Source organism: Mesorhizobium sp. CNPSo 4684 (assembly GCF_057784315.1).
This window is the reverse complement of the sequence record NZ_JBWLUX010000033.1, coordinates 1-57,671: the sequence shown is the minus strand read 5'-3', so window position 1 is coordinate 57,671 and position 57,671 is coordinate 1. Positions and strand designations below refer to the sequence as shown.

Below are 57,671 nucleotides of genomic sequence, written 5' to 3'. Positions count from 1 at the left end.
CCGGCATCGACCTTTCCGTCGGCATGATCTTCACGCTGACCAATTGCCTCGCCTCCTGGCTGGTCATCGGCACCGGCCTCGAGACCGCCTTCGGCGTCGTCGCCGTGCTCGGCACCGGGCTGTTGTGCGGCGCGATCAATGGCGCCATCGTCATCTACGGCCGACTGCAGCCGATCGTGGCCACAATCGCCACGGGTGCCGTCTATTTCGGCATCGCACTGCTGCTCAGGCCGTTCCCGGGCGGCTCGGTCAATGAGGATCTGGCCGATGCGCTCACCGGGCGCCTGTTCGGCGTGGTGCCGGCGAGCCTGGTCGCGCTGTTCGCCGTGGTGCTGATCGTCTGGGTGCCGTTCAGCCGTTCGGTGCTTGGCCGTGCCGCTTACGCCGCAGGCTCATCCGAGACGGCGGCCTACATGTCAGGTGTGCCGATCCGGCGCGGCAAGTTCGCCGCCTACGCGCTTGCCGGGCTGCTGGCGGCAATCGGCGGGCTGTTCCTGACCTTCTTCACCTATACGGGCGACGCGGCCTATGCCAGCGGCAACGCCTACACGCTGTTCGCGATCGCCGCCGTCGTGCTGGGCGGCGTTTCGCTGTTCGGCGGCAAAGGCAGCGCCATCGGGGCCATCTTCGGCGCGCTCGCCTTCCGCACCATCGGCGACCTGCTGTTCGTCTTCGATTTCGACCCGCTCTGGCAGCCGCTGTTCCAGGGCGTTATCCTGCTGATCGCGGTCAGCCTCGGCGCCTTCGCCCTGTTTCGGGTCCGCAACCGGCTGGAGTGGTTCCTGTGAGCGAGACGACCATCGGCGGCATCGCCGGGCGCATGCCGAAATTCATCCGCCGCGCCGATCCGGCGGTGCTCACCGCCTTTGCCTGCATCGTGCTGTTGCTGTTTCTCGGCAGCCTCTATTCCAGAAGCTTCCTGTCACCGGAATATCTGTTGCAGCAGCTCAAGGTGGCGTCGTTCCTTGGTGTCATCGCCACCGGCATGATGCTGGTCATCCTGCTCGGCCAGATCGATCTGTCGGTGCCGTGGTCGGTGGCGGTCGGCGCCATGATGGCGGCCGCGGCGGCGGCCTATGGCCCGATCGGTGTGGCGCTGGCCATTCCGTTTGGCATCTTTTGCGGGGTGCTGATCGGCATCGTCAACGGCATCGGTGTCGCCTATCTGCGCATCCCCTCGATGATCATCACGCTCGCCACCAACGCCGTCGCGCAAGGGCTCATGGTCGTCTATACAGGTGGCTTCTCGCCACAGGATTCGGCCACCGGCGCCATGCGTTATCTCGCGACAGGTTTTGCCATTCCGGGCGTGCCCAACGCCGTCATCATCTGGGCGCTGATCGGTGCTGCGATGGTGCTCGTGCTGACCCGCACCAGCTTCGGCCGCAGCGTCTACGGCATCGGCAACCGCGAGCGTGCCGCCTATCTCTCCGGCATCGACACAAGGCGCGTGGTGATGATCGCCTTCGCCATATCGGGCGGGCTGTCCGCCTTTGGCGGGGTGCTTCTCGCCGGCTATGCTTCCAAGGCGGCGCAGTCGATGGGTGACGCCTATCTCCTGCCGTCGATCGCCGCCGTGGTGCTGGGCGGCACCTCGATCCTCGGTGGGCGCGGCTCCTATCTCGGCACCGTCGCCGGCGTCATACTGATCACGCTCCTGCAATCCATCCTTTCGGTCATGCAGATGCCTGAAGCCGGCCGGCAGATCATCTATGGCGTCGTGATCGTCGCCATGCTCCTGCTCTACGGCCGCGCGCCGGCAAGCCGCTGACCGTGGACGAAAAGACGGCACAGGCGCCAACGGGCGCTCCCGGCTCAGTGCCTCGGGCCATCGTGGTGATGGGCGTCGCCGGCTGTGGCAAGTCAGCTGTCGGCAAGGCGCTGGCAGCAGCGGAAGGGGCCGTCTTTGTCGAAGGCGACAGGCTGCACCCGCCCGAAAACGTCGCGCGCATGGCGAGCGGTGAGCCGCTCACCGATCAGCTTCGCGAAGGCTGGCTCGATGCCATTGGCGAGCGGATCGCGGACCTGGCCGGCAGCGGCCAGGGCGTGGTCGCCGCCTGCTCGGCGCTGAAGCGCAGCTATCGCGAACGTCTACGCGGCTTTCATGGGGACATTGTCTTCATCTATCTAAAGATCGATCCCGCCACCGCCAAGCAGCGCGTCGCCACCCGCAAGGGGCATTTCATGCCGGCAAGCCTGGTCGAAAGCCAGTTCGCCATCCTTGAGCCGCCTGGCGCCGACGAGCAGGCGCTGACGGTCGACGCCACGCTTCCAGTGGCCGACATCGTTAGCGCCGTTGCCAGCCTGCTGGCCGGCGCAAAATCATGAACCACCCTCATCGGGCAAGGCGTTTTCCGGCCGTTCGGTGAACCGGTCGGCGCCGGACCAGATCATCATTTGCTCGGGGTAAAGTTTCAGCGCCTCCAGCAAGCGGTCGCGCTTGAGCAGGATGTACTCGGCCTGCAATGCCATGTTCTTGGCGCCGCCGGCTCTTGTCGTGGGCTCAGCGGTTCTCGCCGGGGCCGGCACCAGTTCGGGACTCAGGATAGCGCGGTACTGGCGAAACGGATCGGTCTCGAAGGTCGACATGGAAAACAGCGCCGCCTTGCCTCTGGCCGCGAAATTCGTCGGCGCCGAGGCGAGGTGGGTCCAGCCGCTCTCGCCGATCCCGACTTCGGTGAATGTCGAACCGGCATGCACGGTGTTGGTCACCAACACGACGCCGTTGTTGCCAAGGATCTTCTGGATCCGGCCGGTGACCTGGTAGGCATCGCCGCGATCGAAGACGATCCGGCTTTTCAGGAATCGGTTCTCGACCCGGACCATTGGCGGGTTCAGGAAGCGCAGGCCGAAGGTCGAGTCGGAGATGCCGTGGGCGCTGACACTGAGCTGGTGCGCCGCGATGCCGGCTTCATAAAGCGCGCGCTTACCGATGATGGTCTGGGCCGTGAATTGATCGCACCAGATGATGGCGCCGTGGCCGCGCTTCAGCGCCGCTTGCAGGCCCTCCAGGCCCTCAAGCCGGATATCGGGTGACCAGCGGCGGCCGACGAGATGCGCAGCAAGCAGCAATCGCCTGCGATGGTTGGCGTAGAGCAGGGCCCTGAACTGCCTTTGCGCATCGATGCCGTTGCCGAGCACCGCGCGCGTCGCGGCGGCGTAGCGCACGAAGTCCTTGCGGATATGGCGCTTGAGGCGCAGCCCCGATACGCGGCTGCAGATCGCGGCCCACCAACTGACCGGCAGCAATGCCGCGATGCCGAGATAGAAGGCGGCCAGCACCAGCTCGCGAAAATCCCTGTTGTTGAAGGTACGCAACTTGCCGGGGCGAACCAGCTTGCGGCTGAAGAAGCGCACATGCTCGGCCCGCTCGGGTACCAGGAGATCGGCGATGATTTCAGTATGGTAAATGACGGCGGACGACGGTGTCCGGTCGGCTTTCCGGGATTTTCCCAACCACGGCAGCCTCATCCGACCGGTGTCCACCTGTTCTTGCGCGTCCGAAAATCGCTTTACTGCGTCTGCCACGGGCGCGCAATCGGCACCGGCAGGCCATGGTGAACGCCATTCAGGGTTCGAACTTATCTAAATCTGCGACGTCAGCTCGACCGGAAAATCGTCATTGTCGGCATCGCGCATGGCAGCCAGGCTTCTGTTGTCCAGCACCTCGGCGATGGCCTGGCGCACCTCCAGCATCATGTGCCGGACCTGGCAGGTCGCCTCGTCGCAATCCTCGCAGCGCTGGTACTGGGTGCGGCTGGCGCAAGGGATCGGCGCGAGCGGTCCGTCAAGCACGCGCACGACGTGGCCGATCTTGATCTCGGAAGCGGGCCGGGCGAGGCGATAGCCGCCTTCCTTGCCCTTGCGGCTCAGCACAAAACCGGCATTGCGCAGCTCGCCCAGAATTGCATCCAGGAATTTCTTCGGGATGTTGTTGGCGACCGCAATGTCGTTGACGAATGCAAGCTGGCCGACCGGCAGGCCGGAAAGATGCACGAGGGCCTTGAGGCCGTATTTGCCTTTTTTGGTAAGCATGCCCGATTCAGTTCATGAAAACCCCAACCACCCGCATCTGGCGGTTGTTTGTGTGCAAATCATGACGTTTCGCCTGAACAACCCGGTTTCGCGTAGAACAAGCCGCCCGGTTGAGAGGTTAGGCACAAAGGCGTTGATTCTTTGTAACGTTTTTCACATATGCCGCCGGATTCGGGCGGGTAGCAGTCTCTAGGCGCGTGAAAAAGAAAAAGCCGGCAAAGAGTCGGCTTTTTCTGTTCAGTTTTTCGGTCGGATGCTGCCGATGTCAGCGGCTGCCGTAGGTCTGGTCGAGCAGGCCGCCGGCGGCAAAATGCTCCTTCTGCACCTTGTCCCAGCCGCCGAAGACCTCTTCCACCGTTAGCAGCCGGACATCGGGGAAGTCAGCCTTGTATTTGGCCGCGACGTCAGCGTTGCGGGCTCGCAGGCCATTTTCGGCGGCGATGGTTTGGCCTTCCGGCGTGTAGAGGAAGTCGAGATAGGTCTTGGCCAGATCGCGCGTGCCATGCTCGTCGGCGACCTTGTCAACGATGGCCACCGGGAATTCGGCAAGTAGGCTGACAGTTGGGGTAACCTGTTCGAACTTGTCGTCACCATACTCCTTGCGGATGCCGCGCGTTTCCGACTCGAAGGTAATCAGCACGTCGCCGATCTCGCGCTGGACGAAGGTCGTGGTGGCGGCGCGGCCGCCCGTGTCGAAGATCGGCACGTTGTTGAACAGCTTGGTGACGAACTCTTTCACCTTGGCGTCGTCGCCCTTGAAGGCCTCCTTGGCGTAGGCGGTTGCCGCCAGATAGGTGTAGCGCGCATTGCCCGAGGTTTTCGGGTTGGGGAAGATCACCTGCACGTCGTCGCGCACGAGGTCGTTCCAGTCCTTGATGTGCTTGGGATTGCCGGCACGCACCAGGAAGGACGGCAGCGAATAGAAGGGCGAGGCGTTGTCGGGGAAATCCTTCTGCCAGTCGGCGGAGACCAGGCCCTTCTTGACCAGGAAGTCGATGTCGGTGACCTGGTTGAAGGTGACCACGTCAGCGCCAAGGCCTTCGGCGATGGCGCGCGCCTGTGCCGAGGTGCCGGCATGCGACTGGTCGACGGTGACGCCGGGATGGCCGGCGATGAAAGCCTTGTTCACCTGGACAAACAACTCGCGCCCGACATCATAGGAAGCGTTGAGCAATTTGTCGGCCGACCATGCTTGTGAGGAGGCGAGAAACAGACCGGCGGCGGTGGCGACGCTGAGGAAAAATCGCTTCATGAAAAAGGGGCTCCTTGAGAATGCCGGTTCGAATGCACCGATATAATGCGCCAACATAATAGGACGATGTCCAGCGCCGCCAGACATGCAGACGCGGCCTGCCGTCCAGTGGTGAGAAATAGTATTGGCGAAACAGCCGGTTGGTAGGATTTCTTTCCAAAGTGAATCGCTTCGGCCTGTTGACGGATGACGTCTATGTCGCCGGGAACAATTTCCAGCGCCGTGGCCTGAACGCCACCCGGCTCTTCTGCGCCGCGGGATGGTCGACGGGCAGCTCGATCTCGACGCGCTGGCGCTCGCCGCCGATTTCGAGTTCAACGCGCCTGGTGCCGGCGACGCGACGGCTGGCCGCGACGGTGCCGGCGATACAGCCGCTGCAGCCGTCGAGCAGTTCGATATCGTGCGGACGGAAGTACAACGTCGCATCGCCCTCGGGCGCAAGCGGGGCCGACACGCCGATCGGACGGTCGGCTAGCCAGATCTCGCCATTTTCGACCTTGACCGGAAGCGAGCTCGATTCACCAATGAAGGAGTAGACGAAGGGCGAGTTCGGCGTGTCGTAAATCTCATCGGCCGAGCCGACCTGCTCGATGCGGCCCTGGCTCATCACCACGACGCGGTCGGCAAGCTCCAACGCCTCTTCCTGGTCGTGGGTGACGAAGACGGTGGTGTGGCCGGTTCGATCATGAATCTCGCGCAGCCAGCGGCGGAGTTCCCGCCGCACCTGCGCGTCGAGCGCGCCGAACGGCTCATCGAGCAGAAGCACCTTGGGCTCGATCGCCATGGCGCGCGCCAGCGCCACGCGCTGCCGCTGACCGCCCGAAAGCTGCGCCGGGTAGCGCTTTTCCAAGCCGGAAAGCTGGACGAGGTCGAGCAGCTCCGAGGCGCGGCGGCGGATTTCGGCCGCCGGCGGCCGCGACGGTCCATGTCGGACCTTCAGGCCGAAGCCGATATTATCGGCGACCGTCATGTGCCGGAACAGCGCGTAGTGCTGGAAGACGAAGCCGACATTGCGCTCCTGGATCGACCGGTGCGAGGCATCCTCGTCGCCGAAGAAGATCTTGCCGAGCGTCGGCCGCTCCAGCCCGGCGATCAACCTGAGCAGCGTCGTCTTGCCGGAGCCAGACGGCCCCAGCAGGGCGATCAACTCACCCGACTTGATGTCAAGCGATACGTCATGGAGGGCCGGAAACCGCTCAAACTCCTTGCGCACGTTGGCAACGCGAACTTCCATCGACAGAACCCTCTAATGCCCGCGCGTCGCGGCGATCTCGGCGCCGTAGCGCATCTCGAGAAGTGTTTTCAAGACCAGCGTCACCAGAGCCAGGCCGGCAAGCAGCGAAGCGACGGCAAAAGCGCCAACGGCGTTGTACTCGTTGTAGAGGATTTCGACATGCAGCGGCATCGTGTTGGTCAGCCCGCGTATGTGGCCGGACACGACGGAAACCGCGCCGAATTCGCCCATGGCGCGGGCGTTGCACAAAAGCACGCCGTAGAGCAATCCCCATTTGACGTTGGGCAGTGTCACGTACCAGAAGGTCTGCCAGCCATTGGCGCCGAGCGAAAGGGCTGCCTCCTCATCGCCATTGCCCTGTTCCTGCATCAGCGGGATCAGTTCGCGGGCGACGAAGGGGAAGGTGACGAAGACGGTGGCGAGCACGATGCCGGGCACGGCAAACAGGATCTGGATGCCGTGCTCCTTCAGCCAGCCGCCGAGCAGGCCCTGTGCGCCAAACAAAAGCACATAGACCAAGCCGGAAATGACCGGCGAGACCGAGAAGGGCAGGTCGATCAGCGTGGTCAGAAACGCCTTCCCCTTGAACTCGAACTTGGCGATCGCCCAGGCAGCCGAAATCCCGAAGACGACGTTGAGCGGCACGGCAATGGCCGCCACCAGCAGCGTCAGCCGGATTGCCGAGCGTGTGTCGGGGTTGGAGAGTGCCTCCGTGTAGGCACTGAGGCCTTTGGCCAGCGCTTCGTGGAAGACGATGATCAGCGGCAAGAGCAGGAAGATGGCGAGGAAGGCGAAGGCCACGACCATCAGGAGCAGCCGCACCGGTCGACTTTCGGTAACCGCGGCCGACTGGCTTTCGTGGTGCGGCCCGTAGGATTTGATCTCGGGATCAGCCATAGCGCTTGCGGCTCCACGACTGGACGAGGTTGATGACCAGAAGCATCAGGAACGACAGCAAAAGCATGATCGCCGCGATCGCGGTCGCTGCCGGATAGTTGTATTCCTCCAGCCGGATGACGATCAGAAGCGGCGCGATCTCCGACTTGTAGGGCAGGTTGCCGGCGATGAAGATGACCGAGCCGTATTCGCCGACGCCGCGTGCGAAGGCCAGCGAGAAGCCGGTGACGATGGCCGGCGCCAGTCCCGGAAACAGGATGCGGGTGATGATCTGGAAGCGGTTGGCGCCAAGCGTGGCGGCTGCCTCTTCCACTTCCTTGTCGATCTCCTCCATGATCGGCTGCACCGTGCGCACGACGAAGGGCAGGCCGATGAAGACTAGCGCCACGACGATGCCGAGCGGCGTATAGGCGACCTTGATGCCAAGCGGCGCCAGCAGATGGCCGATCCAGCCATTGGGCGCATAGAGCGTGGTCAGCGCGATGCCGGCGACCGCCGTGGGCAGCGCGAAGGGCAGGTCGACCATGGCATCGACGATGCGGCGGCCGGGAAAGCGGTAGCGCACCAGCACCCAGGCAACGAGCGTGCCGAAGACGACGTTTACGGCAGCCGCGATGAAGGCGGTGCCAAAGCTGATCTCAAGGGCGTTGAGGGTGCGCCGGTCGGTGGCGATCGCCCAGAAATCGGCCCAGCCAAGGGCTGCCGAACGCCAGACGAGCCCCGACAAGGGGATGAGGATGATGAGCGTGAGGTAGGCAAGCGAGAAGCCGAGCGTCAATCCGAAACCCGGAATGACGCTCGGCTGCCTGAATCGCCACCCCGCCTTGGCGGGTGCTGTGGTCATGTCGTCCTGATCTTAGCTTGCGGGTCTTAGCTCATTGGGCCGGCTTGTAGATCTGGTCGAATATACCACCATCGCCGAAATGATAAGGCTGCGCTTTCTTCCAGCCGCCGAAAAGCGGATCGTCGATGGAGATCAGCTTGATTTCCGGCGTTTTCGGAATGTCAGCCGGATCCACCAGCTCGGGCTTGGCCGGACGATAGTGGTTCTTGGCGATGATGGTCTGGGCTTCCTTGGAATAGAGCCAGCCGAGGTAGGCTTCGGCCACTTTGCGGGTGCCCTTGGCATCGACATTGGCGTCGACGATCGCCACCGGCGGCTCGGCCAGGATCGAGGTCGGGGGGTAGACGATCTCGAAATTGTCGGCGCCGAATTCATTGAGTGCCAGATAGGCGTCGTTTTCCCAGCCGATCAGCACGTCGCCGAGACCCTTTTGCGCGAAGGTGACGGTGGAGCCACGCGCGCCGGTGTCGAGCACCGGAGCATTGGCGTAGAGCTTGCCGACGAATTCCTTGGTCTTGGCTTCGTCGCCGCCATCATTGGCGTTGGCGTAGGCCCAGGCGGCGAGGTAGTTCCAGCGCGCGCCGCCCGACGTTTTCGGATTGGGCGTGATCACCTGGACGCCGTCCTTGACCAGATCGCTCCAGTCATGAATGCCCTTCGGATTGCCCTTGCGGACCAGGAAGATGATGGTCGAGGTGTACGGAGCCGAGTTGTTCTCGAACTTGGTGCGCCAGTCGGGATTGATCTTCTTCGACTTGGTGACGATGGCGTTGATGTCGCTTTCGAGCGCCAACGTCACCACATCGGCATCGAGGCCGTCGATCACCGCGCGGGCCTGGGCGCCCGAACCACCATGCGATTGCTGAATGGTGACCGTCTCGCCGGTCTCCGCCTTCCAGTGCGCGGCGAAGGCCTCGTCATAGGCTTTGTAGAGTTCGCGTGTCGGGTCGTAGGACACGTTGAGAATGGTGGTATCGGCAAACGCGAAACCGAGCGTGCCGAACTGGATCGATGTGGCGACCAGTGCGCCGAGCAGTTTCCTGAAATGAGGGTTGGTCATTTCCGCCTCCGTTGATGACGGCTGAACTCTATCGAATTGATAGAAATTAGATGCATTCAACGTTGCCTTTTTTGCCCCTCTGAAGCAATTTTTCGCCGATCTAGTGCGGTATGGGGAAACATTTTCCTCACATTTAGCCTGAGCCGACTCCGGCGGTCCGACGCTATCTAGAGACTGGGCCTGTTCAGACAAGGCCAGATGACCGGATGTTCGCCTCGGGGGCGATGGCTTCTATTGCCCCGTAACGGGAAAATCGAAGCGCTGCTTAGGGAACGGCTCGTTCGCCAGCGTGTAGTGCCACCACTCGCGCGCATAATTCTTGAAGCCGCCGGCACGCATGGCATCGAGCAGTTTTTTGCGGTTTGCCGCCGCTTCCGTTGCGAGCGGGCGATGGGCGGTTTCGCTTGCCGGGTCGAAGCAGTCGAAGCTGGTGCCGAAATCGAGGGTCCCGGCTCCCGTCGCACCGCAAGTGGCGAATGATGTGCTCTTGCCGTCGCCGCGGGCGATGGCGACATCGACGGTCGAGCCGCGTGAATGAGTGGATAGTTCGCCGATATAGCCCTTGGCGATGAGGTCGCCGCGCTTGACCTGGGGATACCATTGCGGGTCGGGTGGCCCGCCTACTCTGGTCCACTTGCCCATGTCGGCGACGGCGCGGGCCGGCCGGTAGCAGTCGAAGACGACCAGCGTCAGGCCATCGGTGGCGAGCGCTTTCTGCACGCCGGACAGCGCTTGCGCCGCCTGTCTTGTGAGGATGCAGACCGGCGCGTCATAGCCGTCGGCCTTGCGATGCAGGAAGTTTTCCAGGCCGGCATAGCGGATGTCCTGGCGGATTGTGGGATCGACATCGGCAAGGCGGACAAAGCCGGCGGGCAGGGGATCGGCGGAGGCGGGCAGAGCGAAGACGAAAGGCATGAGGACGCAAAGTCCAATGCTTTGAATTGCCTGACGGAGTCTATTCAACGAACACCTTCACGCTCGCCGCGCGACCCACGGCGTCAATGACGGTGAGCGTCGAATAGCCGGCGCCGTCGGGCAGCCAGGTCGCGGTACGGCGGCGGTCGATGCCGACCAGCGGCTTGCCGTTGGCGAGCCAGCGGAACGGCGCGCGCCCGCCTTGCAGCTTCAGCACCAGCGGCGAAGCATCGGCGGAATTGGTGGCGAGATCGACGCGGGCGCCGTTGGGCGGAAAAATGATCGTCGGCGCCGGCTCGGTCGGACCTGCCTGCACCAGCCCGTCGGCGCCGGCGCCGAAACGCGCCAGTGTCACCGGCAGATCTTCGCGCCTGGCCTTGACGACGCCGGCCGGCTGGCTGGGCAGCGGTACGGCGGCGAGGCCGGAACGGACGAAGCCCTCGAACAGGATGGGGGCGGCCGAGACATAGCCGGAGAGGCCGGGCACCGCACCGGCATCGGCGCGGCCGACCCAGACGCCCAGCACGTAGCGGCCGTCGAAGCCGACGGACCAGGCATCGCGATAGCCGTAGGAGGTCCCGGTCTTGTAGGCAATGCCGCGCTGCAAGGCGCCCTCGGGCGGCTTCACGCCGGACAATATGTCGGTGATCTGCCAGTTCGCCTGGGCGTCGAGGATGGTGGCGGTGGTGCGTTCGGCGTTGGCCGGCTCGGTGCCGTCATGCAGCGTGTTCGCCTTGCCGCCATTGGCGAGCCCGGTATAGAGCTGGACGAGATCGCGCAGTGTCACGCCGACGCCGCCGAGGCCGATGGCGAGGCCCGGCGCCTCGTTGACCGGCAGCACCGGGCTGACGCCGGCCTGGCGGAAGCGCGCCATCAGCCGTGCCGGGCCGACAGAATCAAGCACACGGATCGCCGGCACGTTGAGCGACAGCTGCAGCGCCTGGCGGATCGAGACATCGCCCTGGTAGCCCATGTCGAAATTCTTCGGCCGGTAGCCGCCGAAATCGACCGGGCTGTCCTCGATCAGCATTTCCTGCGCCACCAGCCCCTGCTCGAAGGCGAGGCCATAGATGAACGGCTTCAGCGTCGAGCCGGGCGAGCGCACGATCTTGGTCATGTCGATCCAGCCGGAGCGGCTGGCGTCGAAGAAGTCGGCCGAGCCGACTTCGCCGAGGATATCGCCGGTGCGGGCATCGGCCAGCACCATGGCGACGGACAGGCGAGGGCCGAGCTTGATGGCGGCATCGCGCGCCACCTGTTCCAGCCCTTGCTGGACGCTTTTGCGGATCGTCAGCTGCAGCGGCTTGCCGGGGACGGCCTTGGGCAGCATGGCATAGGCAGCGTGCGGCGCCAGCGCCGGCAGTTTGCGGCGCAGGCCCGAGACATCGTCAAGTGCTGCACGCGCTGCCTCACGCTCGCCAAGCAGGCCTGATGAAACCATGCGGGTCAGCACGCGGTCGCGGGCGGCGTGCGCAATGTCGAGATTGCGGTCGGGCCGGCGCTTTTCCGGCAATTGCGGCAGCGCCACCAGCAAGGCGGCTTCCGAGACGGTCAGCCGTTTCGGTTCCTTGCCGAAATAGGCGAGGGACGCGGCGCGCACGCCTTCGAGATTGCCGCCATAGGGCGCCAAGGTCAGGTAGCGTTCCAGGATCTCTTGCTTGGACAGCCGCCGCTCGATCTGGATGGCGCGCAGCATCTGCTTGAGCTTGGAGCCGAGGCTGCGGCTTTCGCGCGGCTCGATCAGGCGGGCAAGCTGCATCGACAGCGTCGAGCCGCCCGAGACGATATGGCCGTTGGTGACAAGCTGACCGGCGGCGCGCGCCAGCGCCAGCACGTCGACGCCGTCATGGTCCCAGAAGCGCTTGTCTTCATAGGTGACCAGCATGTCCACGAACTGCTTGTCGACCTGGTCGAGGTGCGTGTCGAGCCGCCAGTAGCCGTCCGGCGTGGCGAAGGCGCGCAACAGCTGGCCGTCGCGATCCTGGACCTCGGTCGAGACGGTGAGCTTTTCGGGCAGCGGCGGCGGGAAGGCGCGGTCGAGTTGCCAAAGGGTGGCGGTGGAGAGGACTGCAAGGCCGGCGACAGTAGTTGCTATGATGGCTGTGCGGCGAACGAATTTCCTGGAGAACATGGCGCCGCCCCTCATTGTCCTGCCGGACATTTCTCCCCGTATAGAGACGGGGAGAAAGACGCTGTTGCCGATGGTTTCGCCAATTGCCAACGTGGCAGAACAAGCAGCGAAATTCGCGATAGTCCCCTTCTCCCCGTCACTATACGGGGAGAAGGTGCCGACAGACGGATGAGGGGCAGCGCCATCGCTACGTCTATCAAGGCGCCTTACGGCGCCTTGATCTCCATCATTCCGGTGGCGGTGCGGGCCGAATATTGCGGCCGGTACATGTCCTCCACCGTGGCTGCCGGATGGGCATAGGTGCCCGGCGTCACCGCACGCACGACATAGGCCAGCATGATGTTGCGGTCACCGTCGCCGTCATTGGGGTTGAACGCCGCGACGAAACGGTCGTCGCGGAATTCGAGATGGGCGGCATCGGTCTGCGCCAGCCAGGTGAAGTTCGACAATTGGGCGCTGGAAACAAGGCCCGGATTGTCGATCTCGAAGCCGGCCGGCAACAGGTCGGTGATCAGCAGGCGCGACGGCCAGCGGTTCTGCTCGTACATCTTGAGCACGACCACGTAGCGTTCGTTCTGCGTCGCCTCGGTGACGTTGGCCTCGGTGCCATCGAGCTTGTAGTAGGTGCGGTCGATTGTGAAGCCGTCACCGCCGGCCGGCAGAGGCTGGACCGGCGAGGCGACCGTGGTGACAACCGCCTGCAGCGGCGTGGTGCCGGTGTTGGCGATGGTCAGCGGGCTGTCGGTGATATCGCTGCCGCTCAGCTGTGTGGAATATCCACCGGCATGCGGCGCGCCGTTGACCGACAGCTTGATCGAATCGTTGCCCGACTTCAGCGCACGAGCCGCCAGAAGCATCCAGGACTCGTCTTGCGTGCTGGTCCAGCGGGCATCGGCGCGTTCTCTTGCCACCAGCCGGATCAACTCCGGCATGATGGTCGGCACCGGCTTCGATTCGGCGGCGAGCGCCAGGATCGCGGCGCCGTCACGCAGCCGCGAGCCATAGTCGGACCGGTAGTAGTCGTAGTCGGTGGTCGACTTGGCCAGCTGCAGCGCCGTCTGGAAGGTCGCTTCCGAACGTTGCGCGTCGCCGTAGAGCGCCAGGCTCGCTGCCAGCTGGGCGACGGCCATCGGGCTCGAAAAGGCTTCGAGCTTGGTGTCGGCGTAGTAGCGCAGATCGCCCACCGAGGCCTTCTTGTTGCGGGCCAGAACGTAGAGCGCGTAGGCGATCTCGCTGCCGCGGTCCTGGACGTCCTGGTCGTAGCCGACCGAGTTTTGCAGGTTGCTCAACGCCTGGCTCATCGCCAGGGCAGGCACGTCGTAGTTCTGCTCGCGCGCCCGGGTCAGGAAGTCGGTGACATAGGAATCGAGCCACAGATCGCCAGAGCCCGGACCCCACAGGCCGAAGCTGCCGGCCGAAGCCTGGTAGCTCAGCACCTTGTAGATGGCGGCCTGGATGCGGTCGTGCAGATCGGGGTCGCTTGCCATGCCGATGGAGGACGCCAGATCGTTGACGTAGAGCAGCGGCATGGCGCGGCTGGTGGTCTGCTCGGCGCAACCATAGGGGTAGCGGTCGAGCGTCATCAGCAGCGACGGCACGTCGAAGGCGGCGGCCTGTGAAACGCCGACGCTGACCGAGGCGCCGTCGAGCAAGCTTGCCGCGAGCAGCTCCTTGTCGACGCGCAGCGAGCCGCCATTGCCCTTGAGGTCGACGACCAGACGGGTGGTGACAGGCAATTGCGCCGGGCGCACCGGGACGTAGAGCGTCTGTTCCACGGCGGTTCCGTCGCCATGGGCGAGCTTGATGGTAATCGAAGCATTGCCCGCCGTCTGTGCAATCAGCGGCACGGTCAGCGTCTGGCGCTTGCCTTTGGCCAGCGTCAGCTTTTCAGGCAGCGGCTTGTCGCCGGTCGAGAGGTCGCCTGTCGTTGCGATCGACAACGCATAGTCGCCCTCCGGGCCGTCCGTGTCGGCGACGTCGAGCCGCATGACAGCGGCATCGCCGGGCGCCAGGAAGCGCGGCAAGCCGGCGGTGATCACCACCGGATCGCGGACAATGACGTCGGTCGAAGCATGGCCGACCGCATCCTTGGTCCAGGCGACAGCCATGACGCGCACGGTGCCGTTGAACTGCGGGATGTCGAAGTCGATCCTTGCCTTGCCGTCGGCGTCGAGCTGGACGACGCCGGAGAAGAAGGCGACCAGCTTTTCAGTCGGCGGGCTGCCTTGGGTCTGCATGGCGGCGCCGTCACCGCCGGTCCTGAGCTTGCCCGTGGTGCCGAGCGAGCCGTCGATGAGACGGCCATAGATGTCTCTGACTTCAAGGCCCAGCATGCGCTGGCCGAAATACCAGTCCTCCGGATCCGGCGCCTTGTAGTTGGTGAGGTTCAAAATGCCGACATCGACGGCCGCGACCGTGACGTAGGCATTGCTGCCCGGTGCAACGCCAGCCACCGAAACGGGGATCGACAGCTGCTGGCGCGGCATGGTCTTGTCGGGCGGCGTCAAGGTGACGGCGAGCTTCTTCGAGCCCGGATCGACGGTCAGCCATTTCACGCCGATGGCGCGCGCCGGCATGCGCGTCTCCTGCGCATCGCCCGGCCGGAACAGGGTTGCGGTGATGTAGGCGCCGGCGCCCCAGTCGTCGCCGACCGGGATGTCGACGGTGCTGCCGCCGGCCGGAACGGTTGCCGTGACGGTCTTGAGCAGCTTGTCGGCGCCGATCGTGACCAGCAGTTCGCCGGCAAAATGCGGCGATACTTTCAGCTTGGCCACTTCGCCGGCGGCGTAGCTGTCCTTGTCGAGGGCGATTTCGAGGCCGTCGGGGGTTTCGGTGGAGGTCGAGGAGACATACCAGCCGGCGTCGAACTCATAGCTGGTCGCCGGGCCCTCGGGGTCGGCGGTCTCGATCTCGAGCCGGTACTGGCCCCAGTCGACCGGCATCGTCACGGTCGCCTCGGCATCGGCGTTGAGATCGACCTGGCCATTGGCGATCGACTTGGTGAAGGTCACCGGCTCGTAGTTCCAGGAGTTGTTGTTGCGGTACCACTGGTAATTGCGTTCGACCTTGACCAGCGACCACTGCGCGCCTTTCAGCGTTTCGCGTTTGCCGTCGGGATCGACCGCAATCAGGCTGAATTTAGCGGTGCCGCCCTGCGGCACTTCATTGTCCTCGAAATCCGGACGGATGCCGATCATGTGGCCCTGCGGGCGGATGCCGATATTGAGCGAGCGCTCGATGGCACGGCCGCCGGTTTCGCGCATGCGCACCGTGACCTTGGCGTCGACCAGCTTGGTCGTGGCGGGCAACTGATCGACCGTGACCGGGAAGGTCGCCTTGCCGTCATCGCCCACCACGGGAAGACCGGTGAACGGAGTGACCGAGGGCTCGGCCGACTGTTCGTCGGCGAGTCCAAACGAATAGCCGGCGAAACGGTCCCAATCGCGTGCCGTCGACAGCGTCAGCTCGCCTTCGAGCGCGAGGCCGGCAGCCGGCGCGCCATAGAGGAAGCGGCCGTCAATGTCGATGTTGGCGGTTTCGCCCTGTGCGATCTCCTGCTTGTCGGACTTCATGTCGAACTCGATGCGATCCGGCACGAAGTCTTCGACCAGGAACATCTGGTTGGAGACGGCGGCCTGCTTGGGATCGGTGTAGGCCGACACCATCCAGGTGCCGCGCATGGCGTTGGCTTCAAGCGGCAGGTCGACGGCATAGCCGCCGGCCGAGACGCCGTCGGCGACAATGCGGCGGTTTTCGACGCCGTCGGGACGGGTGAAGATGAAGGTCAGCGGCAGGTTCTCGACCGCCTTGGAGGCGCCGTCGCGGGCAAGGGCTGCGACATGCACGTCCTCGCCGGCGCGGTAGATGCCGCGTTCGGTCCAGGCATAGACATCGAGCGCACCAGGTGCGGCACGTCCGGAGACGCCGCGATCGGAAAGATCGAAGCCGGCGCGGCCCATGTCGAGAAAGACGAAGTCGTTGTCGCCCTGCTTGGCCATCAGCACGGCCGGCACCATGCCGCCGTCGCCGCGGGTCAGGCCGGGGTTGAAGACGGCGTGGCCTTCCGCGTCCGACGTCGCAGTGCCGAGGATTTCATTGTTCCTGGCCAGCAGCGTCAGTTCGGCGCCGGCAATCGGCTTGGCGGTGCCGAGCGAGCGGGTAAAGACGTTGAGCCCATCCTGGCCGGTATAGGTCGACAGGCCGATGTCGGAGACGACGAACCACTGTGTGGCAAGCGAGTTGTAGCTGTCTTCACCATTGTCGTTGACCGGCTGCGCGGTCAGCACGTAGACGCCGGGCTTGCGCTGCGGCAAGGCCTCGTCGACCGGGAACGAGGTCGTGACGTCCTTGTTGAGGTCGTTGGCGATGTCGAGCTGTCCCTGCCAGACCGGTTCGCCCATCTGGTCGGAAATGCTCGAGATGTCGTAGCCGTCGAGCTGCTTCAGGAACTGGTAGCCGGACAGAAGCTGCGCCAGCGAACGATCGCCGATGCGATAAAGCTTCATTTGCGCGGCGTTCATGTTGACGGTGACGACCGGGATGCCGCGGCGGGCGCCGGCCGGCAGTACGAAGCTGTCGCCGGTGAAGCGGGCGGACGGTGCGCGGTCCTGAACATAGATCGACAGCACGACAGGGGCGGCGGTGACTTCGCCGATGGCCGCCGGCAGGCCGGCGCGGAAGGTCACTTCGTAGTGCTGGCCGTGCTCCAGCCCTTCGACGCAGATCTGCTTGTCCTTGGCCTCGACGCCCTTGGGCGGCTGGTTGTCGACGGTGACGAACTGGGCATAATCGACGCCGGTCTTGACCAGCTCCTCGGAGAACTGCGCGCAGATGCGCGGCGCGCTGGTGTCGGCATCGATGGAGTGATCGATGACGCGGAAGCCCTTGCGGGCCTTGAGATCCTCATATTCTGCCTTGACCGCCGGCGAACTGACCAGCGCGAGGCTCGCCTCATAGGCCTGCAGGGCCGGACGGTAGAGATCGCGGCGGTCGAGGCCGTTACCCATCAGTGCCAGCACCTCGGCGCGGGTTTTGGTGGTGCGCAGCAATTTGTAGGCGTTGAAGGCTGCCGACGTACCCTTGACCGGCAAATTATAAGCTCCCGAGCTGCCATTAGCCGGCTGCTGGGCAAGCGTTTCGCGGGCCAGGCCGAGCCACAGCTGGGCGTCATCGGGCAGGACCGAAACGGCAGCTTCGTATTTGTTCATGGCCTGGGCATGGTCGCCGGTCAGCGCCGCCTGTTCGGCCGCGGCGCGGAGCGCTTCCAGACCCTCGGTCGGCTTGTCATAGGCCGGATCGGTCACCTTGTTGCGGTACTGCTGGGCCTGATCGGCCATCCAATTGGGAAAGAAGGCAAGTTCCGGCGGGGCGCCGATATCGGGGTCACCATCGACATTGACGACCTTGCCCGCGATAGCGCCGCTGAAGGGTTTCAACTGGTTGTAATCGGATTTGAGGAAGCACCATTTGGCCTTGTTGTTGTAGGTAAAGGCGCGGCAGGCGGGGTCGCCGAGGCATGTGGTCTTGCACTGATCGAGGCTGACATTCTGGTCCGATCTGAGATCGAAACCGAAATAGTCGGAATTGTTTGAGGTCACCACGCGGCGGGCTTCGGCCGCTTGCGCGACAGCTCCCCAAGCAAAAAAGAGAAGGATCAGGATAGACAGACCACGAGCCGCGCGCATTGCCATAACACCCTCCAGACACTGCTGACATCCAAGGCTTGTTCAAGCTTCAGTCAAGCTTGTCAACACGAGGACGGGCAGGTTTCCGCCTGCCAACGGTTCCCAAACCGGCAAATGGCCGGTATGCCGATAGTTCATCCATAGGGAAAGGGATCACGCTTTCTTGCGGCAACGCAGAAGGTGTGAATTCCAAGCCCTGCCTATTTCAGACAATTGGATTGTGGCCCCTTTACGAGCGCTTCAAAACTTCATTCCAATTTTAGTTTTGTAACCTAGGTTGTCTTAATGCCGGCGTGTGAAGCGCAGATGTCGAAAGGAACCGCGCCACGGCGTGCGCTTTCGCGCGCGCTGATTCTGGCGTTGGCGTGCTCGACCGTGGTCGCCGCCGAATCGGGGTCGGCGGCGGCCTTCGAGATTTTCGGCATCAAATTGTGGGGCTCTTCTGATAACGAGGACGCCGATATTGTCGACCCGCTGCGCTATTCCGTCAGCATCGAGGCGCCAGATGCCGACAAGGACCTGGTCAAGAAGCTCGAAAACGCCTCGACGCTGAAAGCCGACGAGGAGCGCCCGGTTTCCGGTTCGCTCGGCCTCCTGGCCAAGGCGCGCAGCGACCGCGAGCAGCTGGTCGCGGCGCTTTATTCGGATGCCCGCTATGAAGGCGTCGTGACCATCACCATCCAGGGCAAGGCGCTCGACGATTTGCCGCCGGATGCCGAATTTACGGGTCCGCAGCCGATTCCGGTGGTGATCAGCATCGCCAGCGGGCCTAAATTCACGCTCGGCAACATCCGGCTGGCAGGTGATGCCGCCGGGCTTGCGAGCGCCGATTTCGGCCTGATCGCCGGCGGCGACGCCGGTTCGGGCGCCGTGCTCAAGGCCGAAGCGCTGATTGTGCGGGCGCTGAAGCAGGAGGGCCGGCCGCTGGCTCGGATCACCGATCGGCAGATCGTCGCCGATCACAACACCTCGACGCTCGACGTGACGCTGACGGTAGCCGCCGGACCAGTAGCCGGCTATGGCGACACCACTGTCGAGGGAACCGAGAAGGTCGATCGCGAGTTCACCGAATACATGACCGGGCTGAAACGCGGTCGGCAATATTCTCCTGACGAGATCGACGATGCCCGCGACCGACTGCTCGGGCTGGAAGTGTTCAACAGCGTCACGCTGAAGGAAGCAGACCAGCTAGACGCCGACGGCAACATCCCGATCGGCGTCCAGGTCAGCGAGCGCAAGCCACGCTATTTTGGCGTTGGCGGCACGTTCTCCAACACCGAGGGGCTCGGCCTCGAAGGCTATTGGGGCCATCGCAACCTGTTCGGCCGGGCCGAAAAGCTGCGCATCGACGGCAAGATCAGCGGCATCGGCAGCAACGATCTCAGCGAACTCAACTACAATGCCGGCATCATGTTCGAAAAGCCGGGGGTGGTCGGGCCAGCTTCAAAATTCATCGCCAGCGTCAAGACCGTGCTCGAACATCCCGACGCCTACGACCATTTTTCGGTCAAGGGCAGCACCGGCCTGTCCTACGACATCGACAAGAAGCAGACGGTTTCGGCTGAAATCGCGCTCGACTATTCCAGGGTCACCGACACGTTCGGCAAGCACAAATACCTGATCGCCAGCATTCCGCTGCAATATGTCTATGATAACCGCGACAACCGCCTCAACCCGACCAGCGGCTTCAGGATGCTGGCCTATGCCGAGCCGAGCTACGACATTATGAGCGGCGCCGCCTTCCTCAAGCTGAAGGGCGAGGGGTCGGCCTATCAGTCGCTCGACACGGCTTCGAAGTTCGTGCTTGCCGAACGCGTCGCGCTGGGTTCGATCGTCGGCACCAGTCTCGAACATGTTCCGGCCGACCGGCGCTTCTATTCCGGCGGCGGCGGTTCGGTGCGCGGCTATGCCTATCAGGGCATCGGTCCCAAGGACATCGACAATCAGCCGATCGGCGGGCTTTCCTTCTTCGAGACATCGGTCGAGATGCGTATTGCGCTCACCGACACGATCGGCATGGTGCCGTTCATCGACGCCGGCACCGTCTCGACCAAATCGACGCCGGACTTTTCCGACATGAAGGTCGGCGCCGGCGTCGGCCTGCGCTATATAACGCCGTTCGGGCCGCTGCGCATCGACGCCGCCCTGCCGCTCAACCGCGACCGTGGCGATCCGCGTTTCGGCATCTATGCCGGCATCGGACAGGCTTTCTGACGATGAAGATTTTGAGACGCATCCTTCGCCTCTTTTTCTACACGCTGCTGATCGTGCTGGCGGCGGCCGTCGGCGCGCTGGTCGTGCTGACCAAGACCGAGCGTGGCCGCGAAAACCTCGCCGGTATCATCTCGAACATTGCCTCATCAGGGGACAGCAAGGTCACCGTCAGCGGCATTGACGGCATCTGGTCGGGCGCGCTGACGGTGGACCACGTCGTGCTGGAAGACCGAGAGGGCGCATGGCTGGTGGCGCGCAAGGTGGCCGTCGACTGGTCGCCGCTGGCGCTGCTGTCGAAGAATTTCAGCGCCGACCATATCGCGGCCGAGCGCATCGAACTGGCGCGGCTGCCGGTTGCGAGCACGGAGCCTGCCAAGAGCGGATCGACCGGCCTGCCGGTTTCGCTCGATATCAGGCAGATCGATCTTCCGCAGATCGCGCTTGGCCAGCAACTTGCCGGCAGCGGTATTGCCGAACTCGCCGCCAAGGGATCGGCCAAGGTCGATGCATCGCCGCTTGCGGTTGAGACTGTGCTCAATGTCACCCGCCATGACGGTAAGCAGGGCAATGTCGACGCCAACATCCATTTCGCGCCCGCCGACAACAAGCTCGACCTCGATCTCAAGGCATCCGAACCGGCCGGCGGCATCATTGCCAATCTGCTCAAGCTGCCGGGCGCGCCGCCGGTCAACATCGTTGTCTCCGGCACCGGGCCGCTGGCCAACTGGAGCGGCGTCGGCACTTTCATGGTCGACGGCCAGATCGTCACCCAGCTTACCGGCCGTCATCAGCTGACCGACAAGGGCAACCGGATCGAGGCCAAGGGCGACGGTTCGTTCGAAGGTTTTCTGCCGGAACAGTTCAGATCGCTGTTTGCCGGCAAGACCAGTTTCGACCTCGCCGGCACCGCGACCGCGGCCGGCGGCGTCGACATCGAGCGCGCCACGATCGAGAGCGGCGCTGTCCACGGCACCGCCTCAGGCATGGTCGACCCGAAGGGCGCCAGCGACCTTTCGGTCGAACTCGCTTCCAAGGGCGAGCCTGTCACGGTCAATGTCGGCACCCCGGCACAGCCGATCATGGTGGCCGTAAACAATGTCACGGCGCGCGCGTTCGGCGACGGCAAGGCGCCGATGATCGATGCCGGCGCTTCACTCGTCTCGGTGGTGGCGGGCGGCTCCCAGGTGAACAATCTCGATGCGCGGATCCATTCCGATGGCTTCGACATCGAGAACCGCAGTGGCCCGGTCAGCGTGTCGCTGGCGGCGGCCGGGCTGAAGACCGACGTGGCGACGCTGGCGCCGCTGATCACCGGCAAGCTGACGGCCTCTCTGGCCGGTACGATCAGCAAGGACGAGATTTCGCTCGATGAAGGCACGCTGCGCAGCGATGCGCTCAATGCCGGGCTGACGGCCAAAGTAACGCTGGCCGACCTCGCCGTGACGCTGAAGATGAATGCCGATGCGGTGTCGACGGCATTGCCGCCGCAGATCAGTTCGCTGCTTGGCGAACGGGTCAAGTTCGCGGCGACGGCCACCCGCGATCCGCAGGGGTCCTTCGCCGCCAATTCGATCGAGCTGAGCTCCGGTTCGCTCAGCGCCAGCGGTACCGCCAGCGCGCAAGGCAGCGACATCCAGGCCGACATCAAGGGCAAGCTCGGCGACGTCTCGGTGTTGTCGCCGCTGGTCGGCGTGCCGGTCGCCGGCGGCGTCGATTTCGCGCTGACGGCTAGCGGCGCGCGCAATGCACCGGATTTCAGCGTTTCGGCCGACAGCGCCAGCCTGACGGCGTCGGGCCGGACGGTCAAAGATATCAAGCTGACCGCCTCGGGCAAGGCGGACATCGCAAGCCCGGCGGCGCAAGTCTCCTTGACCGGCTCGGTCGATGAGCAGCCGCTCGCCGTCAAGGCGGCGCTGGTGACCAGCGAAGGCAAGCGCTCCATCAACGGGCTCAGCGTGGCGCTGGGCGACAACAAGGTGTCTGGCGATCTCGCGCTGGACGATCATTTCCTGCCGCTGGGCACGCTGACGATCGCCGCGCCCGACATCGCGCCGCTGGCGTCGCTGGCCGGGCAGACGGTGGCCGGCGACATCGGCGGCACCGTCGTTTTCGCCAAGGACGGCGAGGCGCCCACCGTCACCATCAATGCGGCCAGCGTGTCGGTTGCGCGCGGCGATGTGGCGGCCAAGGCGATCACCGTCAGCGCGCTCATCGCCAACTATCTCGACAGCCCGGCGATCTCCGGCACGATCAAGGCCGACAGCGTGACCTCGGGAACGACCGTCGTCAGCGGCATCGGCGTTGACTTGAAGCGCGACGGCGACTGGACCAATTTTACCGGCGGCGCGACCATATCAGGCATCCCGGCGACGGCTGCCGGGCGGGCGAAGATCGCCGGCGGCACGACCAGCGTCGAGATCGCATCCGGCGAGGCGACGGTGCGCGGCATCAAGGCGGCGGTCACCGAGCCGTCGAGCCTGACGATCGCCGATGGCATCACCAACATTCAAAGGCTGGTGGTCGATCTCGGCGGCGGCTCGGTGACGCTGTCGGGCACGGCAGGCCGGACGCTCGATCTGGCGGCAACTTTCTCCGCCTTGCCGGCAGCCCTCGCCAATGATTTTTCGCCTGGCCTCGACGCCGCGGGCACACTGGACAGCACGGCGCAAATCACCGGGGCGTCGGCCAATCCGGACATCCGTTTTAATGCAAGGCTGGCTGGTGCCGAGACCAACCAGACCCGCCAGGCCGGGCTCGGGCCGCTCGATCTCGATGCGGCCGGCAGTTATTCCACGGCAGGTGGCCTCGTACTGGATCAGGCAACGCTGTCGGGCGAGAAAATCTCCGGGAAGGCAGCCGGGACCATCAACCCGAACGGCGCCAGCGATTTTACGCTCGACCTGACTTCGTCCGGTCCAAGCCTGCCGCTGGCGCTTGGCAGCACTGAGAGCCCGATCAAGCTCGAACTGCAGGCGCTGTCGGTGAAGGCGGCGGGGCAGGCTGCCCAAGCCAAGCTCGACATCTCGGCGGTGTTGCCGTCGGTGGCGACGAATTTCACCAAGGTCGAAGGCATCGCGCTGGCGCTGCATTCCGATGCGTTCGATGTGAAAAGCCGAACCGGTCCGATCTCGGGCACGGTGACGGCGGAAAAGATCGGTCTGGACAATCCGACCATCGCACCGCTGATTGCCGGCAAGATCACCGCCAAGGTTACCGGCAGCCTGGCGGCGGATACCATCACCATTGACAGCGGTTCGGTGCAGGGCGCAGCGCTGGAAAGCGCCTTCAATGGCCGCGTCTCGCTGGCCGACGGCGCCATCGACCTCAACCTCAAGGCTGACGCTCTGTCGGCGGCATTGCCGGCAGCGGCGCGGGGCGTGCTGGCCGAGCGGACGCAGCTCAGCGCTACACTCAAGCGCGATACGCAAGGCAATGTCAGCGCCAGTCCGGTCAAGCTGGTATCGGGCGCGCTGACCGCCGACGGCCAGGCCAGCCTCGCCGACAACAAGCTCAGCGCCGACATCAAGGGCGCTCTATCGGACATCTCGCTGCTGTCGAAGGATGCCACGGGCGCGGTTGGCTTTGCGCTCAACGCGCAAGGGCCTGTCATGGCGCCGGACCTGTCGCTGACGGTCAACAGCGACCGGCTGCTGGTGGCGGAGCGTGAAATCACCGGGCTGAAGCTGACCGCCACCGGCAAGGCCGATGCCGCCAATCCGGCGGCCAATGTGCAACTGACCGGCAATGTCGCCGGACAGGCGCTGCAAGGCAGCGCGGTGCTGGCGACAGCCGACGGCAAGAGCGCCATCAATGGCCTGCTGTTGTCGCTCGGCAAGAACAGGATTTCCGGCGATCTCGCGCTCGACGAGGCCTTTGTCCCGGTCGGCACCATCGCGCTCGACCTGCCCGATATCGGACCGCTGGCAGCGCTGGCGCTGGAAAAGGCCGAAGGCGACGTGCGCGGCACCATAGCCTTCACCAAGAGCAACGACGGCGCCAACGTTGCCGTCAAGGCTTCGACCGCGTCGATCACCCGCGGCGACCTGCAAGCAAAAACGGTGTCGATCGATGCGCTGGTCGCCAACTATCTTGCCGTGCCGGTCATCTCCGGCAAAATCCGCGCCGACAGCGTCATCTCCGGCGGCACCGCTATCAGCGGTATCGATGTCGACCTCAAGCGCGACGGCGACTGGACCGGCTTTTCCGGCGGCGCTACCGTCAAGGGTATCCCGGCGAAAGCCGCGGGCCGGGTGAAGGTCGCTGGCGGCATCATAACCATCGAACTCGCTTCGGGGCAGGCCACGGTGCAGGGCATCAAGGCCGCCATCGCGCAGGCCTCGACCGTCAGCATCGCCAATGGCACGACGACGCTGGACAGGCTGGTGCTCAATCTCGGCGGCGGCACGGCGACGGTGACCGGCAAGGTCGGGCAGGCGCTCGACATCAATGCCGCGCTCTCGAAGGTGCCGGCCTCGCTCGCCAACAGTTTCTCGCCCGGCCTCGATGCCGCCGGGTCGATCTCCGGGACCGTGAAGGTGACGGGCGCGCCGGCCAATCCGGCCGTTGCCTTCGACATCGACGCCGGCGGGGTACAGACGTCGCAGACGCGCAGTGTCGGCCTTGGCGGCATGAACATCTCTTCGTCGGGAACGTTCGCCAGCAAGAAGCTCACCTTCAACGCCGACATCAGCGACGGCGCCGGGCTTGGCCTCAAGGGTGGCGGCAGCGTCACCACAGCGGGAACGCCGGCGCTGGTGCTCGACTTCAACGGCAAGGTGCCGTTTTCCTTCCTTGCCGCCAAGCTTGCCGCGCAAGGCCTGTCGCTGAGCGGCACGGCCAACGTCAATGTCCAGGTGCGCGGCCCGGCGACGTCGCCCGTAATCGGCGGCACGGTCAGCACGTCCGGCGCCCGTCTGGTCGACGCGCGCTCGGGCCTTGCCGTCAACGACATCGCCGCCGACGTTTCGATCGGCAATGGTGTGGCCCGGATCAATCGCCTGACCGGCACGCTGTCGACGCGCGGCAGCCTGTCGGCGTCCGGCACGGTCGGCATCAATCCGGCGCAAGGTTTTCCGGCCGACCTGTCGATCAAGCTGGTCGACGGCCGCTACACCGACGGGCGGGTGGTGACCGCCAATCTCGGCGGCGACCTCACCATCAAGGGGCCGCTCACCTCGGCGCCGGTGATTTCGGGCGCCGTCAACCTCGCCAAGACCGTCATCACCGTTCCGGAGAAACTGCCGGGCTCGCTGACGGCACTCGGTGTCAAGCACAAGAACGCGCCCGCCAGCGTGCGGGCGCAGGACAAGGCCTTGCGCCCGGCCACTGCCAGCGGCGGGGGCGGTAGCGGGCTTGTCCTCGACGTCACCGTCAACGCGCCGAACCAGATCTTCATCCAGGGCAGGGGCGTCGACGCCGAGCTCGGCGGTTCGCTGAGGCTGACCGGCCCGGCGGCGTCGCCGCAAGCGGTCGGCACATTCACCTTGCAGCGCGGGCGGCTGTCGATCCTCGGCAAGCGGCTGACCTTCACCGAAGGCACGGTCGGCTTTTCCGGCTCGCTGGTGCCCTACCTCAATTTGACCGCGACATCGACCACGCCCAGCGCCACCGTCACCATCGTGGTGTCGGGCGAGGCGACCAATCCGAAATTCACCTTCTCCTCGGTGCCGGCACTGCCCGAGGATGAGGTGCTGGCGCAATTGATCTTCGGCCGCTCGATGTCGAACCTGTCGCCGCTGCAGATCGCCCAGTTGGCCGAGGCCGCCGGGCAACTCGCCGGTGTCGGCGGCTCGACCTCGCTGCTTGAAAATTTGCGCAGCGCAATCGGCGTCGACGATCTGGATGTGACCACCGACGATCAGGGCGGCACAGCCGTGTCGGCGGGCAAATACCTCAACGACCGCACCTATGTGACGATCCAGAAGGGCGACAAGCCGGGATCGGGCAAGGCGACGATCGACCTCAATGTCGGGCGCGGCGTCAAGCTGCGCGGCGAGGCCAACGACGGCGGCGAGGCCAAGGGCGGCATTTTCTACGAGAAGGAATATTGATCGTTCGGCCGGATTTGGCCTCACAGGCGGTTTGAGCCTGGCACTGGTGGGGCCTCAGTAAATGTTTCAATTTAATCGACGAAACGAGATTCCTGAGGAATCCGTTGGGCAGTAGCAAATTTGCGCCAAGACTGTCGTTATCACGCGAACCGCTCCCTTATCAAAGTTGCACATTCGCTAACATGTTCCCGATCCATGCCGTCTTTGACATCGCGGCCTGGATGCGGAATGTTAAAAGGCGGAAAGCCAACAATGGGAGTTAAGTCATGACAATTTATAAGAGTAATGGCGATCGCGTTCCGGATCACATCCTGGCCATGGCCGAAGAAGCCAAGGCAGGCAAGGTCGATCGCCGCGAATTCCTCGCCATGGCCAGCGTCTTCGGTGCGTCGACGGCGATGGCCTATGGAATGCTCGGCCTGGCAGCGCCGACAGAGGCGCGAGCCGAAGACGCCCCGAAGAAAGGCGGCGTCCTGAAGGTTGCCATGTGGATCAAGGATCCCAAGGATCCGCGCAAGGCCGACTGGTCGGAGATCGCCAATGCCGAGCGCCAAGCACTAGAACCCCTGGTCAAATATACAGCCGAATATACCTTCCGCCCCTATTTGCTGGAGAGTTGGGACGTCAACGACGACGCCACCGAATACACGCTGCATGTGCGCAAGGGCGTGACCTGGTCGAACGGTGACGCGTTTACCGCTGATGACGTCATCTTCAACTTGAAGCGCTGGGCCGACAAGAAGGCCGAGGGCAATTCCATGCCCGGCCGTCTCGGCACTCTGGTCAAGGACGACAAGCTGGATGAAAGCGCCGTGACCAAGGTCGACGATCACACGATCAAGTTGAAGCTCGGCAAGTCCGACATCGCGCTGATCCCGAACGTATGCGACTATCCCAGCCTCCTTGTCCACAAGACGTTCGACGAAAAGGGCGGCGATTTCAAGGCCTGCCCGATCGGCACCGGTCCGTTCGAGCTGGTCTCCTACGATGTCGGCCAGAAGGTGGTCTACAAGCGCCGCGAGGACAACAAGTGGTGGGATGGCGAGGTTCCTCTCGACGGCATTGAGTTCATCGACTATGGCACCGATCCGGCCGCAACAGTCAGCGCCTTCGAGGCGGGCGAAGTCCATTGCAACTACGAGACCACTGCGGACTATGTGGCGATCATGGACGGTCTGGATCTGGTCAAATCTGAAGTCGTCACGGCCACGACGATCGTCTGCCGCACCAATGTTAACAACAAGCCGTATGACGACCAGAAGGTGCGCCACGCACTGCAGCTCGGCGTCGACAACAATGTCGTCCTCCAGCTCGGGATCGGCAACGCCGGCAAGGTGGCTGAAAACCATCACGTCTGCCCGATCCATCCAGAGTACTACGAGCTTGCGAAGGTTGCACGCGATCCCGCCAAGGCCAAGGCTTTGATGGCCGAAGCCGGCCAGGCCGATTTCGAACATGAGCTGATCACGGTTGACGAGGATTGGCACAAGAATTCCGGTGACGCCATCGCCGCGCAGCTGCGCGACGCGGGCATCAAGGTGAAGCGCACGGTGCTGCCGGGCTCGACGTTCTGGAACGACTGGACCAAATATCCGCTGTCGATGACCAACTGGAACATGCGGCCGCTCGGCGTCCAGGTTCTGGCGATCGGCTACCGCAGCGGTGAGGCCTGGAACGAGACTGCCTGGTCGAATCCGGAATGGGACGCCAAACTCAACGCCGCACTTGGCGTTATCGACCCCGCCAAACGCAAGGAGATGATGAAGGATATCGAGCAGATCCTGCAGGATTCCGGCATCATCATCCAGCCCTTCTGGCGCAATCTGTATTGTCACTCGACGGCTGCGGTGAAGGGGTACTACATGCATCCGAGCTTCGAGCACGATTTGGGCAAGGTATGGCTTGACCAGGCGTGATAGGACCGACCCCAGGAAGGGGCCGATGGCCCCTTCTTTTCACGCCCCGCATGAATCCAAAATCGGAAGTCGACGCAGCAAAAAAGTTGCGGACTCTTCGGCAAGGATCGTGCAATAAAAACAGGGTTGATCGCATCCGAAGGCCGGTTTGACAGCCAACTCTGCCGGCAACGGTAGGGCTGGCTTTCCAAGCCGACTCCAACCCCAACCAGACCGGCAGGGGACCGCCATGCTTTCTTTCGTAATCCGGCGCCTGGGCACCATGGCATTGACGATGCTGTGCCTGACGATGATCGTCTTCTTCCTGATCAACCTCGAGCCGAATTTGAAGAAGCTGGCGATCAGCCAGACTGAAATGCACACCTCCGCCGAGCAGCTCGAAAACTGGCTGGTCAACCATGGCTATCGGCAGAACTTCTTCGCGCGCTACGGCCAGTGGTTGGGCGTCCTGCCCAAGCAGCCGGTGACAGATCCCGTGACCGGCAAGCCGACGCAGCGTTTTTCCTTCTGCAATGACCAGCTGGAGCCGAAATTCTCCGGCGTCCTGGAAGGCGATTTCGGCTGTTCGACCAAGTTCAAGACCACCGTTGCGTCAAAGCTCTTCCCCGCACTCGGCGCCACCGGCATACTGATGCTCTGCGTGCTGGCGGTGATGGTACCGATTTCGCTGCTGATCGGCATTTTGGCCGGCATGCGCGAGGGCTCGCGAACGGACCGGACGCTGTCCGTCGCCTCGATCGCCTCGACGGCGACGCCCGAATATGTGTCGGGCGTCATCTTCACCGTCATCTTCGCCTCCTGGCTCGGCTGGCTGAACGGTTCGGCCGCGTCGGCCAGCCAAGGCATCACCTTCTACAATTTCACCCTGCCGGTGATGACGCTGGCGATCTACGGCATCGGCTATATCGCCCGCATGACGCGCGCCTCGATGGTCGAGGTGATGACGCAGCAATATATCCGCACCGCCCGCCTGAAAGGCCTCTCCTTCGGCAGCGTCGTGGTCAAGCACGCGCTGCGCAATGCGCTGATTGCCCCCTTCACCGTCATCATGCTGCAATTCCCCTGGCTGCTCACCGGCGTCGTCATCGTCGAGGTGATGTTCCGCTATCAGGGCTTTGGCTACACGCTGGTTGAAGCTGCCGGCAATAACGACATCGACCTTTTGCTCGGCTGCTCGCTGGTCTCGGTGTTCATCGTGCTGATCACGCAGCTCATCTCGGATGTCGGCTACGCGTTCCTCAATCCGCGTATCAGGGTTCAATAGGGGTCTGGGCAGATGCAGGTCGAATATATCGGCGCCTTCAACATCGTGCTCGGCGTGATTGCGCGCTTCTGGCCGGTCTGGCTGGGGCTGGCCCTGGTGATGGGGGCGAGCTTCACCTACAAGAAAAGGCTCGGCCTTTACGGCCAGCTGTTCGACAGCGGCGTCGGCATTGTCGGCGTCGGCATCTGCCTGTTCTGGCTGTTCACCGCGATCTTCGCGACGACTGTCGCGCCCTTCGATCCGCTTTCCCAGGTGCCGATCATGAAGGACGCGCTGCCGGGCGGTATCGAGCCGGTATCCAAGCTCATCTACTATTTCGGCGGCGACAAGCTCGCCCGCGATGTCTTCTCGCGCATGGTCTACGGCAGCCAGATCGTGCTGATCATCGCACCGGCGGCGACGGGGTTCGCACTGATGGTCGGCATCACGCTCGGCCTTCCTGCCGGCTATTACGGCGGCAGGATCGACACCGTGCTGTCGTTCCTGGCCAATCTGGTGCTGGCTTTCCCGGTGATCCTGCTGTTCTACCTGCTGGTGACGCCGGGCATCATGGACACGCCCATCCCCTACGCCATGGCTGGGTTGTTCTTCCTGTTTCCGATCATCTTCTTTTCCGTGCTGTTCTGGACCCGCTACAAGAACCGGCCGGATCGACTTTACATTCTCATGGGACTGACCCTGGTCATCGGCGGCTGGGTCTATGCCGGTCTGGTGTTCGATGCCGACCCGTTCAAGATCATCCACATCGATCCCAACCAGCTCAACATCTTCGTGGCGGTGGTGTTCGCCTCCAGCCCCGGCGTGTTCCGCATCGTGCGCGGCCTGGTGATGGACATCAAGACGCGCGACTATGTGGCGGCAGCGCAGACGCGCGGTGAATCGCCCTGGTACATCATGCTGTGGGAAATCCTGCCCAATGCGCGCGGACCGCTGATCGTCGATGCCTGCCTGCGCATCGGCTACACCACGATCCTGCTCGGCACGCTGGGGTACTTCGGTCTCGGCCTGGCGCCGGAGAGCCCGGACTGGGGCACCGCGATCAAGGACGCCAGCCGCCTGCTGCGTTCCTTCATCCACCCGGCGTTGCCGCCGACAATCGCGCTGATGTCGTTCGTGCTGGGCTTGAACCTGCTCGCCGACTCGCTGCGCGAACAATCGATGAAAGACTGATCTGCGGGTTCGGCCCGACGCATGAAAACAGGATTGGAGCGACCCATGAATGAGGCAGTTCGAAATCCCGGAGAACCGATCATCGAGATCGAGAACCTGTCGATCTCCTTCTTCACCCGCAAGGGCGAGATCCCTGCCGTCATGGATTTTTCCTGCACGGTGATGCCCGGCGAAGCGATGGGCATCGTCGGCGAATCCGGCTGCGGCAAGTCGACCGTGTCGCTCGGCATCATGCGCGACCTCTCCAACATCGGTAAGATCGTCGGCGGCAAGATCAAGTTCCAGGGCAAGGACATGGGCGAGCTGTCCGACGAGGAACTGCGCGCCATTCGCGGCAACAAGATCGCCATGATCTACCAGGAGCCGATGGCGAGCCTCAATCCGGCGATGAAGGTCGGCCAGCAATTGATGGAAGTGCCGCTGATCCACGACAAGGTGTCGAAGGAAGAGGCCTACACCCGCGCGCTGGACATGGTGCGGGCGGTGAAGCTGCCCGATCCCGAGCGCATGATGCGCTCCTATCCGCACCAGCTCTCCGGCGGCCAGCAGCAGCGCATCGTCATCGCCATGGCGCTGCTGTCGAAGCCGGCGCTGCTTCTGCTCGACGAGCCGACGACGGCGCTCGATGTGACGGTGGAGGCCGGCATTGTCGACCTGGTCAAGGGACTGGGCGAAAAGTTCGGCACGTCGATGATCTTCGTGTCGCACAATCTCGGCCTGATCCTGGAAACCTGCGACCGCATCACTGTGATGTATTCGGGCGAAGCGGTGGAGACCGGCAAGATCAAGGACGTGTTCGACCGGATGCGTCATCCCTATACGCAAGGGCTGTTCCGCTCGATCCCGCTGCCGGGCGCCGACAAGAATTCGCGGCCGCTGATCTCCATTCCCGGGCAATTGCCGCTGCCGCATGAGCGCCCGAAGGGCTGCAATTTCGGTCCGCGCTGCCACCATTTCGTCGAGGGCGTCTGCAACGCCGCCGAAATCCCCATGATCGAAGTCGCCGGCCATGAAGGGCATTTCTCGCGCTGCGTGCGCTTCAACGAGATCGACTGGGAAGCACTGCCGCCCGGCGCCAAGAAGGTCAATGAGAAGGTCGTGCCCGGCGCACCGGTGCTCAAGATCGAGGACCTCAGGAAATACTACAAGGTCGGCGGCAGCGAAGTGTTCGGCTCCAGCGAAGGCCGCGTCGTCAAGGCCAATGAGACGATCTCGTTCGTGGCGCGCGAATCCGAGACTGTCGCCATTGTCGGCGAGTCCGGCTGCGGAAAGTCGACGCTGGCCAAGGTGCTGCTCGGCCTGGAGACGGCAAGTTCCGGAACGGTGACGCTCGGCAACAAGGAGATCCAGTCGACCAGCATCGAGAAGCGCAGCGTCGATACGGTGTCGTCGATCCAGATGGTGTTCCAGAACCCGTTCGATACGCTCAATCCCAGCCACTCCGTCGGCTCGCAGATCATCCGTACGCTGGAAAAATTCAATGTCGGCAACAACGTCGCCGAGCGGCGCAAGCGCATGCTGGAACTGCTCGACCTTGTGAAGCTGCCGCGCGCCTTCGAGACCCGCAAGCCGCGTCAGCTCTCAGGCGGCCAGAAACAGCGCATCGGCGTGGCGCGCGCCTTTGCCGGCGACGCCAAGGTGGTGGTGGCCGATGAGCCGGTCTCGGCCCTCGACGTCTCGGTGCAGGCGGCGGTGACCGAATTGCTGATGGACATCCAGCGCAAGAACAAGACGACGATGCTGTTCATCAGCCACGATCTGTCCGTCGTGCGCTACATCGCCGACCGCGTGGTCGTCATGTATCTCGGCTATATCGTCGAGCAAGGCACGACCGACCAGATCTTCGCGCCGCCCTACCACCCCTATACCGAGGCGCTGCTGTCGGCGATCCCGATCGCCGACACCAGTGTGGTCAAGAAGCACATCGTGCTGGAAGGCGACATCCCGTCGGCGATGAACCCGCCATCGGGCTGCCCGTTCCAGACGCGCTGCGGCTACAAGAAACTGGTGCCGGACAATCTGTGCGAGACCAAGGTGCCGCCGGTCAAGCATCTCGGCGACGGCCATATGAGCCTGTGCTGGCTGTCGGACGATGTGCTGGCGACGATGGAGCCGGTGATCAAGTTCGACAAGGAGCACGCGGCGCATGAAGGCGTGCCGGAGGATGCGCCCAGTACCGGGCCGGTTTCCACTGGAAAAGCACCTAACCGGCCGCGAGGCAAAACGGGCAGCGCGGAGGCCGACCACATCGGGGATGCCGTGGAGCAGGGCCAGGCCGGGATGCGAGCCCGTCGCCACAAAGTAGTCGACGAGGCTTCCGAAACCGGTGTCAAGAAGCCGAAAGATACGACAAGGCGGCACTAGACCAGGAGGGTGCTCGAGCAATTCCAGGAAAAGTGTGAGCGGTTTTCCGTCCGGAATTGCGTAAAGACAAAGACCTAGCCGCATTGCCGTAGCTGCGCATCATAGTCGCGGGCCATCTTGTCTGTCGCCCGCGCATAGCCCTGCAGGCCGGCATCGCCGCGGTTGCCGTGGCCATAGGCGGGTCCGGCCGAGGCAATAGGCGAGGTGCAGTCGCGGAGGGGCCGATGTACATTCTCTATGGCGGTGACTTCACCCGCGCTCCTCTCGTCCAGTGGGTGCTCGAGGAAGGCAAGATCGACTATGAGCTCAGAAAAATTGACATTCTGAACGGTGAGCACCGCAGCGCGGAATTCCTGGCGATAAATCCGGCCGGGCTCGTGCCGGTGCTGATCACGCCTGAGGGCGAGGCGCTCTACGAGGTAGCCGCGCTGATGCTTTACCTGGCCGAACGGCACCAGCTCACGGAGCTTGCGCCTGCGGTGACCGACCCGGACCGTGGTCTCTTTCTCTCGACGTTTTTCCATATCGCGGGAGACATTCAGTCAGAAATGAAGCGCTTTCATTTCCCGCACCGTTTCTCGCTGCGAAGACACGACGATGCCGCGATACAGGACCTCGCCAAATCGATGGTTCTCAGCCGCCTGGGTGTCACGAACACGAGGCTGGCGGCAAGAGGCCCCTACGTCCTTGGCTCCCGCTTTTCGCTTGCCGATTTCTATCTGAGTTTCTGGATTGCCTATCTCGATCGCCAAGCGGCGTGCGAGCAGTTTTCATCGATTGCCAGACTGTACGATCTGGTCCGATCCCGTCCCGGTGCAACGCCCTATATCGAGGACACTGAAAAGGCGGCGGATGCGTATGCGTTGATGATGAAAAAGCATCCGGGTGGCGTCATAGCCTGATCGATCCGACGGCCATTGAACGGGCGGCGCGTTCAGCTGCCGCACTGCTGCAATTGGACTGCATAGTCGCGGGCCATCTTGTCTGTCGCCCGCGCATAGCCCTGCACGCCGGCATCGCCGCGGTTGCCGCGGCCATAGGCGGTCCAGCCGAGATAGTAGGCGAGATAGAGATTGTAGGTGTCGTTGCGGGCGACACCGAACGTGTCGGCGGTTTTTGAGTGATACCAGCCGACGAAATCGACGGCATCGGCAAACTTTGTCCGCCGCGCCGCCCAGCTGCCGGTTTCGCTCTGGTATTGCGACCAGGTGCCGTCGAGCGCCTGCGAGAAACCGGTCGCCGAGGAGACATGCTTCCACGGAATGAAGCCGAGCAGCTTGGTGCGCGGCGGCCTGGCATTGCTCTTGAAGCCGGACTCCTTGCGCACCGTCGCCATCAGCACGGGGACGGGGATGCTATATTTCTGCGAGGCGCGTTCGGCCGCCGACTGCCAGTTGTCGAACCAGCCGTCATTCTGGTCGAAGACGGCACAGACATTGTTGATATGGTTTGGCGGCGTCGCGCAGGCCGACAACGCCAGCAGCACACCAACCGCTACAATTTTACTAAAACTCGACCTACGCATGGGAAGACGAATAGGCCGAAATCATAAAGGGAATCTTGCGGCGTTTCTTAACGGGTTGCCGGCTCGGCTGCGCCGACTCGAGGCTGTGTCATTATTCCGACCCTTTGCGTCGCCTTTGTCTTCATCGGAATCCGGAAATGCCGCCTTGGCTAAAATCGCGCCCGGGAAGGGCGTATTCCTGACAGCCCCGCCATGGCGCGGGCGCTTTGATGCGGCGCATGAATGAACCAAGACGCAAGCGCGGTGCCGAGCGGACCAGCAACCGGGGGCCGTCGGCCATCCCGCAACTGCCGCTGCGGCGCGTAACCAATCCCTATCCGCCGATGGCAATGCTGTCGGCCGACCAGATAGAGGCGATCCATCAGGCCTCGATGCACATTTTGGAGAATTTCGGCATCGAGGTGATGAGCCCGCGGGCGCTGTCGCTGTTCGAGAAGGCCGGCGCCACGGTCGATCATGCGACGGCGAATGTCCGCATCGACAGGGGCCTGGTTGCCGAGGCGCTGAAGACCACCAAGTCCAGCTACCGGCTGACACCGCGCAATCCGGCCAACGCCATCCATCTCGGTGGCAACACGATCAATTTCACCCTCGTCGCCGGGCCGCCCAATGTGCATGACATGGAGCGCGGCCGGCGCGCCGGCAATTTGCGCGACTATGCCGATCTCACCCGGCTGGCGCAGCATTTCAATTGCATCCACATGCTTGGCAACCAGGTCTGTGCGCCAGTGGAGCTGCCGGCCAATACCAGGCATATGGACACCTATTTCACCAACCTGACGCTGACCGACAAATCCTTCCATGTCTCGGCGATCGGACGCGGCAGGGCGCTGGACGGCATCGAGATGATGGCGATCGCGCGCGGGCTGACGCTGGACGAGATGCGCGACGATCCAGGTATCGCCACCATCATTTCGGTCAACTCGCCGCGCCGCTTCGACGAGATGATGGCCGAAGGGCTGATGACCATGGCCGAATTCGGCCAGTCGGTGGCGGTAACGCCGTTCACGCTGATGGGCGCGATGAGCCCGGTGACGCTCGCCGGTGCGCTGGCGCAGCAGAATGCCGAGGCGCTGTTCGGCGTGGTGCTGACGCAGCTGGTGCGCCCCGGCGCGCCGGTGATGTACGGCGCCTTCACCTCCAATGTCGACATGAAGTCGGGCGCGCCGGCTTTCGGCACGCCGGAAAACACCAAGGCCAACATTGCCTCGGGGCAGTTGGCGCGGCGCTACAATCTGCCTTACCGCACGACGCCGGGATCGGCCTCCAACGCCGCCGACGCGCAAGGCGCCTATGAGACGCTGATGGCGCTATGGGGTGCGGTGCTCGGCCACGGCAACCTCGTCTATCATGCCGCCGGCTGGCAGGAGGGCGGGCTGACGGCATCGTTCGAGAAGCTCATCATCGATGTCGAGATGATCCAGCACATGATGGAGTTTCTGCGGCCGATCGTGGTCGACGAGGCGGAGCTGGCGGTCGAGGCGCTGGGCGCGGTGCCGACCGGCGGCCACTTCTTTGGCGAGCCGCACACGCTGGAACGTTATGCCACCGCCTTCTACCAGCCCATGCTGTCCAACTGGCAGAATTACGAGGCGTGGCAGGAAGCCGGCGGCCTCGACACGACGGCGCGCGCGACGCGGCTGTGGAAGAAGGCGCTGGAAGACTATGTCGAGCCGACGATGGATCCCGGCGTACGCGAGGCGCTGGAGGCGTATGTGGCCAGACGTAAGGAAGCTATCGGGCAGGGCGAGCCTTGATGCCTTCCCATCCTGATTCATCTCATCCATCCAACTCGCTGATATCAGAGAAAAATCCATGAAATCGCATGCAAAGGTGGTGGTCATCGGCGGTGGCGTCGTCGGCTGCTCGGTGCTGTTCCATCTGGCGCGCCATGGCTGGACCGATGTCGTGCTGCTGGAGCGCGATGAACTGACCTCCGGCTCGACCTGGCATGCGGCCGGCGGCATGCACACCATCAATGGCGACCCCAACGTTGCCAAGCTGCAGAAATACACGATCTCGCTCTACAAGGAGATCGAGGAGCTGTCGGGCCAGGCGACCGGCGTGCACCTGACCGGCGGCGTGCTTCTGGCGGCGACCGAGGCGCGGCTCGACTGGCTGCGCGGCGTCGTCGCCAAGGGGCGCTATCTCGGCATCGACCTCGAGGAAATCTCGGCCAATGAGGCGGCCGAACTGATGCCGCTGCTTGATCCCAAGCAATTTGTTGGCGCCGTCCGCAACAAGGAGGACGGCCATCTCGATCCGTCCGGCGTGACCCACGCCTATGCCAAGGCGGCGCGTAAGCTCGGCGCCGAGGTCGAGCGCTTCACCAAGGTTGAGGACATCGTGCGTCGGCCCGACGGGCTATGGCGGGTCATCACCAACAAGGGCGAGGTGGTGGCCGAGCATGTCGTCAATGCCGGCGGCCTGTGGGCGCGCGAGGTCGGCCGCATGGTCGGGCTGGAACTGCCGGTGCTGGCCATGGAGCACATGTACCTGATCACCGAGGACATGCCGGAGGTCGCCGCGTGGAACGCCAAGACCGGAACGGAGATCATCCATGCTGTCGATTTCGACGGCGAGCTTTACCTGCGCCAGGAGCGCGGCGGCATGCTGATGGGCACTTATGAGAAGGCCAACAAAGTGTGGTCCGAGTTCTCCACGCCGTGGAATTTCGGTCATGAATTGCTGGAGCCCGACATCGACCGCATCGCGCCGTCACTCGAAGTCGGCTTCCGCCATTTCCCGGCCTTCGAGAGGACCGGCATCAAGCAGGTCATCAACGGGCCTTTCACCTTCGCGCCGGACGGCAACCCGTTGGTCGGGCCGGTGCGCGGGCTGCCGGGTTTCTGGGTCGCCTGCGGCGTCATGGCGGGCTTTTCACAGGGCGGCGGCGTCGGTCTGGCGCTGTCCAACTGGATGATCGAGGGCGATCCCGGCGCCGATATCTGGGCCATGGATGTTGCGCGCTATGGCGACTGGGCAACGATGGCCTACACCAACGCCAAGGTGCGCGAGAATTATTCGCGCCGCTTCTCGATCCGTTTCCCCAATGAGGAACTGCCCGCCGGACGAGGGCTGAAGACCACGCCGATCTACGATTTGTTGTCGGCCAAGGGCGCGCAATGGGGCGTCTCCTATGGGCTGGAAGTGCCGCTCTGGTATGCGCCCGAGGGCGTCAAGGACGAGTTTTCGTGGCGGCGGTCCAGTGACTTCATCCATGTCGCGAAAGAGGTCGCGACGGTCCGCGACGGCATCGGCCTGGCGGAGATTTCCAACTTCGCCAAATACAAGGTGACGGGCGAGGGGGCGGCCGCCTGGCTCGACCGAATTTTTGCCTGCAAGCTGCCCAGACCTGGCCGTATGACGCTGGCGCCGATGCTGAAGGACGACGGCAGACTGATCGGCGATTTTACGCTCGCCAACATCGGCGACGGCGAGTGGTTCATCGCCGGTTCCGGTATCGCCGAGCAGTACCATATGCGCTGGTTCGAGGCGCATTTGCCGCAAGACGGTTCGGTGTGCATCGAACCGCTGGGGCAGAAGCTGACCGGCCTGGCGATCGCCGGGCCGAAGGCAAGGGAGGTGCTGGCGAAAGTCAGTCGTGCCGATGTGTCCAATGCAGCGTTTCCCTTCATGGCGGTGGCAAAAATGGATATCGGCATGACGCCGTGCCTGGTCGGCCGCGTCAGCTACACCGGCGATCTCGGCTACGAGATCTGGGTGGCGCCGGAATATCAGCGCGCCGCCTTCCAGGCGCTGATGGCGGCGGGCGCGGAATTCGGCATCGGCTTGTTCGGCTCGCGCGCGCTCAATGCGCTGCGGCTGGAGAAAAACTATGGTTCATGGGCGCGCGAGTACCGGCCGATCTACGGGCCGCTGGAGGCCGGGCTCGACCGCTTCGTCGCCTATGGCAAGGAGGCTGATTTCATCGGCAAGGCGGCGGCTCTGGCCGAGCGCAAGCAGGGCGGCAAGCTCAGGCTGCGCACCTTCATTCTCGATGCCGACGACGCCGATGTCATCGGTGACGAGCCGATCTGGTTCGGCGGCGCGGTGCGCGGCTGGGTGACGTCAGGCGGCTATGCGCATCATCCGAAAAAATCCGTCGCCCTCGGCTATGTGCCGAAGGAGATCGCCGACGAGAGCGACGGCTTCGAGATCGAACTTTTGGGCAAGCGTCACCCGGCGCGCATGCAGGCGGCGGCGCTGTTCGATGCGAATTTCGAGCGCATGAGGGGATGAAGTTTCACCCCCTTCGTCTCGCCCCTGAAGCGGGTCAGCCGTTGCGGCGGTTGTCGAGCGCGAAGGCGCCGGCGCCGGCAAACACCAGATAGAGGAAGATGAAGCAGAAGGAGATGGCGGCGTCGCCGTTGTTGTTGATCGGGAAGAAGTCGCGCGGGTAGTGCGCCATGAAATAGGCAATGGCCATTTCGCCGGCCAGCAGGAAGGCGACGGGGCGAGTGAGGAGACCGAGCGCCAGCAAGATGCCGCCGGCAAATTCGAGAATCGCCGCCGTCAGCGTCAGGCCGGTGAGGGCATGCGGCTCACCGCTGCTAACCGGGAAGTTGAACAGTTTCTGCGAGCCATGCTCGATGAACTGCAGGGCCGTCATGATGCGCAGGACGCCGAGGGCCTGCGGCTGAAACCGGGCGAGACCGTCAAAAAGCTTCATCTAAAACTCCATTTTTCCAACCCTTCGGCCCGGCCATAGATGATCACTTTGCGTTGGACCATTCACTTCCCGGGGCCTGCCATCAACAATCGGTGATTGGAAATTGCTTCCAGTCGAACTTCGATATTTGTTCGCGGCATGGTTGCATTTATATCGCTATGGTTGTATATCTGTGTGTAGACTCTCCAACCAAATGGGTTCCCCTGGTCATGAAAAAAGTCGTCCTCAGCCTGTTCGCAATCCTTGCAGGCACCAGCTTCGCCATGGCCGCAGACGGCGGCTGTGATGCCTTCAAATGGCCGGTGGAGCGCGAGCAGGCGCTGTTTGCGGCAGCGCCTGCTACGCAGTCCGGCGCTGCCCTCGCGGCTGGCGAGGCCGCGGACCTGGCGCTCGAGCCGGTCGATGCGGTCAGCTATACCGTGCCGCCGGAGCGTGCGCCGGCAGCCGGAACGTTTGGCGCGACGGCGAGCGTGACCGTCCCACCGGAAGGCGAGCTCCAGATCAGCCTGTCAGGCGAGGCCTGGATCGATGTGATTCAAGACGGCCATGCCACGAAGTCGGCAGCGTTCAGCGGTGTGAAGACCTGTCCCGGCATTCGCAAGAGCGTGCGATTCAAGCTGACGCCGGGCGCAGCCACCATCCAGCTCAGTGGCGCCAAGGACGAGAGCATCAAGGTCGCGGTGCTGGCGCCGGAATGATGCGCTTCCTCATCGCACCGGCGTGCGATGAGAGCAGTTTCGTGTTGATGCGCCTCTGGCCGGATCAGCGCGCCGGCGCGATCAGCGCGAAATAGGCGCCTTGCGGATCGGTGAACTGGGCGATCCATTGGCCGGTCGGCACCGGCATCGGACCCATGACGATCTTGCCGCCATTGTCGGTGACGCGCTTGGCGGCGGCGTCGATGGCATCGACATTGAAGTAGAACAGCCATACCGGCACCGGAAGCTGCTGCGGCTTGTTCATGATGCCGCCGCCGGACTCAGGACCGGCCGAGAAGGTCTGATAGATGCCCATCTCGCCGATGTCCATGCTGCCGGCATCGGTCCAGCCGAACTGGCTGGAATAGAAATCGAAGGCCGCCTCCCGGTCCGCTGCATAGAGCTCGTGCCAGCCGACATGACCGGGTGTGGTGGCCGGAAGGACGGGCTGGTCGGGGCCATTGGGCTGCAGGAACATGAAGGCAGCGCCCTGCGGGTCGGCGACGACGGAAAAGCGACCGACATTTGGAATGTCGTCGGGTTCGCGGTGGACAGTTCCGCCGGCGGCCTTCAGCGCCTTTGTCGATGCGTCGGTATCCCTGGTGTGGATATAGCCGAGCCAGGCCGGCTTCATGCCCATTTTGGCGGCGTCCTCGGGAATGGTCATCAGCCCGCCGACGCCACGCTCGGCGGAGTTCATCACGATGTAGCGCGGCATCCCGGGCGTCTTGTCGAAGGGCTCGGCCCGCCAGCCGACGACAGTGGTGTAGAACGCTTGCGCCGCATCGAGGTCGGTGGTCATCAGTTCGTACCAGAAGAAGGGCATTGGGGTTTTCGGCATTTTTTCGGTCTCCTCACCTTCATGCATCGATCGTTGTCCGATCCATCAAAGGACTATTTCAGCGGCGCAAATCCGACAGCGCGCATGAGAAAATTCAACGGCTGCGTTGACACATCGTTCCGCATTTCGTCGCGCCCGGCGGCTTGCACGTGCGGCGGTTTTCGACTTTCCTTTAGGGAATGAGGGGTAGTCGTTTCATGCGCCGGATGTCGCTCACGCCTGAGCTTGTGTCACTGTGTCATCGGCAGGAGGTCGATCCCGGACCCGACGGCAGCTGGACACAGCTCACCGACGAGGATTTCCGTGCCCTTTCCGCGCAGCTTTCCGATGAAGCCGATGCGGGGCCGTTATGGGTGTTTGCCTATGGCTCGCTGATCTGGAAGCCGGCTTTCGAATCCGTCGAACGCCAACGCGCCACCGCATTCGGCTGGCATCGATCGTTTTGCCTCGACATGGTGCGCTGGCGCGGTACCGCAGCACAACCGGGGCTGATGATGGCGCTCGAACGCGGCGGGCGATGCGATGGCGTCATCTACCGGCTGCCCGACGGCGACAAGCCACAGCAGATCGAAAGACTTTTGCGGCGCGAGATCGACGACCATGAGAGTGTCAGCTCGGTCCGTTGGGTTCCGGTGCGTACGGCGCAAGGGGTGGTGCGGGCGCTCGGCTTCTGGGTCGGGGTGACGGGCAGAGGCACATCGCTCGGGCAGCCGCTGGACCGGGTAGCGCGGGTGTTGGCGCGGGCTTGCGGCCATGTCGGCTCGGGTGCCGAATATCTCTACAACACGGTCAGCCACCTCGAGGAATTCGGCATTCGCGACCGCAATCTGTGGCGGCTGCAGCAACTGGTCGCCGATGAGATAAGGTCGATCCATGGTGGCGCTCCAGGCTCTAGCTTTTCGCCCGCGCCATAGGGGCATAACATGAGTAAAAAGATCATGTTATTATCGAGGCTTTTCAGTGCCTTGCGCCGAAAATTGACCAATTGATAAAAAAATAAAACGTGCTAGCCTTCCCCAAAACGAAAACATGGGGAACTGACGATGCCAGAAGGCCAGTTCAAGGACGGTATTGCCGGTGGCCGGCTGCCGGCCGACCAGTATGCCGAGAATTTTTCCGACCTGCATCCGCCGCTCGATCACCACGAGGCGCTGGTCGAATCCGATCGCTGCTATTTCTGCTACGACGCGCCGTGCATGAATGCATGCCCGACCTCGATCGACATTCCGCTGTTCATCCGCCAGATCTCGACCGGTAACCCGATCGGCTCCGCCAAGACGATCTTCGACCAGAACATTCTGGGCGGCATGTGCGCCCGCGTCTGCCCGACCGAGACGCTGTGCGAAGAGGTCTGCGTGCGCGAAGTGGCGGAAGGCAAGCCGGTGCAGATCGGCCGTTTGCAGCGCTACGCCACCGACGTCGCGATGGCCGAGCACAAGCAGTTTTATCCGCGTGCGGAATCGACCGGCAAGTCGGTCGCCGTGGTCGGCGCCGGGCCGGCCGGCCTTGCCGCCGCGCACCGGCTCGCCCGCCATGGCCACGAGGTGACCATCCTGGAAGCACGGCCGAAGGCCGGCGGCCTCAATGAATATGGCATCGCCGCCTACAAGAGCATCGACAATTTCGCCCAGGCCGAGGTCGACTATGTCACGGGGATCGGCGGCATCGACATCCAGAACGGCAAGGCGCTCGGCCGCGACTACCAGCTGTCGGACCTGATCCGGAATTACGATGCCGTCTTCCTCGGCATGGGCCTTGGCGGCGTCAATGCGCTGCGCGCCGAGGGCGAGGATGCCGACGGCGTCACCAATGCGGTCGAGTTCATCGCCGAACTGCGCCAAGCCAGCGATCTCGCAAGCCTGCCGGTCGGCCGGCGCGTCGTCGTCATCGGCGGCGGCATGACGGCGATCGACGCGGCGGTGCAGTCGAAGCTGCTCGGAGCCGAGGAGGTGACGATCTGCTACCGGCGCGGCCAGGAGCATATGAACGCCTCCGAGTTCGAGCAGGATCTGGCCGCCGCCAACGGCGTCACCATCCGCCACTGGCTGCAGCCGAAGCGGGTGATTGTCGAAGGTGGCAAAGTGTCGGGCATCGAGCTCGAATACACCGCCATGAACGGCGACAAGCTCGTCGGTACCGGCGAGCGGCTGACGCTCACCGCCGACCAGGTGTTCAAGGCGATCGGCCAGAGCTTTGTGCCGGCGGCGCTCAACGGCAGTGGTGCATCGATCGAACTCGAAGCCGGCCGTATCAAGGTCGATGAGGAAGGGCGCACCTCGCTCGCCAATGTCTGGGCCGGTGGCGACTGCATTTTTGGCGGCGACGACCTGACCGTCTCGGCCGTGGCCCAAGGGCGCGATGCGGCTGAGAGCATCAACAGGAGTCTGACACAGGGATAGAGATCATGGCCTCGGTGGAATCGGGCATCGCCCGTCACTACGACGTATCGGGTCTTGAGCAGCACATCCTTGCCGTGCTCGCCGATACCGGTGTGGACATTGCCCATCTGCGCGCCGGCGATCTCGAAGCGGTCGACGAGTTCCACATTGGCGGCGTCGCCGCCACCAGGGAACTCATCGGTCAGATGGGGTTGAAGCCGGGGGCCAAGCTGCTCGACATTGGTTCCGGCGTGGGTGGTCCAGCCCGCTTTGCCGCCAACAATACCGGCGCCGATGTCACCGGCATCGATCTGACGCAAAGCTATGTCGATATCGCGACCAGCCTGTCGAAGCGGGTGGGAATGGCCGACAAAGTCCGGTTCGTGCAGGGCAGCGCGCTGGATATGCCGTTCGGCGATAAAAGCTTTGATACGGCCATGATCCTGCATGTCGGCATGAACCTTCCCGACAAGAAAAAGCTGATGAGCGAGGCGGCGCGCGTGCTCAAGCCGGGCGGCGTCTTTGTCGTCTACGATGTGATGCGGCTCAAGGCAGGTGCGCTGACCTATCCGCTGCCATGGGCATCCGACGTGAGCATGTCCTTCGTCGCCACGCCCGACGACTATCGCTCGGCTGCCGCGGCTGCAGGGTTCTCTGTAACCGCCGAGCGCCCACGCGGCGCCTTCGCCATCGAATTCTTCGCCACGATACGGGCGCGCATGGCTGCGGCGCAGGCGGAAGGCAAAAAACCGCCACCCGGCGTTAATCTTATCATGGGCGAGAACGCGCGCACCAAGATCGCCAATCTCACCGCCGCGCTTGAAGGCGGCATTCTTGCACCTGTGGAAATGCTCCTTCGTCTCGGTTGAAAGGGACCTGTCATGGCTGACATCCGCAACAATTTCGTCGGCATCAAATCGCCCAATCCGTTCTGGCTGGCTTCGGCGCCGCCGACCGACAAGGCGTATAATGTCATCCGCGCCTTCAAAGCTGGCTGGGGCGGTGTGGTCTGGAAGACGCTCGGCGAAGAAGGCCCGCCGGTGGTCAACGTCAACGGCCCGCGCTACGGCGCGATCTGGGGCGCCGACCGCCGCCTGCTCGGCCTCAACAATATCGAACTGATCACCGACCGCGATCTGCAGGTCAATCTGCGCGAGATCAAGCAGGTCAAGAAGGACTGGCCCGACCGCGCCATCGTCGTCTCGCTGATGGTGCCGTGCGTCGAGGAAAGCTGGAAGGCGATCCTGCCGGTGGTCGAGGAGACCGAGGCCGACGGCATCGAGCTCAATTTCGGTTGCCCGCACGGCATGTCGGAGCGGGGCATGGGTGCGGCTGTCGGCCAGGTGCCGGAATACATCGAAATGGTGGTGCGCTGGTGCAAGGCCAACACCCGCATGCCCGTCATCACCAAGCTGACGCCAAACATAACCGACGTGCGCAAGCCAGCGCGCGCGGCACTTGCCGGCGGCACCGACGCGGTGTCGCTGATCAACACCATCAACTCGATCACCGGTGTCGACCTCGATAGTTTCGCGCCGCAGCCGACCATCGACGGCAAAGGCTCGCATGGCGGCTATTGCGGCCCGGCGGTGAAGCCGATCGCCATGAACATGGTGGCCGAGATCGCCCGCGACCCCGAAACCCACGGTCTGCCGATCTCCGGCATTGGCGGCATCACCACCTGGCGCGACGCCGCCGAATTCATGGCGCTCGGCGCCGGCAATGTGCAGGTGTGCACGGCGGCGATGACCTACGGCTTCAAGATCGTGCAGGAGATGATCGCCGGTCTGGAAAACTGGATGGACGAGAAGGGCCATGCCTCGCTCGACGACATTATCGGCCGCGCCACGCCCAACGTCACCGACTGGCAGTATCTCAACCTCAATTATGTCGCCAAGGCACATATCGACCAGGACGCCTGCATCAAATGCGGCCGCTGCCACATCGCCTGCGAGGACACCTCGCACCAGGCGATCACCAACATGGTCGACGGCGTCAGGCACTTCGAGGTGATCGAGGCCGAATGCGTCGGCTGCAATCTGTGCGTCAATGTCTGTCCGGTGGAAAACTGCATCACCATGGAGCCGCTGGCCGCAGGCGTGATGGACCAGCGCACCGGCAAGCCGGTGTCGCCGGTCTACGCCAACTGGACGACGCATCCGAACAACCCCATGGCCAAGGTGGCCGCGGAGTAGGTTCTTCTTTGCGGTAGCTTAATCGCCCTGTGCATCCGCATCGGGCGATTTTGCATGTGCGCAACGCTTGGATTTCAGAGGTCAGCGCCGCCCCTCATCCGCCCTTCGGGCACCTTCTCCCCGTGAACGGGAGAAGGCAATTGCACGGCCGCTGTCGCCTTTTCCTGCGCCGTCAGTAATTGGCGAAATCATCGATGACGGCATCTTTCGCCCCGTTTACGGGGAGAAATGCCCGGCAGGGCAATGAAGGGCAGCGCCAACTTCGAGTCTATGCGCGGAGAATTCCTTTAGCTCTCCACACCACCGTTGGCACAATGAATAACATCGTCACGAACACGTGAAATTCTCCATTTTCCTATTGCAGATAAAATTTATCCACGATATAAAATATCCATGAATTGGATGTCACCACTATGAAGCTGGGCGAGGGCGTTGAGGCGGCCATCCATTGTGCGGCCACGCTGGCCAGCGTGGAGGGCAACAGCACCATGCCGGGCGCTGCCTTGGCGGAGTCTTTCGGCCTGTCGCCGAGCTATCTCTTGAAGCATCTCAACATGCTGACGGCCGAGCGCATCCTGGAATCGGTACTCGGGCCGGCGGGCGGTTACCGGCTGGCGCGGCCGGCCGAGCGCATCACGCTGCTCGATATCGTGCTGGCGATCGAAGGGCGGGAGCCGGCGTTTCGCTGCGGCGAGATCCGCCGCAACGGGCCGGTCAAGCTCGACGCGTCCGCCTATGTAAAACTGTGCGGCATCAACGCCGCGATGCTGAAGGCCGAGCGCGCCTATCGCGCGGCTCTCGCGGAAACCCGGTTGTCCGACATCGTGGCTGACTACCAGGCAGAAGGCGATCCGAGATCGATCGCCGCCAGCTGCGCCTTTGTGGCGCGCCATCAGCGGCCGCAGAAATCCGCTTCGACCAAGCAAGTTTAATCCTCGCCAGAGAGACGTGAAAGGAAAGACGATGAAACAGAGACTGCAATTCTTCGCCAAGGCGCCGGAAATCATGAAGGCGGTGTCGGCGCTCAACAAGGCGGTCGACGAATGCGGGCTGGAAGTGGGCCTGCTGCATTTGATCAAGCTCAGGGCTTCGCAGATCAATGGCTGTTCCTACTGCGTCGAGATGCACAGCCGCGAGGCGCGGCGCGACGGCGAGACCGAGACGCGGCTCTACCTGGTCGCAGCCTGGAAGGAATCGCCGCTGTTTTCCGAGCGCGAACGGGCGGCCTTGGCCTGGACCGAGGCGACGACCTTGATCGCCAACAATGGCGTGTCGGACGAGCTCTATGCCCGCACGCTCGCGCATTTCTCGGAAGAGGAACTGGTCAAGCTGTCGGTTGCGATCGGCATGATCAACACCTGGAACCGGCTCTGCATACCGTTCCATGCCATTCACCCGATGCCGGCCGCCAAAGCAGCCTGACCGTCCGGTTTATCCATGGAGCGTCGTCGACAGGGCGGCGCTCCAACTGTTTTTAAGGGGAGAGTTTTGTGCCTGTCGATTTGCCTTTGACCTTGTTGTTTCTCGGCCGCCTGTTGCTCGGCGGCGCCTTCGTCGTCGCCGGCCTGCGCAATGTTCAGAACGAGACCTTCCTGACCGGGCTAATGGCCGCGCGCGGCGTGCCGGAGGCCAAGCTGGCGCTGTGGGCCGGCATCGTCCTGCAGACCATTGCCGGCGCGCTGGTGATGGCAGGTGTGTGGACCGCGGTCGCAAGTGCTGTGCTGGTGCTGTTTCTCATCGCCGCCACGCCGATGTTCCATAATTTCTGGGACCATCAGGGCCCGGACCGGGCATCGCGCATCAACGGCTTCGTCGGCAATGTCGCGCTGGCCGGCGGTTTTCTGACGCTGATCGCGCAGTCGCTGTAAGTTTACGCCGCAAAGCGCAAACCACCATCGCAGGTCAGCACCTGGCCGGTCATGAAGCCGTTGGAGACGAGGAAGGCGATCGCGCCGGCGACATCCTCGGCGTGGCCGATCCTGCCGACAGGGGTCTTGTCGGCATAGTCGGCAAAGACCGCCTGCCGCTGGTCGTCAGGCAAAAAGTCCCACCACGGTGTGTCGATGACGCCGGGCGCGACGACATTGACGCGCAGCGGCTTCAGCTCGACCGCGAGGATTGGCACCACGGTCAGCAGCATGCCGTTGACGGCGGCGATGCCGGCAACGCCGGGCGCGGTCAGTTGCGCCGACACCGCCGATATGAAGGTGACCGATCCCGATTTGTTGAGCGTCGGCAAAGCCGCCTGCAGGCAAGACAGCTGCGGCCGGACTTTCTCGTCGACGCCACCGGCGACGTCGGCAAGGTCGAGGCTTGCGAACGGGCCAAGCCCCTTGCCGCCGCTGGCAGCCAGCACAAGGTGGTCGAAGGGTCCGAGGTCGCTAAAGAATTGGCGTACTTCGTCCGGCTTCGAAGCATCGAAGGCAGCTTTTTCGGCGGCGCCGCCGAGGCTCTTCCAGGCGCTGGTGAGTTTTTCCGTATTTCGGCCGGTTATGGTGACCTTCATGCCCGGGCCGAGCAGTTTGCGCGCGGTCGCCAGGCCGATGCCGGACGAGCCGCCGATGATGATTGTGTGTTGGATGTTGCTGGTCATGAATGCTGTTCCTTCGATTTTGCGGAGGCTTGGCCGACGAGGTCGAGGCTTAGAGCCCACAATTGTTCTCGCGCCTTCGCGTCATAGGCTTGCGCATCGGCGCGCGATTCCTTTTGGCCGTCGAAATAGAGGCCGCTGCGGCCTTCAAGGGCGGGCGATGTCGCGAGGTTGAGGATGGCGTCGGCGCCGGTCTCGACCGAACTCCATGGCGTCACGCCGGCCTGTCGGACCATGGTGGTGTTCATGTAGCTCGCCGGATGCAGGGCGTTGACGGTGACGCCGCTGCCCTTCAGCTCCTCGGCCAGGTCGATGGTGAACAGGATCTGCGCCAGCTTGCTCTGGCAGTAGGCGCGCACGCCGTCATAGGAGCGGGTCAGCATGACATCGCCGAAATCGATCGCTTGCTGGCCGGCCGAGGCGACGTTGACGATGCGCGATGGCGAACTCGCCTTGAGCAGCGGCAGCAGCTCCGACGTCAGCAGGAAACCGGCGAGATAATTGACTGCAAAGCGCAGTTCGAAGCCGTCGGCGCTGAGCTGTCGCTTGGCGCCGGCGGTACCGATGCCGGCATTGTTGATGAGGATGTCGAGCCGGTTGGTTCTCGCAAGCACGGCCTCAGCGAGACGGCGAACTTCGGCCAGCGAAGCGAGGTCGGCGGCGAGGAACTCGGCCTTGCCGCCGGCGGCTTCGATTTCGGCGACGGCGGCCTTGCCGCGCGCGGCATCGCGGCCATGCACCAGCACGCGCGCGCCGCCGGCGCCAAGCCGTTGCGCGACGACGCGGCCGACGCCGTCGGTCGAGCCGGTGATGAGGATCGTCTTGTCTTTCAGGTCCATGTCGGAGAGCCTCCATATTCGCTCTGGATAACAAGATGGGGCGATCGGCGCGCCGCAAACAGTTCAAACTTTATCCTGGTATCGATACTGCTATACTGAACCCATGGATGTTTCCGTACCATCACCCGAAGACAGCCGCCGGCGCGAACTTGGCGCCTTCCTGCGCTCACGCCGCGAAAGGCTTTCGCCGTCTGCCATCGGCATCGCGGCCGGTGCCAGGCGGCGCACGCCCGGTCTGCGCCGCGAAGAGGTGGCGATGATCGCCGGTGTCGGCACGACCTGGTACACCTGGCTGGAGCAGGGCAGGGACGTGCGGCCTTCCGTCGAGGTGCTGACGGCGCTTTGCGAGGCCTTGCGCCTCGACGCCGCCGAGAAGCGGCATTTGTTCACGCTGGCCGGCCGCCAGCAGCCCGAGCGGCGGCGCATCACTCCGGTCGTGGTCGAAGGTCCACTCCTGCACATGCTGCAGAGCCTGGTCCTGCAGCCGGCCTATATTGTCGGGCCGCGCTGGGATGTGCTGGCGTGGAATGCCGGGGCCGTTGCCATTTTCGGCGACTACGGTCTGTTGGAGGGCGATGCCCGCAACATCCTCCATGGCGTGTTCACCGATCCGCGCCGGCGCCATTTGCTGGTCGATTGGGAACAACTGGCGCGCGCCACCCTTGCCGCGTTTCGCGCCGAGAGTGCGAAATACACCGGCGATCCGGACTTCGACCGGCTGATTGCGCTGATGATGCGCTCCAGCCCGGAATTCCGCGAATGGTGGCCGCAGCGCGATGTGGTGCATCGTCTGTCCGGCAAGAAGTATCTGCGCCACCCGATCGCCGGCGCGATGGCGTTTGAGCATATGAGCCTTTCGATCGACGACGGCTCGGATATGAAACTGATCGTCTACACGCCGCTGGCCGAGCAGAATTCGGTTGCGAAGCTGCAGACATTGCTGGATGCGATGCCGGTGGAGCGTCGCAGCGCGTAAGGTTGGGTGGCGGCACCCCTCCGACTTCGTCATCCTCGGGCGGAGCGGGAGCGAAGCGAACGCGGAGACCCGAGGATCCATTCCGTTACCTTGGCCGTGGAGTACAGCGGTGCAGAATTCTGAACCGTAGCGGCGCTTTGACGTCACGGCATGGATCCTCGGGTCTGCGCCGCGTCGCTACGCTCCTTGCTCCGCCCGTGGATGACGAAGTCACGAGTGCCTCGACCAATCTCCACGATCAGCAAAACCGGACGATTGGTAAGCGCTGCTTGCCTCCTTCGACTAGGCACTATCCTTTCGGCTTCAGCCCATCAATGAACAACTGCTCGAGAAATCGCGCCGCGTCCTCGAAGCGGCCGTCGCCGCCGCGGTCGGCGCCGAGCACGGCGCGGACCTGGACGTCGAAATCGGCGTAATGCTGGGTCGTCGCCCAGATCGAGAAGATCAGGTGCCAGGGATCGGTACGGGCGATCTTCCCGGTGCGCATCCAGCCCTTGATGACATTGGCCTTTTCGTCGACCAGCGTTTTCAGCTCGCCTTCCAAAAGCGGCATGATGCGCGGCGCGCCCTGCAAAATCTCGTTGGCGAACAGCCGGCTTTCCCTGGGAAAATCGCGCGCCATTTCAAGCTTGCGCCTGATGTAGTTCCTGAGTTCGGTCAGGGGATCGCCGATATCGTCGAGTTCACGCAGCGGCGCCAGCCAGGTCGCCAGCAGCCGCTCCATCAGCGTTTCGTGAATGTCTTCCTTGCGGCGGAAATAATAGAGCAGGTTCGGCTTCGACATTCCCGCGGCTTCGGCGATCTGGTCGATGGTCGAGCCGCGAAAGCCGTTGGTGGAAAAGACTTCGAGGGCCGCTTCCAGGATCAGTTCGCGCTTTTCCTGCTGGATGCGGGTGCGGCGAGGAGCGGAGCCTTCCATGGCGTCGGTCATACGGCCAAGCCTTGGTCGCGCGGGTCATCTGGACCAATTCTCTGGACCAGTTTTTCCCTGAGCCGTGGAGCGCACTTCGGAGGCCGCATTTCCGCTAGTAATCCCTTGACCGCCGACAGGGCGGTGCTAACGTTTGTCCAATCGGTCAAAATTTGCGTAGCATGAAAACGCAGCAAAGACCAAGCGTTGGAAAGACCAAGCGTTAGCCGCACCGAAACAGGTTACAAGGGGAAGTCTTGGTCATGTCCAACCGGCTGAAAGTCACGCCGAACGATCTCAGCGCATTCTGGATGCCGTTCACGGCAAACCGGCAGTTCAAACAGGCGCCACGCATGTTCGTGTCCGCCAAGGACATGCACTACACCACCAGCGATGGCCGCAAGGTGCTCGACGGCACCGCGGGTCTATGGTGCGTCAACGCCGGCCATTGCCGGCCGAAGATCACAGAGGCGATTCAGCATCAGGCCGCCGAACTCGACTATGCGCCGGCCTTCCAGATGGGCCACCCCATCGTGTTCGAACTGGCCAACCGCCTGGTCGACATCGCGCCCAAGGGCATGGACCATGTCTTCTTCACCAATTCCGGCTCGGAATCGGTCGACACGGCGCTGAAGATGGCGATCGCCTATCACCGCGTGAAGGGCGAGGGCGCGCGCACCCGGCTGATCGGCCGCGAGCGCGGCTATCACGGCGTCAATTTCGGCGGCATTTCGGTCGGCGGCATTGTCAGCAACCGCAAGATGTTCGGCACGCTGCTCGGTGGCGTCGACCATATGCCGCACACGCATCTGCCGGAAAAGAACGCCTTCTCCAAGGGCGTGCCGGAATATGGCGCGGAGCTTGCCAATGAACTGGAGCGCATCGTTACCCTGCATGACGCCTCGACCATCGCCGCCGTCATCGTCGAGCCGGTCGCCGGTTCCACCGGCGTCATCCTGCCGCCGAAGGGCTATCTGCAGAAGCTTCGCGAAATCTGCACCAAGCACGGCATCCTGTTGATCTTCGACGAGGTCATCACCGGTTTCGGCCGCCTCGGCGCGCCGTTTGCCGCCGACTACTTTGGCGTCACGCCCGACATCATGACCACCGCCAAGGGCGTTTCCAACGGCGTCATCCCGATGGGCGCGGTGTTCGTGAAGAAGGAAATCCACGACGCCTTCATGACCGGCCCCGAGCACATGATCGAGTTCTTCCATGGCTATACCTATTCGGGCAATCCGATCGCATGCGCCGCCGCACTCGGTACGCTCGACACCTACAAGGAAGAGGGCCTGCTCACCCGTGGCGAGGAGCTGGCGCCTTACTGGGAAGACGCGCTGCATTCGCTGAAGGGCGAGCCGCATGTCATCGACATCAGGAACATCGGCCTGATCGGCGCGATCGAACTGGCGCCGATCGCCGGCAGCCCGACCAAGCGGGCCTTCTCGGCCTTCGTCAAGGCGTTCGAGCGCGGCGCGCTGATCCGCACCACCGGCGACATCATCGCGCTGTCGCCGCCGCTGATCATCACCAAGGGCCAGATCAATGAATTGATCGACCATGTGCGTGAAGTGCTGAGGGCGATAGATTGAAGATCTGGGCGCGGATATCCCTCCCCCTCGAGGGGAGGGTGGCCGCGAAGCGGCCGGGTGGGGTCCTCGGTGCAGCGCGCCGACCTGGTCTTTTGCTGGGAGGCTGCCGCTGATGCCTCGCACTCGCGTGAGCTTCGAAATGCGTCAAAAAGCGCGCGCGCTTCGAGTTCACGCGACCAAGGGCGAAAATCTGCTCTGGTATGAATTGCGCGATTTCAAATCGGTCGGCATCAAGTTTCGTCGCCAGTGCCCCATCGGGCCGTACATCGTCGACTTTGCCTGCCTGGCTGTGAAGCTGATCGTTGAGGTCGATGGCGACATGCACGAACATGAGAAGGGCAAGCTGCACGACGCCGTCCGCGATAATTACCTGCGGTCGCTCGGGTACGATATCTTTCGCGTTGACGAACCCGATGTCATAAACAGCGCTTGGCATGTGGCGCAGGTGGTCAAAGAGAAGGTCGCGCGCGTCGCGGGCGACCCCACCCGACCGCTTCGCGGCCACCCTCCCCTCGAGGGGGAGGGGGACGCTGTGCAATTGGAGAGACTTTGAATGGCCGCCCCAGGCGAGAATCTGCGAATCAATTCAGACCGTTTGTGGGATTCCATCATGGAGATGGCGAAGATTGGCCCCGGCATTGCTGGCGGCAACAATCGCCAGACCGTGACCGACGAGGATGGCGAGGGCCGGCATCTGTTCAAGCGCTGGTGCGAGGCCGCCGGGCTTGAGATGGGCCTCGACGAGATGGGTACCATGTTCGCCCGCCGGGAAGGCGCCGATCCCAGCCTGCCGCCGGTCTATGTCGGCAGCCATCTCGACACGCAGCCGACCGGCGGCAAATATGACGGCGTGCTTGGCGTGCTCGGCGGGCTGGAGATCATCCGTTCGCTCAACGATCTCGGCATCACCACCAGGCATCCGATCGTCGTCACCAACTGGACCAACGAGGAAGGCTCGCGCTTTGCGCCGGCGATGATGGCGTCCGGCGTGTTCGCTGGCGTGCTGGAGCAGGCGGACGTGTATCAGCACACCGATAAACAGGGAAAAAAATTCGGCGAGGAACTGGAGCGAATCGGCTGGAAAGGCACCGAGAAGGTCGGCGATCGCAAGATCCACGCCTTCTTCGAATTGCATATCGAGCAGGGGCCGATCCTCGAGGATGAAGGCATCGACATCGGCGTCGTCACCCATGGCCAGGGCCTGAAGTGGCTGCAGGTGACGCTGACCGGCAAGGAGGCGCATACCGGCTCGACGCCGATGCCCAAACGCCGCAATGCCGGGCTCGGCATGGCGCGCGTGATCGACCTGGTGCACGAGATCGCCATGGACTACCAGCCCGACGCCGTCGGTGCTGTCGGCCACATGGAGGTGTTTCCCAACTCGCGCAACATTATTGCCGGCCGCACCGTCTTCACCATCGACATCCGCTCGCCCGAGAAGGAAGTGCTGGACGCGATGGACGGCCGCGTCCGCGAAGGCATCGACACGATCTGTGAGGCGCTCGACATCCAGTACAAGGTCGAGCAGGTCGGCGCCTTCGACCCGGTGACCTTCGATGCCGGTTGCGTCAAGGCGATCCGCGACGCCGCCGATCGCCTCGGCTATACCCACCGCAACATCGTCTCCGGCGCCGGCCATGATGCCTGCTGGATCAACCGTGTTGCACCAACCGCCATGGTGATGTGCCCCTGCGTTGACGGGTTGTCACACAACGAGGCCGAGGAAATCACCAAGGAATGGGCCGGCGCCGGCGCCGACGTGCTGTTCCACGCGGTGGTGGAGACAGCGGGGATCGTGGCGTGAACTAAAAATCTGGATTCAAACGACGCTCACAAAGAAGCGCGGCAAGAACAAGGGAACACGAAAATGACCAAAGTCATCCGAAACGGCACCATCGTCACCGCCGACCGCACCTGGAAGGCCGATGTGCTGATGCGGCACGGCAAGATCGTCGCCATCGGCTCGGACCTGCATGGCGATCATGAGTACGACGCCACCGGCTGCTACGTCATGCCGGGCGGCATCGACCCGCATACCCATCTCGAAATGCCGTTCATGGGCACTTATTCGGCCGATGATTTCGAGTCCGGTACGCGCGCAGCGCTTTCCGGCGGCACGACGATGGTCGTCGATTTCTGCCTGCCGTCGCCGAAGCAGTCGCTGCTCGAAGCCTTGCAGATGTGGGACAACAAGACGTCGAAGGCGTCCTGCGATTATTCCTTCCACATGGCGATCACCTGGTGGGGCAAGCAGGTGTTCGACGAGATGGCCACCGTCGTCGACAAAGGCATCACCTCGTTCAAGCATTTCATGGCCTACAAGGGTGCGCTGATGGTCGACGACGACGAGATGTATGCGTCGTTCCAGCGCTGCGCCGACCTCGGCGCGCTGCCGCTGGTTCATGCCGAGAACGGCGACGTGGTCGCCGCACTATCGCAGAAGCTGCTCGCCGCCGGCAACAACGGCCCGGAGGGGCATGCCTATTCGCGCCCGCCGGAAGTGGAAGGCGAGGCGACCAACCGCGCCATCATGATCGCCGATATGGCCGGCGTGCCGCTCTATGTCGTGCATGTCTCCTGCGAGCAGGCGCATGAGGCCATCCGCCGGGCACGGCAGAAAGGCATGCGCGTCTTCGGCGAGCCGCTGATCCAGCATCTGACACTCGACGAGAGCGAATATTTCAACAAGGACTGGGACCATGCGGCGCGCCGCGTGATGAGCCCGCCCTTCCGCAACAAATTGCACCAGGATTCGCTGTGGGCCGGCCTACAGGCCGGTTCGCTGCAAGTGGTGGCGACCGACCATTGCGCCTTCACTACCAAGCAGAAGCGCAACGGCGTCGGCGATTTCACCAAGATCCCGAATGGCACCGGCGGGCTCGAGGATCGCTTGCCGATGCTGTGGACCACAGGCGTCAACACCGGACGGCTGACGATGAACGAGTTCGTCGCGGTAACCTCGACCAACATCGCCAAGATACTCAACATGTATCCGAAGAAGGGCGCCATCGTCGAAGGCGCGGATGCCGACATCGTCGTGTGGGACCCGAAGCGCAAGAAGAAGATCACCTCGAAAAAGCAGCAATCGGTGATCGACTACAACGTCTTCGAAGGTTTCGAGGTGACCGGCCTGCCGCGCTTCGTCTTCTCGCGCGGTGAACTGTCGATCGAGGAAGCCGAGGTCAAGGCCAAGCCCGGCCATGGCGAGTTCGTCGCCCGTGAACCGAACGCGGCGGTCAACCGGGCGCTGTCGACCTGGAAGGACATTACCGCGCCACGCAAAGTGGAACGCACCGGCATTCCGGCGACGGGGGTCTGAGGTTGCCGAATTCCGCAGCGCTCATCTCGTTGGTCGCGGCGACCGTCATCGCCGGTCCGGCAGAAGCGGCCAGCGTGCTGGTTGGCTCCTGGGGCAACGATGCCGGCTGCGTCGTCGCAAAGGCCGGTTATCAGGACCGCGACGACTACATCGTGCTGACCGCGGAGGGCATCGAGACCTATGGCAGCGGCTGCCGGTTTGCGCAGCAATTGACCTCGGCTTCGGGTACGCAATCGCTAACTGCGACCTGTTCCGCCGAGGGCGAGGCGGGGACGACGGCTGAAACCGTGGTGGTCACCGACGACGGCGAGGGTGGTTTCTTCGTGACCATTCCCGGCCTTGAGGAGATGGGGCCGCTGCAGCCTTGTTCGTGATTTTGGATTTGGGGGAATGAGCGTGCGTGGTTTTGGTCTCTCTGTCGCGGTGCTTGCCGTTCTGGGTGCTGGTCAGGCTTTCGCGGCAGGCATCGACCTGTCGAAACCCTACGGTGACAAATATGGCTGCATCAACCGCAACGGCCAGGAGGTCGCCGCCGATCAGATGCTGCTGTTGACCGACGAGGCATTGGTCACTGCCGCCAGCGCCTGCACCTTCACGGACAAGCAGGCGCAGGCCGATGGGTCGCTGGTGGTGACGGCAACATGTGAGGCGGAAGGCGAAGAGGGCTCGGAGCCGACCAAGTTCACCATCAAGCGCAGCGCCAAGAACGCCAAGAGACTGACGATTGCCGACGAGGACGGCAACGTCATGGGGGAAGTTGCGCTGTGCAAATGACGGCGATCCCGTCGGTGTCAGGCGACCAGAGCATCCAGTTCCGGCAGCAGGACGACGCTTTCCTGTTCGTTGGGATCGGTGCGGGCGATGACGGCCGACGACGGCGCGTTGCTCAGATTGGCCGGCAGATGCGGCACGCCGGCGGGGATGTAGAAGAGGTCGCCGGCCTTGACGACGATGTGGTGCTCCAGCCGGTCGCCATACCAGGTGTGAACCTCGCCGGAGAGCACGTAGATCGCCGTTTCATGGCTTTCATGCAGGTGCGCCTTGGCGCGGGCGCCGGGCGGCATGGTGAGCACGTGCATGCAGATGCCGGAGGAACCGACGGACTCCGCCGCGATGCCGGCAAAATAGGTCAATCCCTGCTTGCCTTCATAAGTGCTTTCAGGACGGATAAGGTGACAGGTGGGTTTGGGCGACATCGGCAAGGCTCCGGGCGTCGATTGATGGGGATTGGACGAGTGGAAAACAACATCAACGCAAATGCAACGGCATTTCATCCTGCGCGGCAGCGGCTGCGAAAGGCAGGCTGCGGCAAATGACGGGAACCTCGCCAGCCGTCGTTTCGGCAAGCAAACTTGGCCTCACCTTTCAGACCAATGACGGTCCGGTCCAGGCGCTCTCCAATGTCGACCTCACCATCGGCAAGGGCGAGTTCGTTTCCTTCATCGGCCCGTCCGGCTGCGGCAAGACCACCTTGCTGCGCGTCATCGCCGATCTGGAGAAGCCGACCTCGGGCACCATCTCGGTCAACGGCATGACGCCGGAGCAGGCGCGCGAGAAACGCGCCTATGGTTATGTCTTCCAGGCGGCCGCCCTTTTTCCCTGGCGCACGATCGAACGCAATGTGGCGCTGCCGCTGGAGATCATCGGCCTGTCCAGGGCCGAGCAGGCGGAGCGCATCAAGCGCACAATGGAACTCGTCAACCTCTCCGGATTCGAGAAGAAATACCCTTGGCAGCTTTCCGGCGGCATGCAGCAGCGCGCATCGATCGCCCGTGCGCTCGCCTTCGACGCCGATCTGCTTTTGATGGACGAACCGTTCGGCGCCCTGGACGAGATCGTGCGCGACCATCTCAACGAGCAATTGCTGGAACTGTGGGAGCGGACGAACAAGACGATCTGCTTCGTCACCCATTCCATCCCCGAGGCGGTGTATCTGTCGACGCGCATCGTCGTCATGTCGCCGCGCCCGGGCCGGGTCACCGACATCATCGAATCGACGCTGCCGAAGAAGCGGCCGTTGGATATCCGCGAGACGCCGGAGTTTTTGGCGATTGCGGCCCGGGTGCGCGACGGCTTGAGGGCGGGGCATAGCTATGATGATTGAGG

Annotated in this window: 45 protein-coding genes (1 of these 45 running past the window's edge); 28 read left to right on the top strand and 17 right to left on the bottom strand. The window is 63.4% G+C overall.

The genetic code is table 11. The annotated features are described in order from the left end of the window. The 3 genes in view from AC04SG_RS26200 to AC04SG_RS26190 are tightly spaced (at most 2 nt apart) and all read left to right on the top strand, a layout consistent with a single transcriptional unit that may run on beyond the window. Positions 1-788, top strand: the 3' portion of a protein-coding gene (locus AC04SG_RS26200; protein WP_488553403.1) for an ABC transporter permease. It extends 193 nt beyond the left edge of the window; 788 of the gene's 981 nt are visible here — the last part of the coding sequence; its start codon lies off the left edge, out of view; it ends in the stop codon at positions 786-788. Then, complete coding sequence (locus tag AC04SG_RS26195; RefSeq protein ID WP_477231610.1) at positions 785-1,771, top strand: ABC transporter permease; 987 nt, start codon at positions 785-787, stop codon at positions 1,769-1,771. The genes AC04SG_RS26200 and AC04SG_RS26195 overlap by 4 nt, the downstream gene beginning before the upstream one ends. A gap of 2 nt (positions 1,772-1,773) precedes the next feature. After that, complete coding sequence (locus tag AC04SG_RS26190; protein WP_488553402.1) at positions 1,774-2,328, top strand: gluconokinase; 555 nt, start codon at positions 1,774-1,776, stop codon at positions 2,326-2,328. Here AC04SG_RS26190 and AC04SG_RS26185 read toward each other — a convergent pair. The 10 genes from AC04SG_RS26185 to AC04SG_RS26140 form a co-directional block, all read right to left on the bottom strand. Further along, positions 2,323-3,471, bottom strand: a complete 1,149-nt coding sequence (locus AC04SG_RS26185) for a hypothetical protein (protein ID WP_488553401.1) — start codon at positions 3,469-3,471, stop codon at positions 2,323-2,325. The two genes, AC04SG_RS26190 and AC04SG_RS26185, sit on opposite strands and share 6 nt — an antisense overlap. Before the next feature lie 114 nt (positions 3,472-3,585). Continuing rightward, on the bottom strand, positions 3,586-4,035 hold the full coding sequence (locus tag AC04SG_RS26180; RefSeq protein WP_112394487.1) for an RrF2 family transcriptional regulator: 450 nt from the start codon (positions 4,033-4,035) through the stop codon (positions 3,586-3,588). Between the two features lie 265 nt (positions 4,036-4,300). Beyond that, positions 4,301-5,287 carry a sulfate ABC transporter substrate-binding protein gene (locus tag AC04SG_RS26175; RefSeq protein ID WP_488553400.1) on the bottom strand — a complete coding sequence of 329 codons (987 nt, stop codon included), beginning with the start codon at positions 5,285-5,287 and terminating at the stop codon, positions 4,301-4,303. Positions 5,288-5,480: 193 nt separating this feature from the next. Then, the gene (locus AC04SG_RS26170) at positions 5,481-6,521 is read right to left on the bottom strand and encodes a sulfate/molybdate ABC transporter ATP-binding protein (protein ID WP_488553399.1); all 1,041 of its coding nucleotides are present in this window, start codon (positions 6,519-6,521) and stop codon (positions 5,481-5,483) included. Positions 6,522-6,533: 12 nt separating this feature from the next. Next, positions 6,534-7,418: a sulfate ABC transporter permease subunit CysW gene (gene cysW, locus AC04SG_RS26165; protein ID WP_488553398.1), complete on the bottom strand. Its 885-nt coding sequence runs from the start codon at positions 7,416-7,418 to the stop codon at positions 6,534-6,536. Beyond that, the gene (cysT, locus tag AC04SG_RS26160) at positions 7,411-8,262 is read right to left on the bottom strand and encodes a sulfate ABC transporter permease subunit CysT (RefSeq protein WP_488553397.1); all 852 of its coding nucleotides are present in this window, start codon (positions 8,260-8,262) and stop codon (positions 7,411-7,413) included. Before cysT ends, cysW begins: the two co-directional genes overlap by 8 nt. A 31-nt stretch (positions 8,263-8,293) precedes the next feature. Further along, complete coding sequence (locus AC04SG_RS26155; protein ID WP_488553396.1) at positions 8,294-9,322, bottom strand: sulfate ABC transporter substrate-binding protein; 1,029 nt, start codon at positions 9,320-9,322, stop codon at positions 8,294-8,296. A 231-nt stretch (positions 9,323-9,553) separates the two neighbouring features. Then, positions 9,554-10,237 (bottom strand): M15 family metallopeptidase, encoded by a 684-nt coding sequence (locus AC04SG_RS26150; RefSeq protein ID WP_488553395.1) that lies wholly within the window; start codon positions 10,235-10,237, stop codon positions 9,554-9,556. Between the two features lie 40 nt (positions 10,238-10,277). Further along, positions 10,278-12,368 (bottom strand): penicillin-binding protein 1C, encoded by a 2,091-nt coding sequence (gene pbpC / locus AC04SG_RS26145; protein WP_488553394.1) that lies wholly within the window; start codon positions 12,366-12,368, stop codon positions 10,278-10,280. A 206-nt stretch (positions 12,369-12,574) separates the two neighbouring features. Next, the gene (locus tag AC04SG_RS26140; protein WP_488553393.1) at positions 12,575-18,058 is read right to left on the bottom strand and encodes an alpha-2-macroglobulin family protein; all 5,484 of its coding nucleotides are present in this window, start codon (positions 18,056-18,058) and stop codon (positions 12,575-12,577) included. 279 nt (positions 18,059-18,337) lie between these two features. On the opposite strand from AC04SG_RS26140, the gene AC04SG_RS26135 reads away from it, so the two are divergent. From AC04SG_RS26135 to AC04SG_RS26105, 7 genes are all read left to right on the top strand, one after another. Further along, positions 18,338-20,266 carry an autotransporter assembly complex protein TamA gene (locus tag AC04SG_RS26135; RefSeq protein WP_488553392.1) on the top strand — a complete coding sequence of 643 codons (1,929 nt, stop codon included), beginning with the start codon at positions 18,338-18,340 and terminating at the stop codon, positions 20,264-20,266. A gap of 2 nt (positions 20,267-20,268) precedes the next feature. After that, positions 20,269-26,316 carry a translocation/assembly module TamB domain-containing protein gene (locus AC04SG_RS26130; RefSeq protein WP_488553391.1) on the top strand — a complete coding sequence of 2,016 codons (6,048 nt, stop codon included), beginning with the start codon at positions 20,269-20,271 and terminating at the stop codon, positions 26,314-26,316. 266 nt (positions 26,317-26,582) lie between these two features. Then, positions 26,583-28,232, top strand: coding sequence for an ABC transporter substrate-binding protein (locus AC04SG_RS26125; protein WP_192258524.1), 1,650 nt, complete (start codon positions 26,583-26,585; stop codon positions 28,230-28,232). Positions 28,233-28,461: 229 nt separating this feature from the next. After that, entirely contained in the window at positions 28,462-29,496 is a 1,035-nt protein-coding gene (locus AC04SG_RS26120) for an ABC transporter permease (RefSeq protein WP_488553390.1), read from the top strand. Between the two features lie 12 nt (positions 29,497-29,508). Next, complete coding sequence (locus tag AC04SG_RS26115; RefSeq protein ID WP_192258522.1) at positions 29,509-30,666, top strand: ABC transporter permease; 1,158 nt, start codon at positions 29,509-29,511, stop codon at positions 30,664-30,666. 45 nt (positions 30,667-30,711) lie between these two features. Next, a complete protein-coding gene (locus AC04SG_RS26110; protein ID WP_488553389.1) occupies positions 30,712-33,030 on the top strand; it encodes a dipeptide ABC transporter ATP-binding protein in 2,319 nt (772 codons plus the stop codon). A 224-nt stretch (positions 33,031-33,254) separates the two neighbouring features. Beyond that, the gene (locus AC04SG_RS26105; RefSeq protein ID WP_488553388.1) at positions 33,255-33,932 is read left to right on the top strand and encodes a glutathione S-transferase family protein; all 678 of its coding nucleotides are present in this window, start codon (positions 33,255-33,257) and stop codon (positions 33,930-33,932) included. Positions 33,933-33,964: 32 nt separating this feature from the next. On the opposite strand, the gene AC04SG_RS26100 is transcribed toward AC04SG_RS26105, so the two are convergent. After that, positions 33,965-34,555 carry a transglycosylase SLT domain-containing protein gene (locus AC04SG_RS26100; protein WP_192258520.1) on the bottom strand — a complete coding sequence of 197 codons (591 nt, stop codon included), beginning with the start codon at positions 34,553-34,555 and terminating at the stop codon, positions 33,965-33,967. 218 nt (positions 34,556-34,773) lie between these two features. Here AC04SG_RS26100 and AC04SG_RS26095 point away from each other — a divergent pair, with 218 nt between their 5' ends. Together AC04SG_RS26095 and AC04SG_RS26090 are read left to right on the top strand one after the other, a co-directional pair. Continuing rightward, positions 34,774-36,312: a trimethylamine methyltransferase family protein gene (locus AC04SG_RS26095; protein WP_488553387.1), complete on the top strand. Its 1,539-nt coding sequence runs from the start codon at positions 34,774-34,776 to the stop codon at positions 36,310-36,312. Between the two features lie 58 nt (positions 36,313-36,370). Further along, entirely contained in the window at positions 36,371-38,797 is a 2,427-nt protein-coding gene (locus tag AC04SG_RS26090; RefSeq protein WP_488553386.1) for a GcvT family protein, read from the top strand. A gap of 34 nt (positions 38,798-38,831) precedes the next feature. Here AC04SG_RS26090 and AC04SG_RS26085 read toward each other — a convergent pair whose 3' ends face one another. Beyond that, on the bottom strand, positions 38,832-39,227 hold the full coding sequence (locus tag AC04SG_RS26085) for a DoxX family protein (RefSeq protein WP_203278740.1): 396 nt from the start codon (positions 39,225-39,227) through the stop codon (positions 38,832-38,834). A 209-nt stretch (positions 39,228-39,436) separates the two neighbouring features. Here AC04SG_RS26085 and AC04SG_RS26080 point away from each other — a divergent pair, with 209 nt between their 5' ends. Next, positions 39,437-39,925 carry a hypothetical protein gene (locus AC04SG_RS26080; RefSeq protein WP_192258539.1) on the top strand — a complete coding sequence of 163 codons (489 nt, stop codon included), beginning with the start codon at positions 39,437-39,439 and terminating at the stop codon, positions 39,923-39,925. Positions 39,926-39,989: 64 nt separating this feature from the next. Here AC04SG_RS26080 and AC04SG_RS26075 read toward each other — a convergent pair whose 3' ends face one another. After that, a complete protein-coding gene (locus tag AC04SG_RS26075; protein WP_488553385.1) occupies positions 39,990-40,766 on the bottom strand; it encodes a VOC family protein in 777 nt (258 codons plus the stop codon). Between the two features lie 197 nt (positions 40,767-40,963). Between AC04SG_RS26075 and AC04SG_RS26070 the strand changes: the two genes are divergently transcribed. The 7 genes from AC04SG_RS26070 (at position 40,964) to AC04SG_RS26040 (ending at position 47,207) form a co-directional block, all read left to right on the top strand. Next, entirely contained in the window at positions 40,964-41,680 is a 717-nt protein-coding gene (locus AC04SG_RS26070) for a gamma-glutamylcyclotransferase (RefSeq protein WP_488553384.1), read from the top strand. Positions 41,681-41,809: 129 nt separating this feature from the next. Then, positions 41,810-43,165: an NAD(P)-dependent oxidoreductase gene (locus AC04SG_RS26065; protein ID WP_488553383.1), complete on the top strand. Its 1,356-nt coding sequence runs from the start codon at positions 41,810-41,812 to the stop codon at positions 43,163-43,165. Between the two features lie 5 nt (positions 43,166-43,170). Further along, a complete protein-coding gene (locus tag AC04SG_RS26060; RefSeq protein ID WP_488553382.1) occupies positions 43,171-44,013 on the top strand; it encodes a class I SAM-dependent methyltransferase in 843 nt (280 codons plus the stop codon). Positions 44,014-44,025: 12 nt separating this feature from the next. Next, positions 44,026-45,339: an NAD-dependent dihydropyrimidine dehydrogenase subunit PreA gene (gene preA / locus AC04SG_RS26055; RefSeq protein WP_203278735.1), complete on the top strand. Its 1,314-nt coding sequence runs from the start codon at positions 44,026-44,028 to the stop codon at positions 45,337-45,339. Between the two features lie 413 nt (positions 45,340-45,752). Continuing rightward, entirely contained in the window at positions 45,753-46,271 is a 519-nt protein-coding gene (locus AC04SG_RS26050; RefSeq protein WP_488553381.1) for an RrF2 family transcriptional regulator, read from the top strand. Between the two features lie 31 nt (positions 46,272-46,302). Continuing rightward, positions 46,303-46,761: a carboxymuconolactone decarboxylase family protein gene (locus AC04SG_RS26045; RefSeq protein WP_112560322.1), complete on the top strand. Its 459-nt coding sequence runs from the start codon at positions 46,303-46,305 to the stop codon at positions 46,759-46,761. A gap of 68 nt (positions 46,762-46,829) precedes the next feature. Then, positions 46,830-47,207: a DoxX family protein gene (locus AC04SG_RS26040; RefSeq protein ID WP_488553380.1), complete on the top strand. Its 378-nt coding sequence runs from the start codon at positions 46,830-46,832 to the stop codon at positions 47,205-47,207. Positions 47,208-47,209: 2 nt separating this feature from the next. Here AC04SG_RS26040 and AC04SG_RS26035 read toward each other — a convergent pair whose 3' ends face one another. Next, positions 47,210-47,932 carry an SDR family oxidoreductase gene (locus tag AC04SG_RS26035; protein ID WP_488553379.1) on the bottom strand — a complete coding sequence of 241 codons (723 nt, stop codon included), beginning with the start codon at positions 47,930-47,932 and terminating at the stop codon, positions 47,210-47,212. Next, entirely contained in the window at positions 47,929-48,768 is an 840-nt protein-coding gene (locus AC04SG_RS26030; RefSeq protein WP_488553378.1) for an SDR family oxidoreductase, read from the bottom strand. The genes AC04SG_RS26035 and AC04SG_RS26030 overlap by 4 nt, the downstream gene beginning before the upstream one ends. 103 nt (positions 48,769-48,871) lie before the next feature. On the opposite strand from AC04SG_RS26030, the gene AC04SG_RS26025 reads away from it, so the two are divergent. Further along, a complete protein-coding gene (locus AC04SG_RS26025; protein WP_488553377.1) occupies positions 48,872-49,744 on the top strand; it encodes a helix-turn-helix transcriptional regulator in 873 nt (290 codons plus the stop codon). Positions 49,745-50,033: 289 nt separating this feature from the next. Here AC04SG_RS26025 and AC04SG_RS26020 read toward each other — a convergent pair whose 3' ends face one another. After that, on the bottom strand, positions 50,034-50,663 hold the full coding sequence (locus AC04SG_RS26020) for a TetR family transcriptional regulator C-terminal domain-containing protein (protein WP_488553418.1): 630 nt from the start codon (positions 50,661-50,663) through the stop codon (positions 50,034-50,036). A 254-nt stretch (positions 50,664-50,917) separates the two neighbouring features. Between AC04SG_RS26020 and aptA the strand changes: the two genes are divergently transcribed. From aptA to AC04SG_RS25990, 6 genes are all read left to right on the top strand, one after another. Next, entirely contained in the window at positions 50,918-52,246 is a 1,329-nt protein-coding gene (gene aptA, locus AC04SG_RS26015; RefSeq protein ID WP_192258506.1) for an omega-aminotransferase AptA, read from the top strand. 112 nt (positions 52,247-52,358) lie between these two features. Beyond that, positions 52,359-52,799, top strand: a complete 441-nt coding sequence (locus AC04SG_RS26010; protein WP_192258505.1) for an endonuclease domain-containing protein — start codon at positions 52,359-52,361, stop codon at positions 52,797-52,799. After that, a complete protein-coding gene (locus tag AC04SG_RS26005) occupies positions 52,800-54,050 on the top strand; it encodes a Zn-dependent hydrolase (RefSeq protein ID WP_488553376.1) in 1,251 nt (416 codons plus the stop codon). Between the two features lie 63 nt (positions 54,051-54,113). Next, the gene (gene hydA, locus AC04SG_RS26000; RefSeq protein ID WP_488553375.1) at positions 54,114-55,565 is read left to right on the top strand and encodes a dihydropyrimidinase; all 1,452 of its coding nucleotides are present in this window, start codon (positions 54,114-54,116) and stop codon (positions 55,563-55,565) included. Between the two features lie 2 nt (positions 55,566-55,567). Then, positions 55,568-55,939 (top strand): hypothetical protein, encoded by a 372-nt coding sequence (locus AC04SG_RS25995; protein ID WP_488553374.1) that lies wholly within the window; start codon positions 55,568-55,570, stop codon positions 55,937-55,939. 16 nt (positions 55,940-55,955) lie between these two features. Next, the gene (locus AC04SG_RS25990; RefSeq protein ID WP_488553373.1) at positions 55,956-56,339 is read left to right on the top strand and encodes a hypothetical protein; all 384 of its coding nucleotides are present in this window, start codon (positions 55,956-55,958) and stop codon (positions 56,337-56,339) included. Positions 56,340-56,356: 17 nt separating this feature from the next. Here the strand turns inward: AC04SG_RS25990 and AC04SG_RS25985 are convergent, their stop codons facing one another. After that, positions 56,357-56,761, bottom strand: a complete 405-nt coding sequence (locus tag AC04SG_RS25985) for a cupin domain-containing protein (RefSeq protein ID WP_112560333.1) — start codon at positions 56,759-56,761, stop codon at positions 56,357-56,359. A gap of 116 nt (positions 56,762-56,877) precedes the next feature. Here AC04SG_RS25985 and AC04SG_RS25980 point away from each other — a divergent pair, with 116 nt between their 5' ends. Next, on the top strand, positions 56,878-57,669 hold the full coding sequence (locus tag AC04SG_RS25980) for an ABC transporter ATP-binding protein (protein ID WP_112560334.1): 792 nt from the start codon (positions 56,878-56,880) through the stop codon (positions 57,667-57,669). Positions 57,670-57,671 lie beyond the last annotated feature (2 nt).

Coding starts and splice junctions, on each gene's coding strand:
- AC04SG_RS26060 (WP_488553382.1), top strand. CDS start 43,171: ATGGCCTCGGTGGAATCGGGCATCGCCCGTCACTACGACGTATCGGGT.
- hydA (WP_488553375.1), top strand. CDS start 54,114: ATGACCAAAGTCATCCGAAACGGCACCATCGTCACCGCCGACCGCACC.
- AC04SG_RS26100 (WP_192258520.1), bottom strand. CDS start 34,555: ATGCGTAGGTCGAGTTTTAGTAAAATTGTAGCGGTTGGTGTGCTGCTG.
- AC04SG_RS26180 (WP_112394487.1), bottom strand. CDS start 4,035: ATGCTTACCAAAAAAGGCAAATACGGCCTCAAGGCCCTCGTGCATCTT.
- AC04SG_RS26020 (WP_488553418.1), bottom strand. CDS start 50,663: ATGGAAGGCTCCGCTCCTCGCCGCACCCGCATCCAGCAGGAAAAGCGC.
- AC04SG_RS26185 (WP_488553401.1), bottom strand. CDS start 3,471: ATGAGGCTGCCGTGGTTGGGAAAATCCCGGAAAGCCGACCGGACACCG.
- AC04SG_RS26170 (WP_488553399.1), bottom strand. CDS start 6,521: ATGGAAGTTCGCGTTGCCAACGTGCGCAAGGAGTTTGAGCGGTTTCCG.
- AC04SG_RS26010 (WP_192258505.1), top strand. CDS start 52,359: ATGCCTCGCACTCGCGTGAGCTTCGAAATGCGTCAAAAAGCGCGCGCG.
- AC04SG_RS26035 (WP_488553379.1), bottom strand. CDS start 47,932: ATGACCAGCAACATCCAACACACAATCATCATCGGCGGCTCGTCCGGC.
- cysT (WP_488553397.1), bottom strand. CDS start 8,262: ATGACCACAGCACCCGCCAAGGCGGGGTGGCGATTCAGGCAGCCGAGC.
- AC04SG_RS26110 (WP_488553389.1), top strand. CDS start 30,712: ATGAATGAGGCAGTTCGAAATCCCGGAGAACCGATCATCGAGATCGAG.
- AC04SG_RS26150 (WP_488553395.1), bottom strand. CDS start 10,237: ATGCCTTTCGTCTTCGCTCTGCCCGCCTCCGCCGATCCCCTGCCCGCC.
- AC04SG_RS26050 (WP_488553381.1), top strand. CDS start 45,753: ATGAAGCTGGGCGAGGGCGTTGAGGCGGCCATCCATTGTGCGGCCACG.
- AC04SG_RS26030 (WP_488553378.1), bottom strand. CDS start 48,768: ATGGACCTGAAAGACAAGACGATCCTCATCACCGGCTCGACCGACGGC.
- AC04SG_RS26115 (WP_192258522.1), top strand. CDS start 29,509: ATGCAGGTCGAATATATCGGCGCCTTCAACATCGTGCTCGGCGTGATT.
- AC04SG_RS26065 (WP_488553383.1), top strand. CDS start 41,810: ATGCCAGAAGGCCAGTTCAAGGACGGTATTGCCGGTGGCCGGCTGCCG.
- cysW (WP_488553398.1), bottom strand. CDS start 7,418: ATGGCTGATCCCGAGATCAAATCCTACGGGCCGCACCACGAAAGCCAG.
- AC04SG_RS26025 (WP_488553377.1), top strand. CDS start 48,872: ATGGATGTTTCCGTACCATCACCCGAAGACAGCCGCCGGCGCGAACTT.
- AC04SG_RS26120 (WP_488553390.1), top strand. CDS start 28,462: ATGCTTTCTTTCGTAATCCGGCGCCTGGGCACCATGGCATTGACGATG.
- AC04SG_RS26135 (WP_488553392.1), top strand. CDS start 18,338: ATGCCGGCGTGTGAAGCGCAGATGTCGAAAGGAACCGCGCCACGGCGT.
- AC04SG_RS26075 (WP_488553385.1), bottom strand. CDS start 40,766: ATGCCGAAAACCCCAATGCCCTTCTTCTGGTACGAACTGATGACCACC.
- AC04SG_RS26105 (WP_488553388.1), top strand. CDS start 33,255: ATGTACATTCTCTATGGCGGTGACTTCACCCGCGCTCCTCTCGTCCAG.
- preA (WP_203278735.1), top strand. CDS start 44,026: ATGGCTGACATCCGCAACAATTTCGTCGGCATCAAATCGCCCAATCCG.
- AC04SG_RS26140 (WP_488553393.1), bottom strand. CDS start 18,058: ATGGCAATGCGCGCGGCTCGTGGTCTGTCTATCCTGATCCTTCTCTTT.
- AC04SG_RS25980 (WP_112560334.1), top strand. CDS start 56,878: ATGACGGGAACCTCGCCAGCCGTCGTTTCGGCAAGCAAACTTGGCCTC.
- AC04SG_RS26130 (WP_488553391.1), top strand. CDS start 20,269: ATGAAGATTTTGAGACGCATCCTTCGCCTCTTTTTCTACACGCTGCTG.
- AC04SG_RS25990 (WP_488553373.1), top strand. CDS start 55,956: ATGAGCGTGCGTGGTTTTGGTCTCTCTGTCGCGGTGCTTGCCGTTCTG.
- AC04SG_RS26090 (WP_488553386.1), top strand. CDS start 36,371: ATGAAATCGCATGCAAAGGTGGTGGTCATCGGCGGTGGCGTCGTCGGC.
- pbpC (WP_488553394.1), bottom strand. CDS start 12,368: ATGTTCTCCAGGAAATTCGTTCGCCGCACAGCCATCATAGCAACTACT.
- AC04SG_RS26175 (WP_488553400.1), bottom strand. CDS start 5,287: ATGAAGCGATTTTTCCTCAGCGTCGCCACCGCCGCCGGTCTGTTTCTC.
- AC04SG_RS26095 (WP_488553387.1), top strand. CDS start 34,774: ATGAATGAACCAAGACGCAAGCGCGGTGCCGAGCGGACCAGCAACCGG.
- AC04SG_RS26085 (WP_203278740.1), bottom strand. CDS start 39,227: ATGAAGCTTTTTGACGGTCTCGCCCGGTTTCAGCCGCAGGCCCTCGGC.
- AC04SG_RS26070 (WP_488553384.1), top strand. CDS start 40,964: ATGCGCCGGATGTCGCTCACGCCTGAGCTTGTGTCACTGTGTCATCGG.
- AC04SG_RS25985 (WP_112560333.1), bottom strand. CDS start 56,761: ATGTCGCCCAAACCCACCTGTCACCTTATCCGTCCTGAAAGCACTTAT.
- AC04SG_RS26005 (WP_488553376.1), top strand. CDS start 52,800: ATGGCCGCCCCAGGCGAGAATCTGCGAATCAATTCAGACCGTTTGTGG.
- AC04SG_RS26125 (WP_192258524.1), top strand. CDS start 26,583: ATGACAATTTATAAGAGTAATGGCGATCGCGTTCCGGATCACATCCTG.
- AC04SG_RS26080 (WP_192258539.1), top strand. CDS start 39,437: ATGAAAAAAGTCGTCCTCAGCCTGTTCGCAATCCTTGCAGGCACCAGC.
- AC04SG_RS26045 (WP_112560322.1), top strand. CDS start 46,303: ATGAAACAGAGACTGCAATTCTTCGCCAAGGCGCCGGAAATCATGAAG.
- aptA (WP_192258506.1), top strand. CDS start 50,918: ATGTCCAACCGGCTGAAAGTCACGCCGAACGATCTCAGCGCATTCTGG.
- AC04SG_RS26155 (WP_488553396.1), bottom strand. CDS start 9,322: ATGACCAACCCTCATTTCAGGAAACTGCTCGGCGCACTGGTCGCCACA.